Source organism: Hyphomonas sp. L-53-1-40 (assembly GCF_000682775.1).
Taxonomy (GTDB): domain Bacteria; phylum Pseudomonadota; class Alphaproteobacteria; order Caulobacterales; family Hyphomonadaceae; genus Hyphomonas.
The window spans coordinates 339,275-379,879 of the sequence record NZ_AWFI01000015.1 but is presented as its reverse complement, the minus strand read 5'-3'; the positions used below and the strand labels follow the sequence as shown (position 1 = coordinate 379,879).

Here is a 40,605-nt window from a genome sequence, read left to right as displayed (position 1 = left end):
GGGAACCGGCCCGGCGACAAGCGTCTGCGCGGCCCCCTTCCCCGCAAAGGCCTCCTGCCAATCCAAGAGACCGGCCGCGCGTCGCCCGGTCAGGTTGAGGCGATGGACTGGTCCATAACTGGTCCCAAAAGTGTCCGTAACATCCTCCACCGTGTCGGCAAGCGCCGGGCGCGGGGCGGAGACCGCAGGGGTGGCAGGTCCAGCGCCGCCGCCATCAGGATGATCAGCCGACGGACAATCGTCTCGATGGCCTTCAGCCGACCGCGCACCCTGGCGCGCACGCGCCGCGACACCGAGTCCGGCTCCAGATGCAGCCCGGCCTGCGCCCGCACATCCAGCACCGCGCCCTGCGCGGCCTTGAGCCCCTGTTCGATGAATGCCGCCATCCCGTTCATGCCGGAGAGTTTAGGGGCGGGTGTTATCAGACGGATTGGCGCCGTTCAGAACGACTAACTTCGGCCCACTGAGCGAAACAAACGTTGAGAGGAAATCCTAAGTTGAAACTTGTTGATTCTTTGCGCGATCTTCGACACCCTTCCAAAGGTTTGCTGAATAGAGGTGTTAATGTGAAAGCTGCGCTTGGAGTTCTGTTATATTTAGCTAGTGCGGCTATCATTTTCGTTCGGAATGAAATCTCTACGGAAGAATCTCTGCCCCTTCTTCGTCTAGTTTTGGAATTATCAAGCGCAGTGGTTATTGCTGTGGCTACATATTTATTTGCTGCTCAATTCGCTCAACCGAATAAACGACACGGGTCTGGACCACGAACAGAAACTATAGATTCAGCAAACTGGGCACCTACACCTAAGCAATCCGACAATTATATTGCTGAAGAGACGGTTGAAATCGTCACGACCGCCACAGGCACAGCTTACGTTCAGCGTATAAGGCTACGATGCGAACCGAGCGGCTCAACGTCGGCTGAGTTCACAGTAGTCAGGCTATATGAGAGCGCATATTGGCGATTTAACTCAGCAACTGATTTATATGCCCGTCCACGAAAGCCTGTTCGATTGGAGGAAGAAATTGATTCAGTGCACATCAAGCAACTTCTCTCTCATGTCGATCACATCCTTTGTTTAGGACTGGTTTCGAGCGCTGAAGCAAATGATAAAGACGCCGACGGCCTTTCAAATAGGCGCGCGACAAATCTCAGTGAAAGAATGAAATACTCGTCAGTAGTCCTGGAAGAGAATATTCGATTCCATGCCGTTCCATTGGGACAAGCGAGAACTCCTAGATCCAAAGGTACGAAAGAAGAAAGAGGCCAACGTACAGCCGTGATAATCGGCATCCGCATTGATAACAAACTTGTCTCTCTAAATCAGGCGCTAGACGAGCTTACACCTCGAATACGTTCTGAAGCCATTCGTCTTGATGATTACCCAGGATCACTGAGAACGAACTAGACGTGGAAGTGAGCGTCTCGACGCTAGAGCACACCCATTCACTAAAACCCCCGGAACACCGCTGCTTCGTCCACGGACTTCCGGGTAGACACCACCGCATTTGCCGGGAAGGTTTCGTCGGGCCAGCCCATGGCGACGCAGGTCTGGATGATTTGATCGTCCGGGATGCCGGCCTCTTCGCGCACGACGGGGCTCTGCATGATGCCTTGCGAATTGATCACGCAGCCGAGCCCGCGCGACCAGGCCGTGTTGACGATGCAATTGACCACGCCGCCGCAATCGAAGGGCGGGATGTCTCCGCCGGCCAGCGCCTTGTCATAGGTGATGACGATGGAGACCGGCGCGTCGAACTGGCGGAAACCGCGCAGCACCCAGTCCATGCGCTTTTCCTTGTCGCCGCGCTCAATGCCCATCGCCTGGAACAGCTGGACGGCGATCTCGACCTGGCGATCCCGGTGGACGCCGGCATAGGGCGGGCCCATGCGGAATTCGCGGCTGTCGGGCACGCCGGCGACATTGCGCTCGACATTGCCCTTGCGGATGCGGTCCAGCACCTCACCGGCCACGACATAGAAATTCCAGGGCTGGGAATTCATCGAGGTCGGCGCGCGCATGGCGATTTCGAGGATTTCGCGGATCAGCTCTTTCGGCACCGGCTTGTCGAGATATCCGCGAATGCTGCGGCGCGATTTGACGACGTCATCATAATTCATGGCCGGGGCCTCCCTTTGATCTTTTGTTGCATGAGCCCTAGCGCCCCTGCCCCAACGTCAAAGAAGCGGGAAGTGTGGCTAGGCCGCGGTGACGAGTCCCGAAAGCTGGCTGGCATCGCCCGCAAGGCTTTTCACCATGACGCGGGACTGGTCCTGAGGGCCGGGGAAGATGAGCTGGTGCTTCGGGGTGACGGTGAAGCCGATCTCGCCGAAATAGGCGGGCGCGCCGATCAGGATGGCGGCGGGCCAGCCAGCGGCCTTGCCGGCCTCCAGCGCCTCGCCCGTGACGGTCAGGCCAAGGCGGCTGCCCCGGTGCGACGGGCCGACGGCGACCGGGCCATAGAACAGGGCGCGATCCCGGCTGGGGCCGACTTTCAGGGGCCAGACACGGCAGACGGCAATCACCTTGCCATCCAGCACCGCGACGCGGTTCACCTCTGGCAGGGAATGGGAATATTCCCGCAACCGCTCGGCTGTCTTGGCAAAATGGCCCGAGCCGAAGGTGCGCGCGAAGAGGTCTTCGATCGCATCGGCATGGAGTTCAGGGGTTTCGGGCACAATCTGGAGCATGGCGAGCGCGTGTAAGGCGCATTGCCACCCGGTTCAAGCGACAGTTTCGACATGTGCCGATTTGGACGCAGTGGGCCGGTGCCCTGCGTCTTGGACCTGCGAACGGAGCGGGCGTCTCTCTTCTCTCAACTTCCGTCTCCCCGGCACATGCCGGGGTCTCCTGCCGCTCCTTCCGCGGAGCCAGCCGGGGGAGACTCCGGCATGCGCCGGAGATACGGGGAGTTTGCTGTATCCCTCGTCAGTATTTGACCGAGCAGCCATAGGGTTTGGAACTGGCGACTTCGACCGGTTCGCCCGCAGCCACGCTCTGCATGGCGGCCGAGACATAATTGGTGGCAGTCTCGATGTCGGAAACGCGCGCGGACGGCGTGTCGTCAATTGCGCCCTGATAGGCCACCATGCCGTCTTCGGTGATCAGGAACATGTGCGGCGTGGTCTTGGCCTTGTAGAGGCGGCCAATGTCTCCGCTCTCGTCGATGATGACATGCTCAGGCGTCGCGCCGCGCCCTTCATTCATGTCGAGGATTTCCGCGCCGGTGCGGTGGCCCTGTTTGCCGGGGGCCGAGGAGATGATGGACAGCCAGACGACATCGCTCTCGGACGCATCCGTCTGGAGGCCCTGCATGTTGGCAGGCGGCACGGCATAATGTTTCTGCACGAACGGGCAGCCATCATTGGTCCATTCGAGGATGACCCGCTTGCCGGCATAATCTGACAGGGAGACGGTCTCGCCCGTCGCGGTCGTGCCGGTGAAGTCCGGGGCGATCATGGGCTCGCTTGCATCGGGGGCGGCCTGGGCCGTCGAGGCGATCAGGGCGCCAGCGCTCAGCGCCACAGCGGTGGCCATGCCAGCAGCGAGGGAAAAGTTGCGTCGGCTCATCATGATGCGGGATCCTCCAATACGTCGTGGAGATCGCATCATGCTCACTCAGTCGAGACAAGTCCAATCACAAGCTTTTGAGAAAGTACTTCCGGCAGGATTTCCGGCTCGGTCGCGCCGGCGGCATACCAGAGATACATCGGCACGCCCGCCCGCTGGCGCAGCTTCAGCTCCTCGGCAATGACCGGATCCTTGCGGGTGAAGTCCGCCACGAGAAACGCCACATCATGCGCGGCAAAAGCATTCTGGACGGCTTTTGACTTGAGCGTGGTCACCTTGTTGAGCTGGCAGGTGGCGCACCAGGTCGCGGTGAAGTCCACGAATACCGGACGCCCCTCTGCGGTGAGTTCCGCGACACGCTGCGGGCTCCAGGCTTCGGTTTCATATTTCTCAGCATACTGGCTGTTTCCCTCCCCTGCCGCCACCGACGAGTTCGCCGTCAGCGCCGGATAGACAAGCCCCGCGATCACCGCGATGGCGGCGAATGCCTTGGCGAGCGCGCCCCCACCGCGTCTGACCAGCCAGATGCCGAAGGCGATCAGCGTGCCGCCCGCCACGGTCCATGCGACCGCCGCCGGGCCGGCGACCGCGCCAAGCGTCCAGAGCAGCACTGCTGCGGTCAGGAACATCGGGAAGGCGAAGAACTGCTTCAATGTCTCCATCCAGCGCCCCGGCTTTGGTAGCAGGCGCGAAAGGCCCGGCACGAAGCTGAGCACCAGATAGGGCAATGCCAGGCCAAGCCCCATGGCGAGGAAGACAATCAGGACCGAGATCGCCGGACGATCCAGCACGGCCCCAAGCGCGGCGCCCAGGAAGGGCCCGATACAGGGCGCACCCACCACAGCGGCAAGCACGCCGGTAAAGAAGGCGCCCATGGAGCCGCTGCGCGAGGCGAGGCTGTTGCCGGTATTCTGGATCGACGTGCCAAGCTCGAACATGCCAAGCAGCCAGAGGCCGATGACGAACATGATCAGCGTCAGCACGGCTACGGTTGGGCCGTTCTGCAGTTGGAAGCCGAGATTGGCCGTGCCGGTAGCTTCGCGGATCGCGATGATGGCGGCGGCAAGCGCGGCAAAGGAAAGGAGGACGCCGCCCGTATACCAGAGCCCGTGGCTGCGCACTTCGCTTTCATGGCCGGACGCGACCGCATGCACCATGCCCATCGCCTTTATGGAGAGCACCGGAAGGACGCAGGGCATCAGATTCAGGATCAGGCCGCCAATCACCGCCGCCAATGCGAGCGCGATCAGGCTTTTGCCACCTGCGCCGGACGATGCCGACCGGGCGGCGATGCCCGCCGTATTCTCGAAGACGCCCCCCTGCTCGGCGGCAATCGTATAACCGGCACGGTCTCCGTCCGGGGTTTCAACGACGACGATGCCCTCAAGTGGTGCCTCCAGGCTGTCATCGGCGGGCGTGAGGCTGAGGGTGGCCCCATCGCTGCCGAAGCTGAGCGGCTGGTCTGCCGGGTGACTGATTTCATGGCCAAAGGGGTAGAAACGAATGTCAGAGCCAGTCTCAAAGCCGCCCTCGGTTCTCAGGCTCAGCTTCCACGGGCTGTTGCGGGTGTCGATACGCGCTTCGCCATCAAAATCACGCGGCGCTTTCGCGATCCATTTGCTGATCAGCATGCCATCTTCGATGTGCGGCTCGGCCGGGCCGACGGGCAAGGTCAGGCTCACTTCGGCGGTTTCGGGAATGCAGATTTCTTCGCAGATCAGATAATCAGCCAGAAGATTGAGCTGCACGCTGCCCATCGCATCGGCGGGAATGGTCAGCGGAAATGGCAGGACAAGGCGGTCATCATAGCCATAATCCATGATCTCCCCTTCCACGACCGGCAGCAGATGAGGAATCGGCCAGACAAAGGGGCCGATGGAGGATTCAGTAACGTCACTGCCGTCCAGCACATCGACTTGCGGCGGCAAGCCAGCATCCCCGGCATTGCGCCAGTAGACATGCCAACCCGCATCGAGGTCCATCTTGATCGCGGCATAGAATGTTTCACCGGGCTCAACGCGTTCGCGTTCGGTAATCAGCTCGACCATGGCCCGGCCCCCATCGACGGGCTGGGCGTAGGCAACCGGCATCATCGCCATCAGGGCAGCGAGAAACGGCAGGATGAGAGCTCTGATCATGCGAAGTCCTTTAAGCGGCATATGTACTGGTGTGCCCGTATGCCTGCGATTGGTCGCAGAATGAAGGGCCTCGCTCAAACGTGATGACTCAGTGACCATGGCATGGCGCGCAAGAAAAAAGCGGCCCCGGATGGAGCCGCTTTTCCTGTTCGATGGGCGCGAAGCCTAGTTGACGGGCGCTGTGACCGCCTCGGTCGCCTGAATGCGGACCGCACGCTGGATCACGACCTGCCAGTTCATCAGCGAAATCAGGTGTGCATAGATTGCGCCGAGGGCACCATTGCTGCGCAGTTCGAGGAATTTCTCGGTTGGCAGCGCGTTCAGCTTGTCTTCGGAGACAGCCCAATAGTCAGCGATCTTCTGCTGTTGGCCAACCGGATTGCCCTCATTGTCGCGCGGCTGGAAGGAAACCGTCTTCTGCTCCAGCAGATCCATGTCCTTCAAGATGCGACCGAATTCGACCGTGGCTTGGCGCTGGCGCTCGAATTCCTTACAGAATTCAATGGCGTCATTGGTGAATTTGCTCGGCTGGCCGTTTTCGAAGAAAGGCACTTCCGGCTGGTTGCTGACCATCGGCGCGGCGCGGTCGACGCACAGGACCAGACGGTCTGAGCCTTCATCAGATGCAAAGACGAATGGATAACGGCGCACAAAGGCTGGCACGTAATGGTCGTCAGCAACGAATCCGTTATTGTCGACGAACAGGTTCTGGCCCTGACGGATGCCCATCACGGCAACTGGTGTGCGTTCTTCGCCGACGAAGATCAGCGGGTAAAAACTCGCCGCTCTTCCGAATTCGGAAACCGTTACCGGTACAGCGTGGGACTCCCGCAGGAACGCGAAAGGTTGTTCGATCTGTTTGACGCCAAGGCCAGCATGAGCTTCTGCAGACAGCGGCTGAGGCTGCTTGTAGAACATCACGGTGCCGGAAAGGTTCGGCTGTCCGCCCGCTGGCGGGGTTGCAGGTGTTGTGTTCACGTTGGAGACTCCCGAAATTGTTGCCGGATCGTTACCGGAAATAGCCACAGCCCACAACACCCCAAAGGGTGGGAACTACAGTCAGGAAAAGGTCATATTTCTCCAATGAAACCGCGCTTCCCAGCCTCAATGCGATCTGTTTTCCAAGGCGCTTTCAGTGGACTGGCGGTCCTGACGCTGGCGGCGGCCTGCACGCCGGCCGTGGACGATGCGGGCACACCCCGCCGGATTGCGCGCCAGGTTGATGATCTGATGGCCTCGATTGCAGCGAATGAACTTGCTGACAATCCGGAAATGGCAACCCGGCTGGGCCTGTCCCAGGACGCCACCGGGTATGACTTCAACGCCTATCTCACTGACCGCTCCCAAGCTGCGTTTGAGCGGACACGCGTCAAACGGCTCGAAATTCTCGAAGCCTTGCTGGCCGCGCCGCGCCCGGTCGAAGGCGGGCAACAGGCCCGGCACCTCGACACGGTTATCCAGGCATATGAGACTGCGGAATCCCTGTTTGTCGCTGGTCATGGCCAGACCGGTCTTGGCCACGCCTATCCCTATGTCGCCGACCATATGCGCGGGGCCTATATTGATGTGCCGGACCTGCTGACCGGCGCGCATCCGTTTGGGACCGCTCAGGATGCGCGCGACTATGTCAGCCGACTGGCGCAGCTTCCCGGTGTGTTGCAGGACGAGCGCCGCCGCCTTCAGGCCGATGCCCGCGCCGGGATCGTGCCGCCCGTATTCGTGCTGGAGCGCATGCAGACACTGGCGGAAAAAATCGGCGCAGGGCCCGCCGAGACACATTTGCTGGTCACGACATTCGACAATCTCGCATCGGGCGCGGATGGCCTCGGCCTGCAGGAGCAGACAGAACTCGCCGCCCGGGTGGACGCGCTTGTGCGCAATGACGTGCTGCCTGCCTATGCCGAGTTCGCAGCCGCGCTGGAGGCGCTGAAGGACGACGCGCCGGAAGAGCCCGGCGTATGGCAACTGCCGGGCGGGGATGTCTATTATGACGCCGCCCTGACAGCCTATACCGATGACGGGATCACCGCCGAAGCCCTGCACGCGCAGGGCTTGGCCGAAGTGGCCCAGCTGACCGAAGAATTGATGGCCGCGCTGGAGGCACAGGAATTGGTCGAAGGCACGCTGACCGAACGGCTGGCGGCCCTGTCACTACTCGACGGCCAATTGTACGAGGACACGCCGGAAGGGCGCGAGGCCCTGTTGACACGCATGCAGACGCATATGGTTCGCGCAGAGACAAACATGGCCGAAATCATGCCCGGCATGCCGCGGACGGGCGTGACGATCCGTGCCGTGCCGGATTTTCTGCAAGCATCTGCCCCATCGGCTTTCTACAGCGCGGCCCCGGCCAACGGCTCGGCCCCGGCCCAGTTCGAAATCAATCTCAGTGATATGACGGACTGGCCGGACTTCATGCTGGCGACGCTCGTCTTTCACGAGACCATTCCGGGGCACCATCTGGAAAGCGCTCTCACCGCAGAGACCGCCAACCTGCCTTTGATCCGTCAGATGATCTGGAATGTGGCCTATGGTGAAGGCTGGGCCGTGTATGGCGAAATCCTCGCGCATGATCGCGGCCTGTATACGGATGATCCGCTGGGCCGGATCGGGTTCCTGCAGTCCATGTTGTTCCGCGCCGCACGCCTGGTGGCCGACACCGGCATGCATCGCGATCACTGGACCCGCCAGCAGGCAATCGATTACCTCGCTGAAACGACCGGGCAATCACCCGAGGCCATGGCCCAGGAAGTGGACCGCTATGCCGTCTGGCCCGGACAGGCAGCGGCCTATTGGGTGGGCGCGCAACGCATACTGGATCTGCGCGAACGGTCCCAACGTGTGCTCGGCCCCGATTTCGATCTGGCGGAGTTCCACGCCATTGTCCTTGGCGGCGGACCACGCCCCCTCTCCCTGCTCGAACGAGATGTGGAGCGCTGGTACATTTCGAAAGTCGACCTGTCGAACTAGGCTTTTTGCCACAAACTATCCGGGCTTCGCCTTATTGACGCCATGCGCGGCTTACCATTCTGTCACCTCAAGGACGCAATGAGGAGGGACATCATGCGCATGCGAGGAATGGTTCTGGCCGGAGTGGCCGCCGCCGCAATACTGACAGCTTGTGAAACGAGTGAGACCGGTCAGGCAGGCGACGCGGAGTTGCAAACGGTAACTGTCACGGGCAGCCAGCAGGACTCATCCGCGCCGCCCCCACCGCCCCCTGCTCCGCCACCGCCGCAAATGGTGATGGAATCCCGGGCCATGCTCGGCAAAGCAATGGCCGCACCAGTGATCCTGGCGCCCGCACCCGAATTCCGGGACCAGTATGAGGATGTCGAGCAGAACCCGGTCAAGCTGGTCAGCGAAGAACCGGTCTCGACCTTCTCGATTGATGTCGACACGGCCTCCTATGCCAATGTGCGGCGCTTTCTCGAAGACGGCGTCCTGCCGCCCAAGGATGCCGTGCGCATCGAGGAGCTGATCAATTATTTCGACTATACCTATCCCCAGCCCGCCAAAGGCGAGGCCCCCTTCTCGACCCAGGTGAATGTGATGCCCTCACCCTTTGCAGAGGGACGCGAGCTGATGCAGATCGGCATTCAGGGCCGGGACATTGACCGCGATGCCCGCCCGCCCATCAATCTCACCCTGTTGATGGACGTATCGGGATCCATGTTCTCTGACGACAAGCTGCCGCTGGCCAAGCAGGCCATCAAGCTGATGCTGGAGGAGATGGAGCCAACCGATACGATCGCCATCGTCGTCTATGCGGGCGCCGCCGGGGAAATCCTGGAGCCGACACCGGTCAGCGACAAGCGCAAGATTGTTGCGGCGCTGGAAGAATTGAAAGCCGGTGGCTCTACCGCGGGCGGTGAAGGCCTGCGCCTTGCCTATTCGCTGGCCGAACAGGGCCTGAAGGAAGATGCCGTCAATCGCGTCATGCTGCTGACCGATGGCGACTTCAATGTCGGCATTTCCGACCCGGAACAGTTGGAGGATTTCGTCTCCCGCAAGCGCGAGACCGGCATTTACCTGTCCGTGCTCGGCTTCGGACGCGGCAATTACAATGATGCGATGATGCAGAAGATCGCCCAGACCGGAAACGGCACGGCGGCCTATGTCGATACGCTGAGCGAAGCGCGCAAGATTCTGGCCGATGACCTGTCGGGCAATATCTTTCCGATTGCGGATGATGTGAAGATCCAGGTGGAGTTCAATCCGGCGCGCGTCGCCGAGTATCGCCTGATCGGCTACGAGACCCGTATGTTGGACCGGGAAGACTTCAACAATGACAAGGTCGATGCCGGCGATATTGGCGCGGGCACGAGTGTCACCGCGATCTATGAGATCACGCCGGTTGGCTCAGACGCCGCGCAGATCGATCCGCTGCGCTATGGTGACACGGATACGTCGGCCAGCGATCCGTCCGGGGAATATGCGTTTGTGAAACTGCGCTACAAGGCCCCCGGCGCGGAGGAATCTATCCTGCTGGAACGTCCTGTCACCCTTCCGCCGCGCCGCAATGGGCGCGCTTTGCCACGGCGGTGGCGGGCTATGGCGAAATGCTGAAAGGGGGCGAGGCCCTCGGCACCGGTTTCGGCTGGGAGGAAATCCGAAATCTGGCGAATGGCGCCAAGGGCCCGGATGAATTCGGCTATCGCGCGGAATTCGTACAACTGACCCGACTGGCAGAAACGGCCGAAGCACAGGCCGCCCTGAACAGGCCGGGTCAGGAAATAGAATAGATCAGGCCGCAATCGGTGCGGCGTCGGCCCGGCTGCGATCCGTTACGCAGACCGGGCTGAAGCCGGCCTCGATATCGTCCACGATCAGACGGCGCGTGCGCGCATCGAATTCCGTGGCGAGGAAGACTGCCCGCGCGCCGTAGCGTTCGGCGTCGGCGAGTGCCCAGATCGGCTGGATGTCATTTGGCTTGCCCGACAATTCAATCGTGCGGATGATGCGCCATCCATATGTGTCTGGAGCGGCAAACAATGCCACGCCTGCCGTGCGCGCCCAAGGCGCATCCAATGGAACGCGTTTGAAATCCCAGGCTTTGCCTGACCGTCCCCGAAATCTTACGTCGATACCCATGTTCATGCTCCGTTCTGATAAGCATGTTCCTATAATGTTCCAGAACGTTCCGCAAGAATTTTTTAGTTAACAGCGTGTTAACGCACTCGATCGAATTTCACTCAATGACACGGAAACGGCTGCGGTCGAAAACGCGCAGGACTTGCGCCAGTTCGCGGCCGCGGCGCAGCACCTGACCGGCCTGGCCATAAACCACATACTGGCCCTGCATGTTTGCGAGATGGGGCTGTTTCTCGATCCGCCATGTCGGGTTTTCGGCGTGTCGTCGGAAAATGGCAAAGATCGCGACGTCCTTGTGCATGCCAATGGCATAGTCCCTTGCCTTGCCGGCCATGACCAATCGGCCATAGACGTCGAGAATCGGTTGGAGTTCGGTCTTGTGAAAAGCGATTCGCGGTTCCGGGGGCGTTATCCGGTGCGTGTTTTCAGCCATTTTTCCCTTTCTGGTTTCTCCTGAGACGCGAAAAGGTGGCTGGTAAGCTCGCCTAACCGCGATTTAATGCAAAACGGGGGTAATTGGGGCAGTTTTGCCATGTTTACGCCTTGCGTCCGCCCCCGACGACAATCATCTTCTAATTGTCGGACGGAGGTGTTCAGCAGACACCCCGGACCCATCAGCCCCCCCAGCCCCCTGGGGCGTTTGTTCAGCTTCTGTCCGACACCTTATCCTTCCCTGACAATTAGCCTACGCCTTCGTGGACCCATTGGGCCGCGAGACCGGCAATACGTCAAGCAATGGCTTGGCAATTCGCCCGAGATTCCGGCCGATGCCCGAGGCAAGGCTGAGACGCCGGTCGATATAGGTATCGAGCTGTTCATCCGACGGCTGGTCGAGCCAATACATGATGATCGGTGGGATCACCGCCGCCAGCAGGCCGCGCTTGGAATAGCGATTGTAATCCTCTGATGTATCGCCCGCCTCGTCCCAGACCATGTCTGCGATGCGCCAGGTCCGCTGGACCGCAGAGGCCGCGCCCCAGGGCAGCAGGCCCCGAACGGCGGCGCGGCGGACCGCTTCCCGGTTCGGCTCCAGCGCAGCGAGCCATGCCAGAACACCCGCCTTTACGCGCGCGGGCGTCTTGAGGGCCGAGATATCCTGATCCGCAAGCGCCTCGCGAGCCGCCTGCCCCGCCCGGTCAAAGAAGGCGTCAATCAGGTCGGGTACGCCATTTGGCGCCGCCAGCGCCTGTTCGCCCTCGCTGAGGCCTGCCTGTTTGGCGGCCCTGGCCGCTGTGGCCTCTGTCCAGCCATCGAACGGCACGTCCGGCAGCATTGCGTCCAGCCAGCGGAACCTGAGGACTTCGGACGGTGTTTGTGTCATAACTGAACCTGATGGCTTTAAGGGCTTGGCCAATTGGCCAGAGCCGTGATATAGGCCCCGCTTCCGAGGTCTGTAGGCCTCAACCGAATTGAATCGGGGCGACGCCCCTAACGAATGGAGAAGAACAATCGTACAGATCGTCGTCCGCGATAACAATGTCGAGCAAGCTCTGCGCGCGCTGAAGAAGAAAATGCAGCGCGAAGGCCTGTTCCGGGAAATGAAGGCCCGTCAGTACTTCGAAAAGCCATCCGAGAAGAAAGCTCGTCAGCGCGCTGAAGCGGTTCGCCGCGCCCGCAAGCTGGCTCGCAAGCGCGCCCAGCGCGAAGGCATCGTATAGACGCCTCTCCGGATTACCGGTTTCCATAAAAGCCCTGCCAGTTCGCGCTGGCGGGGCTTTTTGCTTTCGGAGTTGATTTGGAGCGTGGTCGCGATCAAGATCATCACCATCGGCAAGCTGACAGTCAGGCACGCACATGACCCTCAATGAACAGATTGCTGCGCACTATCGCCACGGCGATTTGCTGCAGGCAATCGAAGACGGCCTGTCGAATCTTGGACTGGGTCCGAACAGGGTCACGGTCGACGATTTGGGACCGGTTGACGAATTTCATATTGGTGGCCGCATCGCCAGCAAGCACTTTCTCGACCAGCTTGATATCAATGCAGGCATGACAGTGCTGGATGTCGGGTGCGGCCTTGGCGGTGGGGCGCGGTTTGCGGCGGCCACTTATGAGGCTCAGGTCACAGGCATTGACCTCACACCGGAATATGTGGAGACGGGTCAGGTGCTCTGCGATTGGGTGGGACTGTCTGATCGGGTGTCTCTGAGGCAAGGCAGCGCATTGTCCATGCCCTTTCCTGATCGCGAATTCCAGCGTGCCTACATGATGCATGTCGGCATGAATATCGACGCCAAGGAGGCCCTGTTTGCCGAGGTTCACCGTGTCTTGGACTCAGGTGCGCGGTTCGGCATTTACGATATCATGCGAACGGGCGAAGGCGACCTGGCCTATCCAGTGCCATGGGCCGGCGGTCGCGACACGAGCTGGCTCACCGGGCCGGAAGGCTACAGGAAAGCGCTTGAGGCTGCCGGGTTTGAGTGTCTGACTGAGAACAACCGGGGTGCTTTCGCACTGGATTTCTTCCGCAAGATCCGGGAAGCCAACGCGACCCGTGGCGGTCCGCCACCGCTCGGGCTTCACACATTGATGCAGCACAGCACAGCCGAGAAGGTAGGAAACATGGAGGCAAATATCGCCGCAGGCCTCATCGCACCTGTCGAGATGATTGCTGTAAAAGGCTAAAGCGCGCTGCGCCGACAGCCACAGAGATTCAAGCAGTCGGGGCTTTTTTTTGGCAGGCCTATTCTTCAAACTTTGTACACACGTCTATCGCTCGCCTCTGAACTGAAGTCGTGATTGCCCGGCCGACAATATGGTGGCAGCCACCTGCAGTGTTCTGAGCATACCCAGCCTGTGTGCAGTGCTCGAACACATCGTCCCGATACTTATCCAGAAATTGGTCCGCACATAGCCGTGCGGTCCTGCCCAAATGTCCAAACGCCAGCGAAATCTGTTTGGATTCTTCAACTGAGTAATCTTCATTCGGAATTCTCGGATCATCCATCAATTCGATGACATCAACTTGAGTAAGCCGACTGATGAAGCGGTCGCGGTCCCGAGCCAGCGTTGCGCCGAAACGCATCTTCACATAACTGCCCAGTTCTATTTTCTCGACCTTCTCCAATATCCTTCGTGGTCCTGTGTATCCTATGATCATGTAGGAGCCGGGCCGTTTGATCCCGACTGAGTAGCTTTCTCTGCGCCGGTCTGCTGGGGTCTCGAGTTTATCCAATGTCCCATAATAGACCCTCTCCGGACTAGGTCCTATGGACGACCCATTCGCGACGAACCACCGCAGGGGATAGTACACACGATTGTATATCGGCCTTACCCAATGAACATTGGATGCACTCTCCGCTTCATGCGGCCTGACCAGTCCATTCCGCAAAGCATAAAACGATACGACATAGAAAATCAGGCACAGCGCAACTACGCCGAGCGAGTAAATCAGCTTTGAGAATACAGACTTCACGCTGACCACTTCAAAAAAATCCAGAGCGACCTAGTTACGACCGATCAAGTTCGCCTTCAAGCCGCCTTCCCTTTCAGGCCGACCATCCGCTTGAGCATGCCGCCCATGTCGCCGATGCCGGCGCCGTGGACCGCTCCGGCGCGGTAGACCTTGGTCGACAGCCAGAGGATCAGCAGCGCAAAGGCCGCCATCAGACCCATCTGGGCCAGCACTTCCCAGAGGGGCGGATCATGCGGCATGCGCAGGATCAACAGGAAGGGCGTGAAGAACGGGATCCATGAGGCAATGTCGACCAATGGAGAGCCCGGATCCTGAAAAGCGATGAAGATCGCGAACATGGGCAGCATGAGCAGGATCATCATCGGGCTAAGGAGCGTTTGCGCTTCCTGAATCGTGTCGCAGAGCGAGCCGAGCGCCATGAAGATCATGCCGTACATGATATAGCCGAGAATGAAGCTGATCAGGCCCGGCACGATGATGGCCGGATTGGCAAGCGTCGCCAGGAATGGCTCGATAATGCTGCCAACACCCGGAATCTGTGTCGCGACCAATGTGCCGCCCGCAAAGGCAAACAGGCCCCAGGACAGCATCATGGTGGAGGTGACCGCGAACACGGCGAGCATCTTGCCTGCCAGCAATTCCGGCAGCTTTACCGAGGTCAGCAACGTGTCGAAAATCTTGTTCGAGCGCTCCTCGATCGTGCCCATCAACAAATACTGGATGATCGAGAACACCATAAGCCAAAGGAAATAGGCGAGCCCGCCCGCAACGAACATAGGCGCGCGGTCGGCCATCGTCACTTCGGCGCCGGCGGCATCCTGTTCCTCAACCGTGCGAATGCGACGTGCGGGCACGTCAAAGGCCGCATCATCCACGTTCTGCAGGAAGTCTTCGCCAAGCCCGGCTTCGTTGAGCGCATCGCGGCGGGCAAGGCGCAGCATGGCATCCTGAGCGAGATAGCGCAGCTGGTCGACATTGACGTCATCGCTCCAATATTCGAGTTCGCTGCCATCCTCGGCCAGCACGAAGGCCGCAAAGAGCGGCTTGTCGCCCAGCGGGCCGGAGACAGTTTTTTCGCCGAGCAGATAGGGTCGCAATCCGTCAATGGAATCGGCGGGCGCGGGCACCGGGATAAATTTCCGGCTGGCAATGCTGGCTCCTTCGGCGGCGGCGCGGGCTTCACCCTCGCTCATGACGGGCAGGTCCAGCTGTTCGGCAAGTTCGCTCGTACGTTCCGCATTGGCCATTTCCCGGCGCTGGAACTCGGCTTCAATCGCCTCTGCATAGATGCCGCCCGGCTCGATGACGGCATAGTAACGCACCGGCGAGGATTGCGCCGCAAAACTGGCCAGCGCCGCACCGATGATCATGAAGAGCGGCACAGCCGCCAGGCTCAGCCAGAAGCCCCAGGCCTTTACATAGCCAAGATAGTCCCGGCGAAAGATCAGCAATATGTTGCGCATCAGGCGGCCTCATCTTCTGCAAGCGACGCGGCCAGAGCGGCTGCATCTGCCTCGCCCACCAGCGACACGAACACGTCGCGCAGGCGGGCCTCTTCGGGCGCAAAGCCGGTAATCGGTGCGCCTGCCTCAATTGCGGCGCGCAAGGCGTCCTGCGCCTCCCGGCCCGGCGGCAGATCGATCCGCCAGGTTTCGCCCTGTCCGGCATCAGTCGTGCGGACCGCCTCGAACCCTTTCGGGCCGAGTGCGCTCGACAGATCAAACCCGTTCTCGACGGAAATCCGTGCCCCCTGCCCCAGCGTGGCAAAGGCCTCCTTCAGCGTTCCGTCCAGAACCTTGCGCCCCCGCGCCATCATCACGATGCGGTCGCAGAGACGTTCGGCATGTTCCATGACATGGGTGGAGAACAGGATGGTCGCGCCGCGTGCATGCTCGGCACGGACAAGATCTTCAAGGGCTTGCTGGTTGACCGGATCAAGGCCTGAAAAGGGCTCATCCAGGATCAGGAATTTGGGCCGGTGCGCCAGCGTGGACAGGATCTGGACCTTCTGGGCCATGCCTTTGGACAATTTCGAGATGCGCGCGCGGCTGAATTCCTCAAGGCCCGCCGCGCTGAGCAGTTCGTCAGCGCGCGCCCGTGCATCATGCGCTGACAGGCCCTTCAGGCGCGCAAAATGGCTGATCGTGTCGCGCGCGGTCATCTTCTTGTAGAGGCCGCGTTCTTCCGGGAGGAAACCAACCTGCTGAAGCGCGCGGACATTCGGCCGCGCGCCGAACAGTTCCACTTCGCCTGAATCCGGCTCCATGATCCCGAGGCCCATGCGCAAGCTGGTCGATTTGCCAGCGCCGTTCGGGCCGAGAAAGCCGATGATCTGGCCGTCCGGCACTTCAAGGGACAGGTTGTCCACGGCGGTAAATGTCCCAAACCGCTTGGTGACAGAGGTCATGATCAGGGGCGATGAGGGCATCGGCATGGCGTCCTTGTAGGCAATCGACGTCAGGTCGTTAGTGTTTGTCGATATGGATTACCCTCAATCGCCCGAAACGCCTTGCCAAGCCCTTAAAGGAGTCGCAGCATCATCCCAGATGAAGACGATGCCTCCCCTTTCAGGACTGGATCGCCTGACAGTAGACGCAGGCGCTGACGGAATCCGGCGCCCGCCCGGTTCCCTTGAGAAATACGCAGAACAGTTGGCCCGGATCGAATCCGCCCTCGCCCGCATGGAAGCGGGGCGCTATGGCCTATGCACAGGATGTGACGCCAGAATCCCGCTGACACGGCTCAAGGCTGATCCGGCCATCGCGACATGCGCCGATTGCAAGGAACCGGAAAACCTGTCGGTCTGAGTGTTCTAAAGGACGAGTCCGAACAGTGCGATGAACAGCTGGACGACCAAGGCCAGCACCACCATCAGCACGACAGTGGCCATCCAGCGGCCACCCAAATTCATGACCAGACCGGAGACAATGCCGAATACGGTCATCAGGCCGAGGGCAATCATCCAGTTCATGCCAATGGCAACGGCGAGCGTTGCATAGCCGACGGTCAGGATGATGAGCAGGCTGCCCCAGATGCTTCCCACCATGAAACCATCCCAAGTCGCCTTCTGGGCGCTGATGTCCATGTCTCCACGATGATATTCACTGGCAGCCATTTAGGGCACTCCCCGTCAAAAACCTTGTGACCTGCGTAATATATCAGGGCGAAGCAGGGTCAAGCGCGTCAAAGCGCTCCAGTTCAGTTTAGTTGCTTGTTCGATTTGGGCCGCTTGGGCGTCATTGCCCGTGGCAAGGGCGCTGCGGGGATGCCCTCCTCACGCAGGGCTTCGGATTCTTCGGCAGAGGTTTCGCCCCAGATCGGCCGGTTGTCGGTCTCGCCATAGAACATCGAACGCGCCTCGTCTGCGAAGCTGTCGCCGACATAGTCGAAGTTACGCGAGACATGGTCGCGTGCCTTCGCAAGGAATTCCCGCGCCATCGCCGCCTCATCCGGCGCGGCCTTGCGACCGTCGGATGTGCGCACAGACGGCGCCATGATCTGTTTGACCACATTCTCGCCGCCGCACATCGCACAGCTGACAAGGCCCCGGCTGGACTGGTCGTCAAACGCCGAAGACGACGCAAACCATGCCTCGAAGTCATGGTCGCAATCAGAACAGATGAGCGCGTAACGGATCATGGCTGCCCCGGATTATGCGCCGAGCAGGGAATCCAGCTTCCCGGCCTTTTCCAGTGCCATCATGTCATCACAGCCGCCAACATGTTTGTCGCCGATAAAAATCTGCGGGAAGGTGCGACCGCCCCCAGACCGTTCGACCATTTCGGCTTTTTTCTGCGCATCCATTCCGGCGTCGATTTCATTGAAATTGACGTTCTTGGATTTCAGCAGGGAGACAGCGCGCGTGCAGTAAGGACAGAACTGGCGCGTATAGATTGTGACATCAGCCATTGAGGGGCTCCTGAATAGTTTCTTCCGGTTTTATATGGTGACATCCGTTTCCCGCACAACGCGCGCAAGCACCAGCACGTCGACTTGTCGCGCGCCTGCCTGTTTCAGGGCACGCGTGCAGGCAGACAGGGTCGCACCCGTCGTCAGGACATCATCCACCAGCAGGATACGCTTGTCGTGCACATGGGTTGCAGCGCGGTCAGAGACTTTGAATGCCCCCGCCACATTGCGACGGCGAGCCTTCGCGCTGAGCCCACCCTGAGTGGGCGTGCGGCGGCGGCGTTTCAGGACATCGACGCGGCAGGACAGGCCGGCACGGCGGGCAATACCCTGTGCCAGCCAGGCTGACTGGTTGAAGCCCCGGCTGACAAGGCGCGTATAGTGCAGCGGCACGGGCACGATCAGATCGGCTTCGGCGACCAGTTGCCCCCCCGCCCGGTGCATCCAGCCGGTCATGACATGCAGCCCGTCCCGGCGGCCGGATCGTTTGAGGTCAAGTGGCGGCCTCATAGACGAGCGCCGCGCGAGCCCGGTCCCAACGCGGCGGGCGGGCGATACAGGGCGCACATTGCGCCCCTGGCCCAAGGTCCAGCTCCATTGGCCGGCCACAGCTTTCGCAGACAGGATCGGAAAGGAACCCGATGGCGGCGAATTCGGACGGCGAGAGCGGCCCCTTGCCTGCGCCGCGCTGGCCACTGACGAGGGAGCGTTGGGGCCAGAGAAATTCAGCCGCGCCGCGCATTAGCCCCTTTGCCATGCGGGCCGGGTGGTCCATATCGCTGCTCATGCCTTCCCCGGTCCCCCCGAATTCTGCGCCGCCCCGCCTGTTCGACCGCGAACGGGTGGCCCGTAATCGCAGCCGGGCCGCAGCCAGTTTCAAAGAATATGACTTCCTGAAAGCGCGCGTGTCGAGCGATATCGCGGACCGGTTGGCGGATACGTCTCATTCCTTTGATCGCGCCTTTGATCTCGGCGCACATGATGGCCAACTCGCCAAACTGCTTCAGGCCAGCGACCAGGTCGGGTCTGTCGAAGCCGGGGATATATCCAGCGGCATGGTGGCGCTCAGCCGGGCCGGCGGTCTGAACGCAGAGCAGGTGGATGAAGAGGGCCTGCCATTTCCACAGGCCAGCCTGGACCTGATCGTGTCGGCCCTGTCCCTTCATTGGGTGAATGATTTGCCCGGTGCGCTGGTGCAAATTCGTCAGGCGCTGAAACCGGATGGCCTGTTTCTCGGCGCGCTGTTCGGTGCGGGCACGCTGAGTGAGTTGCGAGCCAGCCTGATGGAGGCGGAGACGGAACTGACCGGCGGCGTCGCGGCACGTGTCTCCCCCCTGCCCGGCCTGCGCGATATGGCAAGCCTGATGCAGCGGGCAGGCTTTGCCCTGCCAGTCGTTGATCGCGATCAGGTTGTGGTCCGGTACGGATCACCGATGGGCTTGCTAGCCGATTTGAAAGGTATGGGCGAGCGGGCGGCATTCGCAGCCGGGACAATGCGGCCCCTGCCGCGCCGTGTGCTGATGCGTGCCATGGAAATCTACGCAAATGACCATAGCGATCCAGACGGGCGTGTGCGCGCAACATTTGAAGTGGTGCATATGTCTGGCTGGAGCCCGGCAGATTCCCAACCCAAACCGCTAAAACCCGGAAGCGCCAGGGTCAGCCTCGCCGACGCTATACGAAATCACAAATCTTCCTGACGTCTGGTCGCAAGACCAGACAAGTGATCGGTCAGGACATTTCCGTTTCAACGGTTGTGAATGTCTGGTTGATGGATGTGGCCACGGCCACGAGGCCGCCCATGATCGCAACGGCGATCAGTCCTACCAGAAGTCCGTATTCCACGGCTGTTGCGCCCGTATCGTCACGCAGGAAGCGGCTTATCATTGTATTCGAGGCCATCATGTTCGCTCCGAGTCTGTCTAGTTACCCGAGAGCACGTCAAACAGGGGAATGTCTGCCGCAGGCGCCGGATAGAGATGAAGGTCCGATGATCTGACCCAGGCCAAGGCCTGTCCTTCCCTGGGCGAAAGCTCGCCTTCCCAACTCTCCGTTGAGAACAATGGCATTAAAAGGTGAAAATCTGGATAAGCATGACTGGCAAAAGTGATCGGTTTCAGAGAGGTCTCGTCCACCATGATGGAGAGTTCTTCCTGTAATTCCCGCACCAGCGCCCGCTCTGGCGTCTCACCTGTCTCGACCTTTCCGCCCGGGAACTCCCAGAGGCCCGCCATCGGTTTGCCAGCGGGGCGTTGAGCCAGCAGGATACGGCCTTCGGCATCATAGAGCGCAGCGGCGACCACAAGCACCATTCTACGCGTCATGTACGATAGGCTCCGTTGATGTCCACATAGCCATGCGTCAGGTCGCAGGTCCAGACCGTGGCAGACGCCTCGCCCGCGCCGAGGTGGACACGGATGGTGAATTCCGGCTGGGCAAATACCCCGCCGGCGGCTGCTTCGCTATAGTCCGGCATGCGCCCGCCCGCAGAGGCAACCTGGACATCATCAAACCATATGGCGAGCTGATCCATGTCTATCGGCTCAAGCGATTTGCCAACGGCCATCACGATCCGTCCCCAATTGGCGTCTCCGGCAGCCATGGCCGTTTTTATGAGGGGCGAGTTGGCAATCGAACAGGCGACCACCTTTGCGGAGGTTTCCGACACTGCGCCTTCGACCGTGATTGTCACGAACTTGCTGGCCCCTTCCCCGTCCTTGACGATGAGGTGGGAGAGGTCGAGGCAGACCTGCTTCAAGGCGGTGGCGAATTCGGCGAAACGGGGATCGTCCCGTGTGGCGATCTCGGCCATGCCGTTGGCGCCAGTGGCGAATACCATCAGTGTGTCGGATGTCGACGTGTCGCCATCCACCGTGATGTTGTTGAAGGTCTGGTTCGTTACCTCTTGCAGCAGACCTTGCAGCAGGTCTGGCGCGATGGCGGCGTCGGTGAAAACATAGGCCAGCATGGTCGCCATGTTGGGCGCGATCATGCCCGAGCCCTTGGCGATACCGGCCAGATTGACGTCCACGCCGTCGATCTTGGTCGCAAGCCCTGCACCCTTGGGAAATGTATCAGTCGTCATGAAGGCGCGGGCCGCGGCTTCCCAGTCAGGAGCCGAAAGCTTGCCCGCAAGATCGGGCACGAACGCGCCGACGTAGTTCGGGTCTGGCAAGGGTTCGCCAATCACGCCGGTCGCCGCGAGGAAACATTCCTGTTTTTCCACGCCCAGCGTATCGGTCAGCGCCTTGAGGGTGGCCTCGTTCTTGAGCACACCCTTGGCACCGGTGAAGGCATTCGAGTTGCCCGAATTGGCGATCAAGGCCCGGGCCTTGCCGGCACCTGACTTCAAGGCCTCCCGACACCAGATGACATCCGCCGACGCGGTATGAGACAGCGTGTACACGCCGGCGCAGTGGGTACCTTCCTCAAAGCTGAAGAGGAACACATCATCGCGCGTCATGCCACGTGCCGCATAGAAGCCGCGCGAACCGGTGGCCGCGCGCACACCCTTGACGACCGGCAGGTCTGGAAAGCGAGCCGGGGCGAAGGGAGATGGGGTCAGTTTCAAAGTTCACGTCCTTGTTCATCAGATGCGGGCTGCTCTTTGAGGAGATCGCCGTCGCTTTCAAGCGAAAGTGCGGCATCCGGGACAATGTTTGTCGATTTCTCGCCCTTTTCGATCTGCGCTTCGGTGCGCAGGCGCCGCAGGATCTTGCTGACCTGGTTGAGCGTCAGGAAGGTCACGATCTCCGGCCGCATCTCGGCGCGGGTCTTGGGTGGGCTGGTCCGGCGATCCTTCACCTTCAACAGGTGCCAGCCATCGGCAGACAGGAAGGGTTCAGAGACTTCGCCGACCTTTGTGTTGGCGATCACGACCGGGAACGGATCTGCCATATTATTTGGCGCGACATAGCCCAGGCCCCCATTCTCCATGCGCGTGGTGGTATCGAGCGAGTTGGAGACGACGAGGCTTTCAAATGTGGCGCCGTCCTGAATTTGCTGATGAAGTGCCCGGGCCTCTTCCTCGGTTTCAACCAAGATATGCGCGATCGAGACTTCGTCGTCCTCCTGCTGCAGGGCGACCTGCTCCTTGTACATGGCCTCGATGCTGTCCTCGTTCACTTCAGACGCAACCAGGCTCTCCACGAGCAGATTTCCGAGAATACGCTCGCGGGCAACTTCAAGCCGGCGCTCTGCTGCGGCGCCCTTGTCGAGCCGGCGGTTCAGCGCCTCTTGTGCCATCAATTTCTGGTCGATCAGCTGGTCCAGGACCAGATCATAGTTTTCGTCGCCGGGGCCGAACGCGTCGCCCGGTGAAATCAGGCCGCGCGCAACGGCCTCCAGCTCAACTTCGCTGACATAAATCGGATCGCCATTCACCGTGACGGCAGCTGCGGCCTCGACCTGAATGACGGGTTCTTCTTCGACTGGCCGGTTGCAGGCGGGGACCAATAAAAGCGCGGAAGCGGCAAGCAGTGCAGGCAAAGCGCGGGGAAAGGGCTTCATAAGCAGCACGGTAAAGTCTCCTTTAGGCTGAGGGCGCTGCATTGACACCCCAATGCGGCGTTCTTAAGTCTGACCCGAACGCTGGTCGAGGGGTTTCAGCCAGCGAGTGTGCTGTGGGAGAACCCACAAATATTCTGCCGGTTCCGCTGTCAGGATTAGAGTTTTGTCGCCCCAGATCAATTGGTGCTACCTGATATGCTTTCTGTTGCCCGCAAGATTTTCGGTTCAGTTAATGATCGCAAGCTGAAGCCGCTGCACGCGCGCGTCAACCGGATCAACGCGCTCGAGCCGATGATGGAGGCGCTCTCCGACGAAGCCCTACGCGGCAAGACGGACGAATTCCGCAAACGCCTCGCCGATGGCGCCACACTCGACAGCCTGCTTGAAGAAGCCTTTGCGGTTGTCCGCGAAGGCGCACGACGCTCGCTCGGCATGCGCCATTTCGACGTTCAGTTGATGGGCGGCATGGTGCTGCACTCCGGCAATATCGCCGAGATGCGCACGGGTGAGGGTAAAACGCTGGTCGCGACGCTGGCGGTTTACCTGAACGCACTTGAGGGCAAGGGCGTTCACGTGATCACAGTGAACGACTATCTCGCCAAGCGCGACGCCGAATGGATGAGCCAGGTCTATGGCTTCCTTGGCATGTCGACCGGCATCATTGTTCATGGCATTTCCGACGAGGAGCGCCGCAAGGCATACGCGTCTGACATTACCTACGGCACGAACAACGAGTTCGGATTCGACTATCTGCGCGACAATATGAAATACTCGCTGGACCAGATGGCCCAGCGCGAGCACCATTTTGCCATCGTTGACGAAGTCGACTCCATCCTGATCGATGAAGCGCGTACGCCGCTGATCATCTCCGGCCCGACCGATGATCGGTCGGAACTCTATATGGCGCTGGATGCCCTGATGCCGCGCCTGACGGATGAGGATTACGAACTCGACGAAAAACAACGCTCGGTCACGTATACTGAAACCGGCACGGAAAAGATCGAAGGCTGGTTGACCGAGTCCGGCACGCTGGAAGGCTCCATGTGGGAGCCGGCGAACATTTCCATCGTCCACCATGCCAATCAGGCATTACGCGCTCACAAACTGTATGCGCGCGACAAGGATTATATCGTCAAAGACAGTCAGGTTATGCTGATTGACGAATTCACGGGTCGCATGATGGAAGGCCGCCGCCTGTCAGAAGGCCTGCACCAAGCCATCGAGGCCAAGGAAAAGGTCGACATCAAGCCGGAAAACCAGACCCTGGCGTCGATTACGTTCCAGAACTATTTCCGTCTCTACAACAAACTGGCCGGCATGACGGGCACCGCGCTGACCGAGGCCGACGAATTTGCCGATATCTACAATCTCGGTGTCATCGACCTGCCAACGAACAAGCCGATCCAGCGAATTGATGAGGATGATGTCGTCTACCGCACCGCAAGTGCGAAATATGCCGAGATCGTCAAGGACGTCCGCGAGTGTCATGCCAAGGGTCAGCCGGTCCTGCTCGGCACGGCGTCGATCGAAAAATCCGAAGTCCTGTCGAACCTGCTGACGACCGCCAAGATTCCACACAAAGTGCTGAACGCGCGCCACCACGAGCAGGAAGCCCAGATCGTGGCCAATGCCGGTGTGCCGGGCGCCATTACCGTTGCCACCAATATGGCCGGACGCGGTACCGACATTCAACTCGGCGGCAATTTCGAGATGCGCGTCGAACAGGAAAAGGCCGAACAGGAAGCCAAGCTTGGCCGCGAACTGACCGAAGGCGAATTGTCCCTGCTGACCAGCCAGATCAAGGCCGATATTGAGGTCAAGAAAAAGCGTGCGCTCGACGCCGGTGGCCTTTACGTTCTGGGTACCGAGCGTCACGAGAGCCGCCGGATCGACAACCAGTTGCGCGGCCGAACAGGCCGTCAGGGTGATCCGGGCAAGTCCAAATTCTACATTTCCATCGAAGACGACCTCATGCGCATCTTTGCGGCAGAGCGGATGGACAATGTTATGCGTCGCCTTGGCATCAAGGAAGATGAGGGCATCACTCATCCCTGGATGAACAAGGCGATGGAAACGTCGCAGAAGAAGATTGAACAGCGCAATTTCGAGATCCGGAAGAACGTCCTCAAATATGATGACGTGATCAATGATCAGCGTAAGGCCATCTTTGAGCAGCGCATGGAATTCATGCGCGCCGAGAATGTCTCCGACACGATCATTGATATGCGCGAAGACGTAATCAACGGCCTGATCTCACGGACGATGCCTGAAAAGGCCTATGCCGAGCAGTGGGACATGGATGGGCTGGCCGAAGCCCTGCGCAATGATTTTGCCGTGGACATGCCTGTGAAGGATTGGGCCGCCGAAGAAGGCGTTGCCAATCAGGAAGTGGCCGAGCGCGTCCACAATGGAATCGCCAAAGTCTATGAGGCGATCACAGAGCAAGTCGGTCTTGAACAGATGCAGCGGATTGAAAAACAAATCCTGCTTCAGGTCCTCGACATGCGTTGGCGCGAGCATCTCCAGATGATCGACCAATTGCGGTCAGTGATCCATCTGCGCTCCTACGGCCAGCGCGACCCGCTGAACGAGTTCAAGGAAGAAGCCTTCAACTTGTTCTACAATTTGCTGAACGAGTTGCGCGCGACCGTGACCCGCTCACTGATGCATATCCGGGTTCAGACACCGGAAGAAAAACAGCAAGCGCAACAGCGCCGCCCTGTGCCGCAAGCGCCGGCGCCTGTTCCGCCAATGCGCGAAACGCATCTTGATCCGGATACGGGCCATAATGAGATGTCGAGCGACGACACGCCGCCGCCCGGACCAGCCCTGCACCAGGCAGAGGAAAGCTGGGCCAGCACGCCCCGCAACTCCCCCTGCCCGTGCGGCTCCGGCAAGAAGTACAAGCATTGCCACGGCGCCCTGACCACGCAGAAGGCCTAGTCCTTTGGCCCGGCTCATCGTGCTGTCGGGTTTGCCGGGCTCCGGAAAATCTACGCTTGCGAAAGGCCTGAGTGACCTCTCAGGCGCTATCCTTCTCAGGGTCGACGTATTCGAGCAGGATTTGCGCAACGTCAATAGCAGCGATTTTGATGTCGGCGCGCAAGGATACCAAATTGGCTACGACCATGCCCGGCGCCATCTTCTGGAAGGCAAAGACGTAATCGCCGACGCCGTTAATGCGGTGGAACCGGCACGCGAGGGCTGGAGAGCCATCGCTCGGGAAACAGGCACGCGCGTCATCGAGATCGAAATTGTGTGTACGAATGAAGACGAAGCCGCCATGAGGCTGCGCACTCGTGAGACGGGCATCGACGGCTTGCTGCCTACCAGTCTTCAAGAACGCCGCGAGCGTATCTGGGAGCCGAACCCCCAGATTTCAGGAACAGTCGATACGGCTGGCCAACCGATTGCAGACTGTGTGGATGATCTTTTCCACCTCGTAAAATAGATCGGGTAAAGCGCTAAATCGGAACCTCGTAGTAAACGCCGCGTTCACTCTGAAGAATACTCTCAAGGAGACTCATCATGGGCCGCACGCTCACCGCCATTATCGCTTTCCTCTGCGTCGCATTCGTGATCGCACTCGGCTGGTTCTATCTGCAGGAAGGCTCATTCGAAGGCGCTGGCGCGCGCATGGACGCGACGCTGGAAGATCTGCCCGAGGAAACATCCGAATTTGCGAATGAAGTGTCTGATGCGGCTGACGAGATTTCCGACGAGCTGGATCAGGATGGATCGCCCAACCGGTAACCACGTCACAAGATGACCGCAATGTAACCTTGGACTGGCCCCGGCTGCGCCCCACCTCCGCCGCGACCAGCGGGTCATAAACCGTGTCTCCAATCTTTTTTTGGGGACCCCAAACATGACCGATACGTCTCAACCTCCATCGCCGTTCGCGAGCCTTGTGCCGCAACGGTCCGTCGGCCTGAAATTGCTGCTCGTCTGCGGACTTGCCCTCCTGATGGCCATTCCCGCCCTCTTCATACATTCCGTGGTCCAGGATCGCCGCATGGGCGCGGATCGCGCGCTTGCCGACGTCAGTGAAATGGTCGGAGGCCAACAATCCGTGCTGGGACCGGTCTTGTCCGTACCCTATTCACGCACCCTCGGCCCAAGACACAATGAACTGGTTTACGGCTATGTGGTCGCTTATGCCGATACCGGCACCGCCTCGGCCGATGTGGATGTTCAGATGCGTACCCGCGGCATTCACGCCATCCCTGTCTTCGATGCCACGATCAGCATGGACGCTGTATTCGATCCGGCGGCCTTGCGCGCCGCCTTGCCCGACGACGCCACCCCGATCTGGTCGGATGCCAGGGTCTATCTCGGGGTCTCGGACACGCGCGGCATCCGGGATGCGATCACCGTCACCGCGAATGGCACGGACTTGGCCATCGAACCAACGCCCTATTACGTGTCCAATGCCGGCAAGTATCAACCTGTGCCGCCCTCCGGTGTGACCCTTGCGGGCGGCCATATTGCTGGTCTCGAAACTGCCACTTCACCGATCACCCTGACCTCCAATATGCGCCTGTCCGGGGCCGAACGCCTATCCATTGCGCCGTTTGCAAAGGATACGCGGGTCGACCTTGTGAGCAATTGGAATGATCCCAGCTTCCAGGGCGGCGAGGCGACGGCCAGTCGGAAGGCTTCGAGGCGCATTGGCGCGTGCCCTATCTGGCCCGCGGCATTGCCGGCGCAGGGGCCAATCTCGACCTTGGCGAACTGACCGAATGGAACCGTCGCGACATGGCTGTCCGGTTCATGAAGGAAGGCAATCCCTATCAGAGCGTCGAGCGCGCGTTGAAATATGCCGTCATGTTTGTCGGCTTCGTTTTCCTCGCCTACTTCCTGTTCGAAGTGACCAGCGCCGCACGCGCCCACCCCGCGCAATATGTCTTGGTCGGACTGGCACAGACGATCTTCTACATCCTGCTGCTCGCCATGTCGGAGCGTATCGGCTTTGACGGAGCCTTCCTGATCGCCGCAAGCATGACCGTGCTGCTGACCGCCGCCTATGCGGCCAGCGTATTCCGCTCACGGCTCTATGGCCTGCGCGCGCTGGCCATCCTGTCCGGCATCTACACGCTGATCTATGTGCTGATGCGGGCCGAGAGCCATGCCTTGTTGGCGGGCGCTCTGGCAAGTTTCGCGGCCATCGCACTGACCATGTACATGACCCGCAACATTGACTGGTATGGTGAGCGGACCTCCGCCCCCGCTGCTTGACATGGAGGGGGAAGTGCCCGAACGCCTAGGCCCTATGATGACGACACTTCCCCCTGTTCGCGGCAAGCTGCTGAAGGACGCGAACCTCGCGCCCTATACCTGGTTCCGGGTGGGCGGGCCGGCCGACTGGCTGTTCCTTCCCGAAGACGAAGCCGACCTTGCCGGTTTCCTGAAAACACTCGACCCGGCCATTCCGGTGACCGTACTCGGCGTTGGCTCGAATGTGATCGTGCGCGATGGCGGCATCGAGGGCGTCGTCATCCGCCTGATGGGAAAATACTGGGGGAGTGTGGAAGCCGGGGACGATTTGACCCTGACGGCGCGGCCAGGTGCACTGGACTTGTCCGTCGCCAAAACCGCCGCCCGGAACAGTATCAAGGGGCTGGAATTTCTATCCGGCATTCCGGGATCACTCGGCGGGGCGACCCGCACCAATGCCGGATGCTATGGTCAGGAATTGCGGGACGTGCTGGTCGGCCTTGAAGGCTACCTGCGCGATGGCACCCATATCGCCTATCGCGGGCCGGGCCGGGCCGGCAACCTGCCGGAAGCGCAGTTTTCCTATCGACACAGCGACCTGCCCAACGACCTGATCGTCACCAAGCTGACCCTGGAGGGCAGCGGCACAGGCGCGCCGGACGCGATCCTTGCAGAAATCGAGGAGACGCAGCCGATCAAGGACAAGACATCCGGATCCACGTTTGCGAACCCCGACCCGCCCGGCACGCCAAACCAGCGGTCCGCATGGAAACTGATTGACGCTGCGGGCTGCCGCGGCCTGAAGGTCGGCGGCGCACAGGTTTCGCCAAAGCACTGCAACTTCCTGATCAATACCGGCGATGCCACAGCCGCAGACCTCGAAGCGCTGGGCGAGCTTGTTCGCGCGCTAGTATGGGACTCTCAGGGCGTAAAGCTTCGCTGGGAAGTGCGCCGCATGGGACGCATCAAGCCTCCCTTCCCCTGATCAGGCACCGCGAACCTAGAACTTGCCTTCCAGCTGGACTGTGAAGATCGGGCCGAAATCGCGCGCGCGGTCTTCAACGCGCGCGACATTGCCAAGTCGATTCGTGTCGTAGATCCGACGTCGGAATGTGTCGTTCTGATTTGCGAAATTCCCGAATGTCGCCTGTCCGGTCATGCCCCAGATATCCTTATGTTCAACATAGGCAAACCCGAACCCCGGCGTTGCGCCTTCGATGCCAGTCTCATCCAGGCGGAAATACGGATTTCGCTTGTAACGCTCAAATCCGATTCCCCACGCCCAGTCCGTCTTTGGAACATCCTGACGCAACTCGGCAAATGACCAGTAGTATTCGCTGTCATTGATTTCCCGCGTCAGTCCGGTCAACGGGTCGTCGACTTCGGACTCATAATAATTGCCTTCCAGTGAAAGTTCGCCCCCGGCAAAGCCGATCTTGTCGAACTTCACCGTAGCGTCCCATTCGACGCCTGCACGCCAGGCCGACTCGAGGTTTCCCGGGCCATCGCCGGTCCCAATCGGTACACGGTCAACTATGTCTTCAATATCCGAGTAGAAAACTTCCACAGTGGCCGCGCCCCAGCCACCAAAATTCTTCTCTGCCTGCGCACTGAGTTTCCAGCTCTGCTCCGGCACAATGTCCGGATTGCCGTTCTGCCCATTGCCCGCGCTCAGGTTCACTGAAGATACGAAGTCGAAGAAGTCGAGTTGGCCAACTTCCCGCTCAAGTCGCGTGACCAGCTTCAGGGAAGGTTTGGCTTGCCAGGACAGACTGGCGAAGCCTTTGGGCCGGGTAAACGTTCTCACATTTTCGGAATCACCAGATTGAGACAACTCCGACATTTCGGCACCCAGAGATATCTGCGCCGTCAGGTTTTGCGCGAGCCGCCGTCCGTGCGTTAAGGAGAGTTCTCCACGCTGTTCCTCAACGCGAGAGTTCGCATTGGGCAGGTCCTGGGGCTGAAGTGCATTGCCACCCTGAGACGTCGCGAGCGCCGACTGCTGGTCGAGATAGTTGAAGGCTCCTTCCAGCGCGAATTGCCAATCGCTTCCATTCTCGAATGCAAGACCATACTCTGTTCGAAGAATATACTCGCCCTCTTCAATATCGCGCGTGAACAGGCTTTCGGATATGTCTGTGCCGTCAACATTGCCGCGGAATACGCGGTCAATGATGGGACTGTCCTCTCGGCGAACCAGGCCGATAGCCTTTAACCGGCCCGGTCCCAGGCCAAATTCATAGTCACCGCCAATCTCCACAAACACCTCGTCTTCGGCACCCTCATACAGTCGCCGCCCCTCTGGCCCGTCCACCGGGAAGAGTTTCGAGGTTTCCTTCCTGTCCGGTTGGAACAGCGTGGTTTTTGCATTGAGGTTTCCGATGGCCCCCGAGGCTGGCGTCCAGCCGACCGATCCGGATACGGAGACATATTCGGCAGCATAGGTGAAGTCTTCCTCGCGGCGCTGTACCGGGTTACCACCGCCGTCGGTGACGAATTCAGGACCGTTGGACGCGCCGCGCTCAGGGTCGCTTTCAGCCTCGAACGACCAGCTGATATCCCCCTGCCCGCCCGAGAGTGTGAGATTGAGGCCGTTGTAGAAGGGCGGGAGGTTGTCACGGAACCGCGCACGCCACCGCCAAGTACCGGAGACCGCCCCGTCCCCATTGGTGATGACATTCACGACATGTCCGGACAGGCCAGCAATTTCAAAGGCTGACGCATCGACCAGTTCGAGCCGCACAACGCTGGAGGCGGATATCCGGTCCAGCGACTCGGTCGCCCCATTGGACTTCCCGGACACGCGTTGACCATTGATCAGCACATTCCCACTGGCCTGACCAAACCCGCGAGAGCCATCATCATCGCCCTGGATCGAAAACCCGGGAATGCGCGAAACCATTTCGAGCGCCGTTCGAGGGGCATACTGACTGAAATCATCCATCGTGTAGATGGTCGCACCGGGTGTTGTTTCCGGTGCCATGTCCGCCACAGCCGACAGGGCCATGAATGATGTGGCCAAGCTGAAGCATGCACTGGCGGCAAGCCGTGTGAAAGGGATCACGCTGCGTATCCTCCCCGCAGATGTCTGGAAAATCCGGCGTCTCACCACCGTATGTAATCTCGATTATCGATATTGACTACAGACGTAGTCTAAATATGGCAACAGGCCCTAACCTATATTTTTTGTCATCATGCCGAGAAAAGGTTCTGTAGCTGCCACGCTAAGGCCGCTTTAACCCTGCAGACGCGATGTATAGTCAGAACGCCAGCTTGCAGGAAAATCTCATGAAACGTGTTGCCGTGATCTATGGAGGCTGGTCGTCCGAGCGGGACGTGTCGCTCACCTCGGGCAAGCAGATGGCAGGCGCGGCATGCGCGGCCGGATATGATGTTGTTGAAATTGATGCTGGACGTGACCTCGCAGCGCAACTGACCGATGCGAAGCCGGACGCGGTGCTGAATGGCCTGCACGGACCTTGGGGCGAGGATGGGTGTGTGCAGGGCGTACTGGAAGTACTGGGCCTGCCCTATTCCCATTCGGGCGTGTTGTCCTCGGCGCTCGCCATGGATAAACTGAAATCGAAAGCGGTTTTCCGTCAGGCTGGCATTCCGATTGCGGAAGACAAGCAGGTCACCCGCGCAGAAGCGGCTGCCGAGCATCCCCTCAAGCCCCCTTATGTAATCAAGCCGGTTGCGGAAGGATCGAGTTTTGGCGTGCTGATCGTACGCGAAGGTGCCAATGGGCCCGCCAAGGAGCTGACCGGTCCGAATTGGCATTATGGCGACCATCTGATGGCCGAGGAATTCATTCCCGGCCGTGAGTTGACCGTGGCCGTCCTGGGCGACCGGGCACTGGCTGTCACGGAGATCACGACCTTAAGAGACTATTACGATTTTGATGCAAAATATGAAGCTGGTGGATCGCAGCATGTGATCCCGGCAGACCTGCCTGCCCCTGTGACCCAAGCCGCAATGGAATTTGCGCTGAAGGCACACCAGGCGCTCGGTTGCCGGGGCGCGACGCGGTCCGACTTTCGCTATGACGACAAGAGAGACCGGCTCGTGATCCTGGAAACAAATACACAACCCGGCATGACGCCCACCTCGCTTGTCCCCGAACAGGCCGCTTTCGTTGGCATGTCCTTCGAACAGCTGGTCGCCTGGATGATCGAGGATGCTTCATGCCAAAGGTAACCCGCAATCAGACTGTGCCAAAGTCCAAGAAGAAGGCTAGCCGCCGCCCTGCTGTCATCGTTGATGAAGTGACGGGCGAAGAGGTTCGCGTTTCCTCCGTCGTCTTTGGCTTTGTCATGCTTGTGGCGATTGTCGTGGCAACCGCTGCCTGGATGGGCGGCTCCATATCCCAGGTTGAGAACCGCTTTGCCAGTTTCATGGATGATACGGCGCGCACGGTCGGCATTTCGGTCAATGATGTGTCCATCATCGGACTGGAACAGGATCCGGCCCTCGCGCAGGATATTCGCGCCGCCGCCATGATCGAGCCCGGCGAGAACATGTTCCGCGCAGACCCGCATGTCATCCGCCGTCGCGTCGAAGGCACTCACAAGGTGCTGAATGTGCGCGTGCACCGCCTCTGGCCGGACCAAGTCGTAATCATCGCGGACGCCGCCGAGCCGGTTGCGCTGTGGCATGACGGCAAGGCATGGACCGTCGTGGACGGTCTGGGTCGCGTCATTCCGGACGCCCGCGCCGATGACCACAAGGAACTCATCCGTCTGGCGGGTCGCGGCGCCGCCAAGGCCGCCCCGGCCCTCGTAACTGCCCTCAAAGCTGAGCCGGACGTCGCGCCCCGCATCGCGATCGCTACCCGCATCAATGACCGCCGCTGGGATATGCGTCTTGTTTCCGGCGCTACGGTCCGCATGCCGGAAGATCACCAGATGGTGGCTGCGCTGGACAGCCTGTCGACCCTGCAGGTGCGCACAGCGCTGATGCAGCGTCCGCTAGAGACCATCGACCTGCGCAATAAAGGCCGGGTCTATCTGGACCCGGTGAACGACCCCGACTTCACAGCACGAAAAGAGGCGGCCCGGAGCTGATGGCAAACGTTCAGGCCCGGCGTAAGCCCCTTGTGGGGTCGCGCACGTCCAGTCCCGTTGCGGCGCTGGACATCGGTTGTTCGAAAATCACGTGCCTGATAGGCCGAAATGACGGCACCGGCCCCCGCAATTTCCAGATCCTTGGCGCGGGGCGCCAACAATCACGCGGCTTCAGTGGCGGCACGATCACCGACATGCAGGGTCTCGAACGCTCGATCCGTCTGGCCGTCGAAGATGCCGAGCGCGAAGCGGGCGAACAGATTAATCAGGTCATGCTGGGTATCACAGGGCCGAAACTGAATTGCCAACTGGTCACCGCGACCACCGAGATCGGCGCCCGCGAGGTGACCCCCAAGGATATTCGCCGGGTTCAGGCTCAGGCCATGGCGCAGATTTCGACCAAGGGCTCCGACGTGCTCGCCGCCTGGCCGGTAGCCTACCGCGTGGATGCGCAGGAAGGCGTGCGTGAGCCCGCCGGGATGTATGCGGACACACTCGGCCTGATGCTGTCTGTGGTCACCGCGCCCAAGGCCATCGTCCGCAATCTGGTTGAATGCGTCGGCCGTGCGCATCTCAGCGTCGATGCCCTGATCCCCTCCTCCATTGCCAGCGGCGCAGGTACGCTGATCGACGACGAGATCGAAAATGGTGCCATCTGCATCGATATGGGCGCCGGCGTCACGGCAGTCTCGGTCTATCTGAATGGCTCGCCTGCATGGCTTGGCCTTATCCCGGCTGGTGGCACACATGTGACCTCCGATATCGCGCAGGGCATCGGCACGACATTCGCCGCCGCCGAGCGCCTCAAAAGTGTCTATGGCACCGCCAATCTCGAAGGCCCGGGCCTGGCAGAACGCATCGAGGCCCCCCGCCTGGGAGATGATGGCCGCCTGCAAGCCACCCGCATGGAACGCGGCAAGCTCGCTGAAATCATCGCTCCGCGCGTCGAGGAAATCTTCGAATATGTTCAGCAAACTCTGCAAGCCAGTGGTGTACGCAAAGTACTGCGCGGCGCGAGCCAGTTACCAGGCGTTCGCGATGTCGCCATGCGTATCCTTGAAGCGCAGGTGCGGCTCGGCCGTCCGACAAATGCTGAATTCCTTGGCGAAACACTGGGAACACCAGCTTTTTCTACAGCTTCAGGTCTGCTACTGTATCCGGAGTTGGGGTTCGCAGACGCAGTACGGGCTGGCATTGCGTCAAAGGAATACGGAGCAGAAGCCCGAAGCGGAGCCGTGAACAAGGCGTTCCATTGGTTGAAAGAAAATTTCTGATGCCAATCGCGAATCACTTAACCGCTTCTTAGCTGCAACGCGTCATTTTAGCGCTTCAGCATGGCTTATGGCGGTAAGGTGAGGACGACGAATGACACATGAACTCAAGCCCAGGATCCTGGTCTTTGGTGTTGGCGGTGCCGGAGGCAATGCCGTCGACAACATGATCGAGGCAAACCTGCAAGGTGTCGAGTTTATCGTTGCCAACACTGACGCTCAGGCCCTTTCCCGTTCCAAGACGGAAAACCGCATCCAGCTCGGCCCGGAAACAACATCTGGCCTTGGCGCAGGTGCTCGCCCCGACATTGGCGCGAAAGCCGCCGAAGAATCCATGGATGAGATCCGCGAGCGCCTCGAGGGCGCTCATATGGTTTTCATCGCTGCGGGCATGGGCGGCGGCACCGGAACCGGCGCAGCCCCGGTCATCGCACGCGCCGCGCAGGAAATGAACATTCTGACCGTCGCCGTGGTCACCAAGCCGTTCAGTTTCGAAGGCACGCGCCGCATGACCTTTGCGGAAGAAGGCCTCGCTGGCATCCAGAAATACGTCGACACGATGATCGTCGTGCCGAACCAGAACCTTTTCCGCATCGCGAATGACCGTACGACCTTCGCCGAAGCCTTCCGCATGGCAGATGATGTGCTGTATTCCGGTGTCCGTGGCATTACCGATCTGATGGTCATGCCCGGCCTGATCAATCTCGACTTCGCCGATGTCAGCTCGATCATGCGCGGCATGGGCGCAGCCATGATGGGCATGGGCGAAGCCGAAGGCGAGAACCGCGCTCTCGAAGCTGCCAAGCTGGCCATCGACAACCCGCTGCTCGACGATATTTCAATGCGCGGCGCCAAGGGCGTGCTGATCAACATCACCGGCGGCTATGACATGACGCTGTTCGAGCTCGACGAGGCCGCCAATGAGGTGCGCCGCGAAGTCGACCCTGATGCGAATATCATTCTCGGGTCTGCCTTCGATACCGAACTTGAAGGCAAGATCCGCGTCTCCGTCGTCGCCGCAGGCGTCGATGCCGTGATGCCATCACTGAAACAGGATGCGCCCGTCGCAGAGACGGTGCGTCAGCCCATCGCAGAGCCGATCGAGGAAGAGCATGTGGAGCCCGTCACCGAAGTTGAATCGGAGACCGAAGTGGAAATGGCTGCAGAGGAAGACGATCGCCCGAAAGTGATCCTGCATCATGCCTCCCCGCTCCGTTCAGGCGATGTCGATCCGCGTGACGACTTCACGGGACAGTCCCTGCCCGCAGAACATTTTGAAGGCAGCGAAGGCGAAGACCAGATCCAGGCCGACGCCGTGTTCAGCAAGCAGACCGAAGCTCCGGTCGAAGAAGAAGGTCGACCGAGCCCATCCGGCTTTTCGAACCTTTTCGGCTGGCGCCGCGGCGCTCAGGGCGAGAATGATCACGCTCCAACTCCTGAATCCGGCTCACAAATCGTGTCCTCGCCGGATGATCATCCCGAACCTGCCCCGTTCGATGATGCAGACCTCGAAATTCCGGCCTTCCTGCGCCGGTCGGCCAATCACTGATTTCGCATTCGATTGCAGTCGTATCCAATGCGAATTGTCACAATAAATCACCAATGATTACAGGGCGAAGGCGGATGTCTTCGCCCACTTTGTAATACGCCGAAACAACCCGTGTTTTGTATCCTGGAGACATACACCCCAAACTAAACCTCGAAACTGGAGGTTGGTGTGTTGTCCGGTAGTGTAGAATTTCAGCAAACGATCGCGCGCCCTGCAGTATGTGCAGGGGTCGGTGTGCATAGCGGCAAGAAGGCAAAGCTCGTCCTGAAGCCTGCCCCTGCTGGCACGGGTGTCGTTTTCCGCCGGACCGACGTGAAAAGCGGCAATACGGCCATTCAGGCCGATGCCGAATATGTCTCCGACACCCAACTCGGCACCACGCTGACCAATGATGATGGTGTCTCTGTGGCAGTGGTCGAGCATTTGATGGCCGCACTCGCGGGCATGGGCATCGACAATCTCCTCATCGAAATCGACGGGCCGGAAGTGCCGATCATGGACGGCTCCTCGGCAGTTTATTGCGAACTGTTGATGCAGGCTGGCCTGCAACGCCAGTCCGCGCCGCGACGCCGCATTCGCATCCTGGAAGCGATCGAGATTGAAGACGGCCCGAAGCGGGCACGCCTGTCGCCTTCCGACGACAAGTTTCTGACGCTCAATGCGCGCATTGAATATGACGACTCGTTGATCGGCGTGCAGGAGATGGCGCTTAAACTCGCGCCAGGCATGTTTGCCCGCGACCTGGCCTTTGCCCGCACCTACGGGTTTGCGCGCGATGTGGATATGCTGCGCTCGATGGGCCTTGCCCGGGGCGGGTCGCTGGAAAATGCGGTCGTTGTGGACAATGGTGAAGTCATGAATCCTGAGGGCTTGCGCTCAGAGGACGAATTCGTGCGTCACAAGATGCTTGATGCCGTTGGCGACATGATGCTGGCGGGCGCACCGATTGCCGGGATTTATGAAGCGGTTCAACCCGGTCACTCGATCAACAATCTGTTGGTCCGCAAGCTGCTCGATACGCCTTCAGCCTGGTGCTGGGAAACCGATACAGCAGACGCAACCCGCATAGACACGCGCCGGTCGGCCGCCGTCTGAGGCGTTGCCCCGCCGATCCCTGAGAAACCTGCTTGGAAAACCCCGCTGGTTCGCGCTAAGCAGGTAGCCAGATCATCACAGCAGAAAGCGCCTGCCCTGCCATGCGACTGTCCTCCAAGTTCCCGATCCTCCTCATTGCCACTGCAGCCCTCACGCTGACGGCGTGCCAGTCGCGCGACAAGCGCCGTCAAGAACTGGCCTATGTCGAACGCCCCGTGGAGGCGCTCTACAATCAGGCGGCTAGCGAACTCGACAAACGCGACTTTGATCAGGCGGTCCTGCTGTTCAACGAAGTCGAGCGCCAGCACCCTTATTCTGAATGGGCCCGCCGCTCGATGGTCATGACGGCTTTCGCCCATTATCAATCCCGCAATTATGACGAAGCGATCAGTGGTGCCCAGCGCTATCTTGCGCTTCATCCTGGCGGCTCCGAGGCCGAGTATGCGTATTACCTGATTGCGGCGAGCTACTTCGACCAGATCACGGATGTCGGTCGAGATCAGGCAACAACGGAACGCGCGCGTGATGCCTTGGTGGACGTGGTCCGCCGATTCCCAGACAGCCAGTATGCCCGTGATGCCAGCGTGAAGCTCGACATGGTTCGCGACCAGCTGGCTGGCAAGGAAATGACGGTTGGCCGCTGGTATTTGCGTAACAATCAGACCCTGTCTGCGGTCAATCGCTTCCGCACGGTCGTGAAGACCTATGACACGACCTCTCACGCCCCCGAGGCATTGCACCGTCTGGTCGAAGCCTATCTGACGCTTGGCCTGCGGGATCAGGCGCTCGCGGTCGGATCGACGCTTGGCTACAATTATCCCAATAGCGATTGGTACAAGATGAGCTATCGCTTGCTGACCAATGAAGGGCTGGACCCCGAAGCGCTGGACGCCGAGACCCGCCGCACGCTGTTGCAGCGGATTATTCCCGGCGGCAAATAGTTACCCGGCGGATCAGCCGCCGATCAGCTCAAACCATTCGTCTTCCGTCAGCGTCTGAACGCCGAGGCTTTCGGCTTTTTTCAGCTTTGAGCCCGCGCCCGGACCGGCGACGAGGATGTCCGTCTTCGCCGAGACAGACCCCGACACTTTTGCGCCCAGCGCATTGGCCCGTGCCTTGGCTTCGTCGCGTGTCACCCGTTCCAGCGTGCCCGTGAAGACAATCGTCTTGCCGGCGACAGGGCTGTCTGATGAGGCAGCCTCTTCGGCTTCAACAGTAATTTCTTCGAGCAATGCGCTCAGCATGTCGCGATTGTGGGGCTCCGCCTCGAAATCGACGAGCGCGCCTGCCGCCGCCTTGCCGACGCCATCTATGCCGGTGAGTTCTGCAAAGGCTTCGGACTCCTGTCCGCCTTCGGCTGCGCGCACGACCGTTTCCCAGAAAGGCGCCCAATTCAGGAAATGCCGGGCATAGAGCTGGGACGTGGTCTGGCCAACATGGCGGATGCCGAGCCCGTTGAGAAAGCGCGCGAATGGCACAGTCCGGCGCGCATTGATCGCATCGAACAATTTCTTCGCTGAGGCTTTTCCGAAGCCTTCCCATTCTTCAAGTGGCGGCAGGCCTTCCGCCTCAATGCGCGCGGCCAATCGGAAAATGTCCTGCGGCGCCTTCACCACGCCCTTCTCCTGAAAGAGCTGGACCTGTTTCGCGCCGATGCCATCAATGTCGAGCGCCTTGCGGGAGACGAAATGCTTCAACCGCTCGACCGCCTGCGCCGGGCAGACGAGCCCGCCCGTGCAGCGACGGCGCACATCGGCCTCGCCCTTGTCGTCAATCTCGCGCACGGCTGCTGATCCACAGACCGGGCATGTATCCGGCATCGCCCAGACCTTGCCGCCGCCATCCTGCACCACACGCAGGACCTGCGGGATAACGTCCCCTGCCCTCTGGATTTCGACCGTGTCACCGGGTTTTACGCCAAGCCGCGCGATTTCGTCTTCATTGTGAAGCGTTGCATTCGACACCACGACACCGCCCACCGTAACCGGCATCAGGCGCGCGACCGGCGTGAGAGAGCCTGTGCGTCCGACCTGGATGTCGATCTCTTCGAGCGTTGTGGTGGCTTTCTCAGCCGGGAATTTGTGAGCGATGGCCCAGCGCGGTGCGCGGCTGACAAAGCCGAGGCGCTGTTGCCAGTCCAGCCGGTTCACCTTGTAGACCACACCGTCAATATCGTAGCCGAGCGTTGCGCGTTTTTGCTCGATATTGCGGTAAGTTGCGATCAGGTCGTCCACGGTCGCAGCGGTGGCCATCAGGGGATTTATCTGAAAACCCCATTCTGCGAACTTGGCGACCGCTTCACTTTGGGTTTCCGCGAAGGGCGCGCTTTCAGCCGCCCAGGCATAGGCAAAGAAATTCAGCGGCCGGGATTTGGTGATCTCGGTATCAAGTTGGCGCAGGCTGCCGGCGGCTGCGTTGCGCGGATTGGCGAAAGTCTTGCGGCCCGCCTGGTCTTCGCGCGCATTGAGAGCCGCAAAGTCGGCATGGCTCATATAGACTTCGCCGCGGATCTCTATGAAATCGGGCCAATCCTTGCCAGCCAGTTTCGTCGGGATGTCATTCAGTGTCAGCGCGTTCGCGGTGACGTCTTCGCCGACCAGTCCGTTTCCGCGTGTTGCAGCACGTTTCAATTTGCCCTTTTCATAGGTCAGGCTGAGCGACAGACCGTCAATTTTCGGCTCGGCGGTGAGTTCCAGTGTCTCGGACTCGTCCAGTCCGAGGAAGCGCCGGATGCGCCCGGCAAACTCGGTGACGTCTTCGTCTGAAAACGCATTGTCCAGCGACAGCATGGGCGCGGCATGGGTTGCCTTGGCAAAACCGTCTTGCGCGACCGCGCCCACACGGTCGGACGGGCTGTCTTCGCGTTTCAGCTCAGGGAAGCGGGCTTCAATGGCGAGGTTGCGTTGGCGGGCGACATCATATTCGGCATCGGTCAGGACCGGCGCGTCTTCCTGATAATAGGCGGCGTCAGCTTCAGCGATAATGGCCGCGAGGCGCGCGAGTTCAGCGGCCGCCTCGTCCGGTGTCAGATCCTCGACCGGTGTTGCCTCGCTCATGCACCCTCCAACAACCTCCCGGCGGCTGCGCGGGCCTCAGCGGTAACTTCGGCGCCTGACAGCATTCGGGCAATTTCTTCCTGCCTGCTGCTGTCATCTAGCCCGCGTATGCGTGAGCCGCCAGCCCCATCCTGCTCCTTCTCCACAAGCCACTGGGCTGAAGCGGACGCGGCCACTTGCGGGCTATGCGTGATGGCGAAGACCTGCCGGGCCTGGCCAAGCGAGATCAGGCGTTCGCCAATGGCCGCCGCAACCGCACCACCGACGCCCTGATCTGCCTCATCGAAGATCAGCGTCAGCGCAGAGCCTGCTTCGGCGAGCGCGCATTTGAGGGCGAGCGAGACACGGGCGAGTTCGCCGCCAGATGCAATCTTGCGCAGGGGGCCAAACCCCGCGCCGGGATTGGTCTCCGCGTCGAATTCAACCCAGTCGATTCCGTTCGGGCCGCCCTCCCCCTCTGCCAAAGGAGTGATTGCAACGCGGATGACCGAGCGACCAAGTTTCAGTGGCTTCAGCTCGCGCGCGATGGCTTTTTCCAATTGCGAGGCGGCCGCCTGCCGGGCGGCGCTCAGTTTGCCAGCCGCCTGATGCCAGTCGGCCCGGGCAGATGCTTCAGCCTTGCGGGCAGCAATCAGCGCGTCTTCGCCCGCTTCAACCAGGTCGAGCCGATCACTCAATGAAGTGAGCATGTCTGGCAGGAGATCGGGATCGCAGCCA

The 40,605-nt window shown here is 60.2% G+C and carries 43 protein-coding genes and 1 pseudogene (1 of these 44 running past the window's edge); 20 read left to right on the top strand and 24 right to left on the bottom strand.

Annotation, left to right across the window (positions count from 1 at the left end; translation table 11 throughout):
* Window positions 1–89: 89 nt before the first annotated feature.
* Complete coding sequence (locus tag L53_RS10975) at window positions 90–386, bottom strand: hypothetical protein (protein ID WP_034815101.1); 297 nt, start codon at window positions 384–386, stop codon at window positions 90–92.
* 111 nt (window positions 387–497) lie between these two features.
* Between L53_RS10975 and L53_RS17025 the strand changes: the two genes are divergently transcribed.
* The gene (locus L53_RS17025; RefSeq protein WP_156947893.1) at window positions 498–1,409 is read left to right on the top strand and encodes a hypothetical protein; all 912 of its coding nucleotides are present in this window, start codon (window positions 498–500) and stop codon (window positions 1,407–1,409) included.
* 41 nt (window positions 1,410–1,450) lie between these two features.
* Here L53_RS17025 and L53_RS10970 read toward each other — a convergent pair whose 3' ends face one another.
* The 5 genes from L53_RS10970 to L53_RS10950 all read right to left on the bottom strand — a co-directional run bounded on the left by L53_RS10970 (window position 1,451) and on the right by L53_RS10950 (window position 6,688).
* Complete coding sequence (locus L53_RS10970; protein ID WP_034815099.1) at window positions 1,451–2,122, bottom strand: nitroreductase; 672 nt, start codon at window positions 2,120–2,122, stop codon at window positions 1,451–1,453.
* 78 nt (window positions 2,123–2,200) lie between these two features.
* Window positions 2,201–2,692: a GNAT family N-acetyltransferase gene (locus tag L53_RS10965; RefSeq protein WP_034815097.1), complete on the bottom strand. Its 492-nt coding sequence runs from the start codon at window positions 2,690–2,692 to the stop codon at window positions 2,201–2,203.
* A 238-nt stretch (window positions 2,693–2,930) separates the two neighbouring features.
* Entirely contained in the window at window positions 2,931–3,575 is a 645-nt protein-coding gene (locus L53_RS10960; RefSeq protein WP_233347757.1) for a redoxin family protein, read from the bottom strand.
* 41 nt (window positions 3,576–3,616) lie between these two features.
* A complete protein-coding gene (locus tag L53_RS10955) occupies window positions 3,617–5,710 on the bottom strand; it encodes a protein-disulfide reductase DsbD (RefSeq protein WP_034815095.1) in 2,094 nt (697 codons plus the stop codon).
* Window positions 5,711–5,875: 165 nt separating this feature from the next.
* Window positions 5,876–6,688 carry a SapC family protein gene (locus L53_RS10950; protein ID WP_034815093.1) on the bottom strand — a complete coding sequence of 271 codons (813 nt, stop codon included), beginning with the start codon at window positions 6,686–6,688 and terminating at the stop codon, window positions 5,876–5,878.
* 105 nt (window positions 6,689–6,793) lie between these two features.
* On the opposite strand from L53_RS10950, the gene L53_RS10945 reads away from it, so the two are divergent.
* The 3 genes from L53_RS10945 to L53_RS17605 all read left to right on the top strand — a co-directional run bounded on the left by L53_RS10945 (window position 6,794) and on the right by L53_RS17605 (window position 10,455).
* Window positions 6,794–8,680 (top strand): DUF885 family protein, encoded by a 1,887-nt coding sequence (locus tag L53_RS10945; protein ID WP_034815091.1) that lies wholly within the window; start codon window positions 6,794–6,796, stop codon window positions 8,678–8,680.
* Window positions 8,681–8,773: 93 nt separating this feature from the next.
* Window positions 8,774–10,279, top strand: a complete 1,506-nt coding sequence (locus L53_RS10940) for a VWA domain-containing protein (RefSeq protein ID WP_255342020.1) — start codon at window positions 8,774–8,776, stop codon at window positions 10,277–10,279.
* Window positions 10,273–10,455 (top strand): hypothetical protein, encoded by a 183-nt coding sequence (locus L53_RS17605; protein WP_255342019.1) that lies wholly within the window; start codon window positions 10,273–10,275, stop codon window positions 10,453–10,455. The genes L53_RS10940 and L53_RS17605 overlap by 7 nt, the downstream gene beginning before the upstream one ends.
* A gap of 1 nt (window position 10,456) precedes the next feature.
* On the opposite strand, the gene L53_RS10935 is transcribed toward L53_RS17605, so the two are convergent.
* The 3 genes from L53_RS10935 to L53_RS10925 form a co-directional block, all read right to left on the bottom strand.
* The gene (locus tag L53_RS10935) at window positions 10,457–10,804 is read right to left on the bottom strand and encodes a hypothetical protein (protein WP_156947892.1); all 348 of its coding nucleotides are present in this window, start codon (window positions 10,802–10,804) and stop codon (window positions 10,457–10,459) included.
* A gap of 97 nt (window positions 10,805–10,901) precedes the next feature.
* A complete protein-coding gene (locus L53_RS10930) occupies window positions 10,902–11,237 on the bottom strand; it encodes a DUF2794 domain-containing protein (protein WP_051607849.1) in 336 nt (111 codons plus the stop codon).
* A gap of 252 nt (window positions 11,238–11,489) precedes the next feature.
* The gene (locus L53_RS10925; RefSeq protein WP_051607847.1) at window positions 11,490–12,125 is read right to left on the bottom strand and encodes a COQ9 family protein; all 636 of its coding nucleotides are present in this window, start codon (window positions 12,123–12,125) and stop codon (window positions 11,490–11,492) included.
* Window positions 12,126–12,252: 127 nt separating this feature from the next.
* Here L53_RS10925 and rpsU point away from each other — a divergent pair, with 127 nt between their 5' ends.
* Window positions 12,253–12,462: a 30S ribosomal protein S21 gene (rpsU, locus tag L53_RS16845; RefSeq protein ID WP_156947899.1), complete on the top strand. Its 210-nt coding sequence runs from the start codon at window positions 12,253–12,255 to the stop codon at window positions 12,460–12,462.
* A 136-nt stretch (window positions 12,463–12,598) separates the two neighbouring features.
* Complete coding sequence (locus L53_RS10915; RefSeq protein ID WP_034815085.1) at window positions 12,599–13,429, top strand: class I SAM-dependent methyltransferase; 831 nt, start codon at window positions 12,599–12,601, stop codon at window positions 13,427–13,429.
* A 58-nt stretch (window positions 13,430–13,487) separates the two neighbouring features.
* On the opposite strand, the gene L53_RS10910 is transcribed toward L53_RS10915, so the two are convergent.
* The 3 genes from L53_RS10910 to L53_RS10900 all read right to left on the bottom strand — a co-directional run bounded on the left by L53_RS10910 (window position 13,488) and on the right by L53_RS10900 (window position 16,647).
* Entirely contained in the window at window positions 13,488–13,871 is a 384-nt protein-coding gene (locus L53_RS10910) for a hypothetical protein (RefSeq protein ID WP_156947891.1), read from the bottom strand.
* A gap of 404 nt (window positions 13,872–14,275) precedes the next feature.
* Window positions 14,276–15,682 (bottom strand): ABC transporter permease, encoded by a 1,407-nt coding sequence (locus L53_RS10905; protein WP_034815081.1) that lies wholly within the window; start codon window positions 15,680–15,682, stop codon window positions 14,276–14,278.
* Window positions 15,682–16,647, bottom strand: a complete 966-nt coding sequence (locus tag L53_RS10900; RefSeq protein WP_034815296.1) for an ABC transporter ATP-binding protein — start codon at window positions 16,645–16,647, stop codon at window positions 15,682–15,684. The genes L53_RS10905 and L53_RS10900 overlap by 1 nt, the downstream gene beginning before the upstream one ends.
* A 118-nt stretch (window positions 16,648–16,765) precedes the next feature.
* Here L53_RS10900 and L53_RS10895 point away from each other — a divergent pair, with 118 nt between their 5' ends.
* Entirely contained in the window at window positions 16,766–17,026 is a 261-nt protein-coding gene (locus tag L53_RS10895; protein ID WP_156947890.1) for a hypothetical protein, read from the top strand.
* 5 nt (window positions 17,027–17,031) lie between these two features.
* On the opposite strand, the gene L53_RS10890 is transcribed toward L53_RS10895, so the two are convergent.
* The 5 genes from L53_RS10890 to L53_RS17370 all read right to left on the bottom strand — a co-directional run bounded on the left by L53_RS10890 (window position 17,032) and on the right by L53_RS17370 (window position 18,915).
* The gene (locus L53_RS10890; RefSeq protein WP_034815077.1) at window positions 17,032–17,334 is read right to left on the bottom strand and encodes an aa3-type cytochrome c oxidase subunit IV; all 303 of its coding nucleotides are present in this window, start codon (window positions 17,332–17,334) and stop codon (window positions 17,032–17,034) included.
* 83 nt (window positions 17,335–17,417) lie between these two features.
* The gene (locus L53_RS10885; RefSeq protein WP_034815074.1) at window positions 17,418–17,858 is read right to left on the bottom strand and encodes a DUF1178 family protein; all 441 of its coding nucleotides are present in this window, start codon (window positions 17,856–17,858) and stop codon (window positions 17,418–17,420) included.
* Between the two features lie 12 nt (window positions 17,859–17,870).
* Complete coding sequence (grxC, locus tag L53_RS10880) at window positions 17,871–18,128, bottom strand: glutaredoxin 3 (protein ID WP_034815073.1); 258 nt, start codon at window positions 18,126–18,128, stop codon at window positions 17,871–17,873.
* Between the two features lie 30 nt (window positions 18,129–18,158).
* Window positions 18,159–18,638 (bottom strand): ComF family protein, encoded by a 480-nt coding sequence (locus tag L53_RS17375; protein WP_233347751.1) that lies wholly within the window; start codon window positions 18,636–18,638, stop codon window positions 18,159–18,161.
* Window positions 18,622–18,915 carry a hypothetical protein gene (locus L53_RS17370; protein ID WP_233347749.1) on the bottom strand — a complete coding sequence of 98 codons (294 nt, stop codon included), beginning with the start codon at window positions 18,913–18,915 and terminating at the stop codon, window positions 18,622–18,624. Before L53_RS17370 ends, L53_RS17375 begins: the two co-directional genes overlap by 17 nt.
* On the opposite strand from L53_RS17370, the gene L53_RS10870 reads away from it, so the two are divergent.
* Window positions 18,914–19,828 (top strand): methyltransferase domain-containing protein, encoded by a 915-nt coding sequence (locus tag L53_RS10870; RefSeq protein ID WP_034815071.1) that lies wholly within the window; start codon window positions 18,914–18,916, stop codon window positions 19,826–19,828. The genes L53_RS17370 and L53_RS10870 overlap by 2 nt on opposite strands.
* 31 nt (window positions 19,829–19,859) lie before the next feature.
* Here L53_RS10870 and L53_RS16840 read toward each other — a convergent pair whose 3' ends face one another.
* From L53_RS16840 to L53_RS10855, 4 genes are read right to left on the bottom strand one after another with little or no spacing between them, the layout of a single operon-like run.
* Window positions 19,860–20,033: a Flp family type IVb pilin gene (locus L53_RS16840; RefSeq protein ID WP_233347747.1), complete on the bottom strand. Its 174-nt coding sequence runs from the start codon at window positions 20,031–20,033 to the stop codon at window positions 19,860–19,862.
* Between the two features lie 17 nt (window positions 20,034–20,050).
* Window positions 20,051–20,452, bottom strand: coding sequence for a (deoxy)nucleoside triphosphate pyrophosphohydrolase (locus L53_RS10865; protein WP_034815068.1), 402 nt, complete (start codon window positions 20,450–20,452; stop codon window positions 20,051–20,053).
* Window positions 20,449–21,699 carry a bifunctional glutamate N-acetyltransferase/amino-acid acetyltransferase ArgJ gene (gene argJ, locus L53_RS10860; protein WP_034815066.1) on the bottom strand — a complete coding sequence of 417 codons (1,251 nt, stop codon included), beginning with the start codon at window positions 21,697–21,699 and terminating at the stop codon, window positions 20,449–20,451. The genes L53_RS10865 and argJ overlap by 4 nt, the downstream gene beginning before the upstream one ends.
* Window positions 21,696–22,637, bottom strand: a complete 942-nt coding sequence (locus tag L53_RS10855; protein ID WP_051607846.1) for a peptidylprolyl isomerase — start codon at window positions 22,635–22,637, stop codon at window positions 21,696–21,698. Before L53_RS10855 ends, argJ begins: the two co-directional genes overlap by 4 nt.
* 195 nt (window positions 22,638–22,832) lie before the next feature.
* Between L53_RS10855 and secA the strand changes: the two genes are divergently transcribed.
* The 5 genes and pseudogenes from secA (at window position 22,833) to murB (ending at window position 28,839) form a co-directional block, all read left to right on the top strand.
* On the top strand, window positions 22,833–25,580 hold the full coding sequence (gene secA / locus L53_RS10850; RefSeq protein ID WP_034815291.1) for a preprotein translocase subunit SecA: 2,748 nt from the start codon (window positions 22,833–22,835) through the stop codon (window positions 25,578–25,580).
* Between the two features lie 4 nt (window positions 25,581–25,584).
* The gene (locus tag L53_RS10845; RefSeq protein WP_034815063.1) at window positions 25,585–26,088 is read left to right on the top strand and encodes an AAA family ATPase; all 504 of its coding nucleotides are present in this window, start codon (window positions 25,585–25,587) and stop codon (window positions 26,086–26,088) included.
* A gap of 77 nt (window positions 26,089–26,165) precedes the next feature.
* The gene (locus L53_RS10840; RefSeq protein ID WP_034815061.1) at window positions 26,166–26,390 is read left to right on the top strand and encodes a hypothetical protein; all 225 of its coding nucleotides are present in this window, start codon (window positions 26,166–26,168) and stop codon (window positions 26,388–26,390) included.
* A 115-nt stretch (window positions 26,391–26,505) separates the two neighbouring features.
* Window positions 26,506–27,875: pseudogene (gene creD, locus L53_RS17650) on the top strand (cell envelope integrity protein CreD).
* Window positions 27,876–27,912: 37 nt separating this feature from the next.
* Entirely contained in the window at window positions 27,913–28,839 is a 927-nt protein-coding gene (gene murB, locus L53_RS10830; RefSeq protein ID WP_084333363.1) for a UDP-N-acetylmuramate dehydrogenase, read from the top strand.
* A gap of 15 nt (window positions 28,840–28,854) precedes the next feature.
* Here the strand turns inward: murB and L53_RS10825 are convergent, their stop codons facing one another.
* Window positions 28,855–30,861: a TonB-dependent siderophore receptor gene (locus L53_RS10825; RefSeq protein WP_034815057.1), complete on the bottom strand. Its 2,007-nt coding sequence runs from the start codon at window positions 30,859–30,861 to the stop codon at window positions 28,855–28,857.
* Between L53_RS10825 and L53_RS17590 the strand changes: the two genes are divergently transcribed.
* The 7 genes from L53_RS17590 (at window position 30,860) to L53_RS10795 (ending at window position 37,773) form a co-directional block, all read left to right on the top strand.
* Window positions 30,860–30,994, top strand: coding sequence for a hypothetical protein (locus tag L53_RS17590; RefSeq protein ID WP_255342018.1), 135 nt, complete (start codon window positions 30,860–30,862; stop codon window positions 30,992–30,994). The genes L53_RS10825 and L53_RS17590 overlap by 2 nt on opposite strands.
* Window positions 30,995–31,142: 148 nt before the next feature.
* The gene (locus L53_RS10820; RefSeq protein WP_034815289.1) at window positions 31,143–32,051 is read left to right on the top strand and encodes a D-alanine--D-alanine ligase; all 909 of its coding nucleotides are present in this window, start codon (window positions 31,143–31,145) and stop codon (window positions 32,049–32,051) included.
* On the top strand, window positions 32,039–32,917 hold the full coding sequence (locus L53_RS10815; RefSeq protein WP_034815047.1) for a cell division protein FtsQ/DivIB: 879 nt from the start codon (window positions 32,039–32,041) through the stop codon (window positions 32,915–32,917). Before L53_RS10820 ends, L53_RS10815 begins: the two co-directional genes overlap by 13 nt.
* A complete protein-coding gene (gene ftsA / locus L53_RS10810) occupies window positions 32,917–34,191 on the top strand; it encodes a cell division protein FtsA (protein ID WP_034815045.1) in 1,275 nt (424 codons plus the stop codon). The genes L53_RS10815 and ftsA overlap by 1 nt, the downstream gene beginning before the upstream one ends.
* 91 nt (window positions 34,192–34,282) lie before the next feature.
* Window positions 34,283–35,737 carry a cell division protein FtsZ gene (gene ftsZ, locus L53_RS10805; RefSeq protein WP_034815043.1) on the top strand — a complete coding sequence of 485 codons (1,455 nt, stop codon included), beginning with the start codon at window positions 34,283–34,285 and terminating at the stop codon, window positions 35,735–35,737.
* A 171-nt stretch (window positions 35,738–35,908) separates the two neighbouring features.
* Window positions 35,909–36,832: a UDP-3-O-acyl-N-acetylglucosamine deacetylase gene (lpxC, locus tag L53_RS10800; protein ID WP_034815041.1), complete on the top strand. Its 924-nt coding sequence runs from the start codon at window positions 35,909–35,911 to the stop codon at window positions 36,830–36,832.
* Window positions 36,833–36,933: 101 nt separating this feature from the next.
* The gene (locus L53_RS10795) at window positions 36,934–37,773 is read left to right on the top strand and encodes an outer membrane protein assembly factor BamD (RefSeq protein WP_034815037.1); all 840 of its coding nucleotides are present in this window, start codon (window positions 36,934–36,936) and stop codon (window positions 37,771–37,773) included.
* 12 nt (window positions 37,774–37,785) lie between these two features.
* Here the strand turns inward: L53_RS10795 and ligA are convergent, their stop codons facing one another.
* Both ligA and L53_RS10785 read right to left on the bottom strand, forming a co-directional pair.
* Entirely contained in the window at window positions 37,786–39,888 is a 2,103-nt protein-coding gene (gene ligA, locus L53_RS10790) for an NAD-dependent DNA ligase LigA (RefSeq protein ID WP_034815034.1), read from the bottom strand.
* A protein-coding gene (locus L53_RS10785; protein WP_034815032.1) for a DNA repair protein RecN crosses the window boundary here: on the bottom strand, window positions 39,885–40,605 show its 3' portion. 971 nt of this gene lie beyond the right edge of the window; the window shows 721 of its 1,692 coding nt (coding positions 972–1,692); its start codon lies off the right edge, out of view; its stop codon occupies window positions 39,885–39,887. The genes ligA and L53_RS10785 overlap by 4 nt, the downstream gene beginning before the upstream one ends.

Excerpts from the sequence above, each read along its gene's own strand:
- L53_RS10975 (WP_034815101.1), bottom strand. The coding sequence starts at position 386 with ATGGCGGCATTCATCGAACAGGGGCTCAAGGCCGCGCAGGGCGCGGTG.
- L53_RS10970 (WP_034815099.1), bottom strand. The coding sequence starts at position 2,122 with ATGAATTATGATGACGTCGTCAAATCGCGCCGCAGCATTCGCGGATAT.
- L53_RS10965 (WP_034815097.1), bottom strand. The coding sequence starts at position 2,692 with ATGCTCCAGATTGTGCCCGAAACCCCTGAACTCCATGCCGATGCGATC.
- L53_RS10960 (WP_233347757.1), bottom strand. The coding sequence starts at position 3,575 with ATGATGAGCCGACGCAACTTTTCCCTCGCTGCTGGCATGGCCACCGCT.
- L53_RS10955 (WP_034815095.1), bottom strand. The coding sequence starts at position 5,710 with ATGATCAGAGCTCTCATCCTGCCGTTTCTCGCTGCCCTGATGGCGATG.
- L53_RS10945 (WP_034815091.1), top strand. The coding sequence starts at position 6,794 with ATGAAACCGCGCTTCCCAGCCTCAATGCGATCTGTTTTCCAAGGCGCT.
- L53_RS10940 (WP_255342020.1), top strand. The coding sequence starts at position 8,774 with ATGCGCATGCGAGGAATGGTTCTGGCCGGAGTGGCCGCCGCCGCAATA.
- L53_RS17605 (WP_255342019.1), top strand. The coding sequence starts at position 10,273 with ATGCTGAAAGGGGGCGAGGCCCTCGGCACCGGTTTCGGCTGGGAGGAA.
- L53_RS10935 (WP_156947892.1), bottom strand. The coding sequence starts at position 10,804 with ATGGGTATCGACGTAAGATTTCGGGGACGGTCAGGCAAAGCCTGGGAT.
- L53_RS10930 (WP_051607849.1), bottom strand. The coding sequence starts at position 11,237 with ATGGCTGAAAACACGCACCGGATAACGCCCCCGGAACCGCGAATCGCT.
- L53_RS10925 (WP_051607847.1), bottom strand. The coding sequence starts at position 12,125 with ATGACACAAACACCGTCCGAAGTCCTCAGGTTCCGCTGGCTGGACGCA.
- L53_RS10915 (WP_034815085.1), top strand. The coding sequence starts at position 12,599 with ATGACCCTCAATGAACAGATTGCTGCGCACTATCGCCACGGCGATTTG.
- L53_RS10905 (WP_034815081.1), bottom strand. The coding sequence starts at position 15,682 with ATGCGCAACATATTGCTGATCTTTCGCCGGGACTATCTTGGCTATGTA.
- L53_RS10900 (WP_034815296.1), bottom strand. The coding sequence starts at position 16,647 with ATGCCCTCATCGCCCCTGATCATGACCTCTGTCACCAAGCGGTTTGGG.
- L53_RS10895 (WP_156947890.1), top strand. The coding sequence starts at position 16,766 with ATGAAGACGATGCCTCCCCTTTCAGGACTGGATCGCCTGACAGTAGAC.
- L53_RS10890 (WP_034815077.1), bottom strand. The coding sequence starts at position 17,334 with ATGGCTGCCAGTGAATATCATCGTGGAGACATGGACATCAGCGCCCAG.
- L53_RS10885 (WP_034815074.1), bottom strand. The coding sequence starts at position 17,858 with ATGATCCGTTACGCGCTCATCTGTTCTGATTGCGACCATGACTTCGAG.
- grxC (WP_034815073.1), bottom strand. The coding sequence starts at position 18,128 with ATGGCTGATGTCACAATCTATACGCGCCAGTTCTGTCCTTACTGCACG.
- L53_RS17375 (WP_233347751.1), bottom strand. The coding sequence starts at position 18,638 with ATGAGGCCGCCACTTGACCTCAAACGATCCGGCCGCCGGGACGGGCTG.
- L53_RS10870 (WP_034815071.1), top strand. The coding sequence starts at position 18,914 with ATGCCTTCCCCGGTCCCCCCGAATTCTGCGCCGCCCCGCCTGTTCGAC.
- L53_RS17370 (WP_233347749.1), bottom strand. The coding sequence starts at position 18,915 with ATGAGCAGCGATATGGACCACCCGGCCCGCATGGCAAAGGGGCTAATG.
- L53_RS16840 (WP_233347747.1), bottom strand. The coding sequence starts at position 20,033 with ATGATGGCCTCGAATACAATGATAAGCCGCTTCCTGCGTGACGATACG.
- L53_RS10865 (WP_034815068.1), bottom strand. The coding sequence starts at position 20,452 with ATGACGCGTAGAATGGTGCTTGTGGTCGCCGCTGCGCTCTATGATGCC.
- L53_RS10855 (WP_051607846.1), bottom strand. The coding sequence starts at position 22,637 with ATGAAGCCCTTTCCCCGCGCTTTGCCTGCACTGCTTGCCGCTTCCGCG.
- secA (WP_034815291.1), top strand. The coding sequence starts at position 22,833 with ATGCTTTCTGTTGCCCGCAAGATTTTCGGTTCAGTTAATGATCGCAAG.
- L53_RS10840 (WP_034815061.1), top strand. The coding sequence starts at position 26,166 with ATGGGCCGCACGCTCACCGCCATTATCGCTTTCCTCTGCGTCGCATTC.
- murB (WP_084333363.1), top strand. The coding sequence starts at position 27,913 with ATGACGACACTTCCCCCTGTTCGCGGCAAGCTGCTGAAGGACGCGAAC.
- L53_RS17590 (WP_255342018.1), top strand. The coding sequence starts at position 30,860 with ATGAATGATGTGGCCAAGCTGAAGCATGCACTGGCGGCAAGCCGTGTG.
- L53_RS10825 (WP_034815057.1), bottom strand. The coding sequence starts at position 30,861 with ATGGCCCTGTCGGCTGTGGCGGACATGGCACCGGAAACAACACCCGGT.
- L53_RS10820 (WP_034815289.1), top strand. The coding sequence starts at position 31,143 with ATGAAACGTGTTGCCGTGATCTATGGAGGCTGGTCGTCCGAGCGGGAC.
- L53_RS10815 (WP_034815047.1), top strand. The coding sequence starts at position 32,039 with ATGCCAAAGGTAACCCGCAATCAGACTGTGCCAAAGTCCAAGAAGAAG.
- ftsA (WP_034815045.1), top strand. The coding sequence starts at position 32,917 with ATGGCAAACGTTCAGGCCCGGCGTAAGCCCCTTGTGGGGTCGCGCACG.
- ftsZ (WP_034815043.1), top strand. The coding sequence starts at position 34,283 with ATGACACATGAACTCAAGCCCAGGATCCTGGTCTTTGGTGTTGGCGGT.
- L53_RS10795 (WP_034815037.1), top strand. The coding sequence starts at position 36,934 with ATGCGACTGTCCTCCAAGTTCCCGATCCTCCTCATTGCCACTGCAGCC.
- ligA (WP_034815034.1), bottom strand. The coding sequence starts at position 39,888 with ATGAGCGAGGCAACACCGGTCGAGGATCTGACACCGGACGAGGCGGCC.